The sequence below is a fragment of the Roseovarius sp. BRH_c41 genome, from assembly GCF_000961715.1.
In the GTDB taxonomy this organism is placed as follows: domain Bacteria; phylum Pseudomonadota; class Alphaproteobacteria; order Rhodobacterales; family Rhodobacteraceae; genus Roseovarius.
In genome coordinates this window covers 57,672-113,705 of sequence record NZ_LADY01000047.1, presented here as the reverse complement: position 1 = coordinate 113,705, position 56,034 = coordinate 57,672, and the positions used below count along the sequence as shown (strand labels likewise).

General features: G+C 61.1%; 57 protein-coding genes (2 of these 57 running past the window's edge). 29 read left to right on the top strand and 28 right to left on the bottom strand.

Annotated elements, in window-relative coordinates:
- Positions 1-125: the 5' end (the start) of a 3-isopropylmalate dehydratase small subunit gene (leuD, locus tag VR71_RS13865; protein WP_009817643.1), read on the bottom strand. The gene continues 481 nt to the left of window position 1, outside the view; the window shows 125 of its 606 coding nt (coding positions 1-125); its start codon is at positions 123-125; its stop codon lies off the left edge, out of view.
- Positions 126-212: 87 nt separating this feature from the next.
- Between leuD and VR71_RS13860 the strand changes: the two genes are divergently transcribed.
- Entirely contained in the window at positions 213-821 is a 609-nt protein-coding gene (locus tag VR71_RS13860) for an isopropylmalate isomerase (protein WP_296430420.1), read from the top strand.
- Positions 822-871: 50 nt separating this feature from the next.
- Here VR71_RS13860 and leuC read toward each other — a convergent pair whose 3' ends face one another.
- The 4 genes from leuC to VR71_RS13840 form a co-directional block, all read right to left on the bottom strand.
- On the bottom strand, positions 872-2,275 hold the full coding sequence (leuC, locus tag VR71_RS13855; RefSeq protein WP_009817645.1) for a 3-isopropylmalate dehydratase large subunit: 1,404 nt from the start codon (positions 2,273-2,275) through the stop codon (positions 872-874).
- Between the two features lie 277 nt (positions 2,276-2,552).
- The gene (locus VR71_RS13850; protein ID WP_296430418.1) at positions 2,553-3,059 is read right to left on the bottom strand and encodes a hypothetical protein; all 507 of its coding nucleotides are present in this window, start codon (positions 3,057-3,059) and stop codon (positions 2,553-2,555) included.
- Between the two features lie 159 nt (positions 3,060-3,218).
- Complete coding sequence (locus VR71_RS13845; RefSeq protein ID WP_009817647.1) at positions 3,219-3,920, bottom strand: response regulator; 702 nt, start codon at positions 3,918-3,920, stop codon at positions 3,219-3,221.
- Complete coding sequence (locus tag VR71_RS13840) at positions 3,917-4,414, bottom strand: MarR family transcriptional regulator (protein ID WP_009817648.1); 498 nt, start codon at positions 4,412-4,414, stop codon at positions 3,917-3,919. The genes VR71_RS13845 and VR71_RS13840 overlap by 4 nt, the downstream gene beginning before the upstream one ends.
- A gap of 166 nt (positions 4,415-4,580) precedes the next feature.
- On the opposite strand from VR71_RS13840, the gene VR71_RS13835 reads away from it, so the two are divergent.
- The 7 genes from VR71_RS13835 (at position 4,581) to VR71_RS13805 (ending at position 14,239) form a co-directional block, all read left to right on the top strand.
- A complete protein-coding gene (locus VR71_RS13835; RefSeq protein ID WP_045684863.1) occupies positions 4,581-5,447 on the top strand; it encodes a branched-chain amino acid aminotransferase in 867 nt (288 codons plus the stop codon).
- 857 nt (positions 5,448-6,304) lie between these two features.
- Positions 6,305-6,994 carry a sugar transferase gene (locus VR71_RS13830; RefSeq protein ID WP_045684860.1) on the top strand — a complete coding sequence of 230 codons (690 nt, stop codon included), beginning with the start codon at positions 6,305-6,307 and terminating at the stop codon, positions 6,992-6,994.
- 224 nt (positions 6,995-7,218) lie between these two features.
- Positions 7,219-8,613, top strand: coding sequence for a membrane protein (locus VR71_RS13825; protein WP_045684858.1), 1,395 nt, complete (start codon positions 7,219-7,221; stop codon positions 8,611-8,613).
- 10 nt (positions 8,614-8,623) lie between these two features.
- The gene (locus tag VR71_RS13820) at positions 8,624-9,913 is read left to right on the top strand and encodes a glycosyltransferase family 4 protein (protein WP_045684856.1); all 1,290 of its coding nucleotides are present in this window, start codon (positions 8,624-8,626) and stop codon (positions 9,911-9,913) included.
- Positions 9,910-11,907, top strand: coding sequence for an acyltransferase family protein (locus tag VR71_RS13815; protein ID WP_045684853.1), 1,998 nt, complete (start codon positions 9,910-9,912; stop codon positions 11,905-11,907). The genes VR71_RS13820 and VR71_RS13815 overlap by 4 nt, the downstream gene beginning before the upstream one ends.
- Positions 11,904-13,481 (top strand): GMC family oxidoreductase, encoded by a 1,578-nt coding sequence (locus VR71_RS13810; protein ID WP_045684849.1) that lies wholly within the window; start codon positions 11,904-11,906, stop codon positions 13,479-13,481. The genes VR71_RS13815 and VR71_RS13810 overlap by 4 nt, the downstream gene beginning before the upstream one ends.
- Positions 13,478-14,239: an SDR family NAD(P)-dependent oxidoreductase gene (locus VR71_RS13805; protein ID WP_045684847.1), complete on the top strand. Its 762-nt coding sequence runs from the start codon at positions 13,478-13,480 to the stop codon at positions 14,237-14,239. The genes VR71_RS13810 and VR71_RS13805 overlap by 4 nt, the downstream gene beginning before the upstream one ends.
- Before the next feature lie 3 nt (positions 14,240-14,242).
- Here the strand turns inward: VR71_RS13805 and VR71_RS13800 are convergent, their stop codons facing one another.
- The 10 genes from VR71_RS13800 to VR71_RS13755 all read right to left on the bottom strand — a co-directional run bounded on the left by VR71_RS13800 (position 14,243) and on the right by VR71_RS13755 (position 21,925).
- On the bottom strand, positions 14,243-14,854 hold the full coding sequence (locus VR71_RS13800; RefSeq protein WP_045684845.1) for an extensin family protein: 612 nt from the start codon (positions 14,852-14,854) through the stop codon (positions 14,243-14,245).
- Complete coding sequence (locus VR71_RS13795; protein WP_045684842.1) at positions 14,851-15,768, bottom strand: prephenate/arogenate dehydrogenase family protein; 918 nt, start codon at positions 15,766-15,768, stop codon at positions 14,851-14,853. Before VR71_RS13795 ends, VR71_RS13800 begins: the two co-directional genes overlap by 4 nt.
- Positions 15,768-16,850 carry a histidinol-phosphate transaminase gene (hisC, locus tag VR71_RS13790; RefSeq protein WP_045684993.1) on the bottom strand — a complete coding sequence of 361 codons (1,083 nt, stop codon included), beginning with the start codon at positions 16,848-16,850 and terminating at the stop codon, positions 15,768-15,770. The genes VR71_RS13795 and hisC overlap by 1 nt, the downstream gene beginning before the upstream one ends.
- A gap of 116 nt (positions 16,851-16,966) precedes the next feature.
- The gene (gene rpsD / locus VR71_RS13785; protein WP_009817659.1) at positions 16,967-17,587 is read right to left on the bottom strand and encodes a 30S ribosomal protein S4; all 621 of its coding nucleotides are present in this window, start codon (positions 17,585-17,587) and stop codon (positions 16,967-16,969) included.
- Between the two features lie 204 nt (positions 17,588-17,791).
- Positions 17,792-18,856, bottom strand: coding sequence for a Hint domain-containing protein (locus VR71_RS13780; protein WP_045684840.1), 1,065 nt, complete (start codon positions 18,854-18,856; stop codon positions 17,792-17,794).
- 102 nt (positions 18,857-18,958) lie between these two features.
- The gene (locus tag VR71_RS13775; protein ID WP_045684837.1) at positions 18,959-19,888 is read right to left on the bottom strand and encodes a lipid A-modifier LpxR family protein; all 930 of its coding nucleotides are present in this window, start codon (positions 19,886-19,888) and stop codon (positions 18,959-18,961) included.
- A gap of 119 nt (positions 19,889-20,007) precedes the next feature.
- A complete protein-coding gene (locus VR71_RS13770; RefSeq protein WP_045684836.1) occupies positions 20,008-20,592 on the bottom strand; it encodes a GNAT family N-acetyltransferase in 585 nt (194 codons plus the stop codon).
- Complete coding sequence (locus VR71_RS13765) at positions 20,589-20,984, bottom strand: ketosteroid isomerase-related protein (RefSeq protein WP_045684835.1); 396 nt, start codon at positions 20,982-20,984, stop codon at positions 20,589-20,591. The genes VR71_RS13770 and VR71_RS13765 overlap by 4 nt, the downstream gene beginning before the upstream one ends.
- Positions 20,981-21,442, bottom strand: a complete 462-nt coding sequence (locus tag VR71_RS13760; protein WP_009817664.1) for a low molecular weight phosphatase family protein — start codon at positions 21,440-21,442, stop codon at positions 20,981-20,983. Before VR71_RS13760 ends, VR71_RS13765 begins: the two co-directional genes overlap by 4 nt.
- Positions 21,443-21,445: 3 nt before the next feature.
- Complete coding sequence (locus VR71_RS13755; protein ID WP_009817665.1) at positions 21,446-21,925, bottom strand: UPF0262 family protein; 480 nt, start codon at positions 21,923-21,925, stop codon at positions 21,446-21,448.
- Between the two features lie 273 nt (positions 21,926-22,198).
- On the opposite strand from VR71_RS13755, the gene VR71_RS13750 reads away from it, so the two are divergent.
- From VR71_RS13750 to VR71_RS13735, 4 genes are read left to right on the top strand one after another with little or no spacing between them, the layout of a single operon-like run.
- Positions 22,199-22,858, top strand: a complete 660-nt coding sequence (locus VR71_RS13750) for an ABC transporter ATP-binding protein (protein ID WP_009817666.1) — start codon at positions 22,199-22,201, stop codon at positions 22,856-22,858.
- Positions 22,836-24,485, top strand: a complete 1,650-nt coding sequence (locus tag VR71_RS13745) for a capsule biosynthesis protein (RefSeq protein ID WP_045684834.1) — start codon at positions 22,836-22,838, stop codon at positions 24,483-24,485. Before VR71_RS13750 ends, VR71_RS13745 begins: the two co-directional genes overlap by 23 nt.
- A 1-nt stretch (position 24,486) precedes the next feature.
- Positions 24,487-25,320 (top strand): 3-deoxy-8-phosphooctulonate synthase, encoded by an 834-nt coding sequence (gene kdsA / locus VR71_RS13740; RefSeq protein ID WP_045684833.1) that lies wholly within the window; start codon positions 24,487-24,489, stop codon positions 25,318-25,320.
- A gap of 16 nt (positions 25,321-25,336) precedes the next feature.
- The gene (locus tag VR71_RS13735) at positions 25,337-26,833 is read left to right on the top strand and encodes a phosphomannomutase/phosphoglucomutase (protein ID WP_045684831.1); all 1,497 of its coding nucleotides are present in this window, start codon (positions 25,337-25,339) and stop codon (positions 26,831-26,833) included.
- 125 nt (positions 26,834-26,958) lie between these two features.
- On the opposite strand, the gene VR71_RS13730 is transcribed toward VR71_RS13735, so the two are convergent.
- The 6 genes from VR71_RS13730 to VR71_RS13705 form a co-directional block, all read right to left on the bottom strand.
- Positions 26,959-28,971: a M3 family metallopeptidase gene (locus VR71_RS13730; protein WP_045684829.1), complete on the bottom strand. Its 2,013-nt coding sequence runs from the start codon at positions 28,969-28,971 to the stop codon at positions 26,959-26,961.
- A complete protein-coding gene (locus VR71_RS13725) occupies positions 28,949-30,019 on the bottom strand; it encodes a HesA/MoeB/ThiF family protein (protein ID WP_045684826.1) in 1,071 nt (356 codons plus the stop codon). Before VR71_RS13725 ends, VR71_RS13730 begins: the two co-directional genes overlap by 23 nt.
- A complete protein-coding gene (gene dut, locus VR71_RS13720) occupies positions 30,019-30,474 on the bottom strand; it encodes a dUTP diphosphatase (RefSeq protein ID WP_009817672.1) in 456 nt (151 codons plus the stop codon). Before dut ends, VR71_RS13725 begins: the two co-directional genes overlap by 1 nt.
- Before the next feature lie 36 nt (positions 30,475-30,510).
- A complete protein-coding gene (gene coaBC, locus VR71_RS13715) occupies positions 30,511-31,704 on the bottom strand; it encodes a bifunctional phosphopantothenoylcysteine decarboxylase/phosphopantothenate--cysteine ligase CoaBC (protein WP_045684823.1) in 1,194 nt (397 codons plus the stop codon).
- Between the two features lie 67 nt (positions 31,705-31,771).
- On the bottom strand, positions 31,772-32,542 hold the full coding sequence (locus VR71_RS13710) for a ChaN family lipoprotein (RefSeq protein WP_296430415.1): 771 nt from the start codon (positions 32,540-32,542) through the stop codon (positions 31,772-31,774).
- Positions 32,539-33,417 (bottom strand): RNA polymerase factor sigma-32, encoded by an 879-nt coding sequence (locus VR71_RS13705; protein WP_296430413.1) that lies wholly within the window; start codon positions 33,415-33,417, stop codon positions 32,539-32,541. The genes VR71_RS13710 and VR71_RS13705 overlap by 4 nt, the downstream gene beginning before the upstream one ends.
- Positions 33,418-33,523: 106 nt before the next feature.
- Here VR71_RS13705 and cobU point away from each other — a divergent pair, with 106 nt between their 5' ends.
- Genes cobU through VR71_RS13690 form a run of 3 tightly spaced genes read left to right on the top strand, consistent with a single transcriptional unit; the run spans position 33,524 to position 35,560 of the window.
- Positions 33,524-34,051 (top strand): bifunctional adenosylcobinamide kinase/adenosylcobinamide-phosphate guanylyltransferase, encoded by a 528-nt coding sequence (cobU, locus tag VR71_RS13700; RefSeq protein ID WP_254656403.1) that lies wholly within the window; start codon positions 33,524-33,526, stop codon positions 34,049-34,051.
- The gene (locus VR71_RS13695) at positions 34,048-34,620 is read left to right on the top strand and encodes a histidine phosphatase family protein (RefSeq protein ID WP_040650525.1); all 573 of its coding nucleotides are present in this window, start codon (positions 34,048-34,050) and stop codon (positions 34,618-34,620) included. Before cobU ends, VR71_RS13695 begins: the two co-directional genes overlap by 4 nt.
- 58 nt (positions 34,621-34,678) lie before the next feature.
- Entirely contained in the window at positions 34,679-35,560 is an 882-nt protein-coding gene (locus tag VR71_RS13690) for a glutathione S-transferase (RefSeq protein ID WP_045684820.1), read from the top strand.
- Between the two features lies 1 nt (position 35,561).
- Here the strand turns inward: VR71_RS13690 and VR71_RS13685 are convergent, their stop codons facing one another.
- The gene (locus VR71_RS13685; protein ID WP_296430411.1) at positions 35,562-36,563 is read right to left on the bottom strand and encodes a DUF2125 domain-containing protein; all 1,002 of its coding nucleotides are present in this window, start codon (positions 36,561-36,563) and stop codon (positions 35,562-35,564) included.
- Between the two features lie 72 nt (positions 36,564-36,635).
- Here VR71_RS13685 and VR71_RS13680 point away from each other — a divergent pair, with 72 nt between their 5' ends.
- The 3 genes from VR71_RS13680 (at position 36,636) to VR71_RS13670 (ending at position 40,217) form a co-directional block, all read left to right on the top strand.
- Positions 36,636-37,160, top strand: a complete 525-nt coding sequence (locus VR71_RS13680) for a gamma-glutamylcyclotransferase (RefSeq protein ID WP_009817681.1) — start codon at positions 36,636-36,638, stop codon at positions 37,158-37,160.
- A 67-nt stretch (positions 37,161-37,227) separates the two neighbouring features.
- A complete protein-coding gene (locus tag VR71_RS13675) occupies positions 37,228-38,457 on the top strand; it encodes a biopolymer transporter ExbB (protein WP_045684814.1) in 1,230 nt (409 codons plus the stop codon).
- A 2-nt stretch (positions 38,458-38,459) separates the two neighbouring features.
- Positions 38,460-40,217, top strand: a complete 1,758-nt coding sequence (locus VR71_RS13670; RefSeq protein ID WP_045684811.1) for a peptidoglycan -binding protein — start codon at positions 38,460-38,462, stop codon at positions 40,215-40,217.
- An 18-nt stretch (positions 40,218-40,235) separates the two neighbouring features.
- Here VR71_RS13670 and VR71_RS13665 read toward each other — a convergent pair whose 3' ends face one another.
- The 3 genes from VR71_RS13665 to gloB all read right to left on the bottom strand — a co-directional run bounded on the left by VR71_RS13665 (position 40,236) and on the right by gloB (position 44,468).
- Positions 40,236-41,213 carry a M23 family metallopeptidase gene (locus VR71_RS13665; protein WP_045684808.1) on the bottom strand — a complete coding sequence of 326 codons (978 nt, stop codon included), beginning with the start codon at positions 41,211-41,213 and terminating at the stop codon, positions 40,236-40,238.
- Positions 41,210-43,546, bottom strand: a complete 2,337-nt coding sequence (gene clpA, locus VR71_RS13660; protein WP_009817685.1) for an ATP-dependent Clp protease ATP-binding subunit ClpA — start codon at positions 43,544-43,546, stop codon at positions 41,210-41,212. The genes VR71_RS13665 and clpA overlap by 4 nt, the downstream gene beginning before the upstream one ends.
- A gap of 154 nt (positions 43,547-43,700) precedes the next feature.
- Positions 43,701-44,468 (bottom strand): hydroxyacylglutathione hydrolase, encoded by a 768-nt coding sequence (gene gloB / locus VR71_RS13655; RefSeq protein ID WP_045684805.1) that lies wholly within the window; start codon positions 44,466-44,468, stop codon positions 43,701-43,703.
- A gap of 63 nt (positions 44,469-44,531) precedes the next feature.
- On the opposite strand from gloB, the gene VR71_RS13650 reads away from it, so the two are divergent.
- Entirely contained in the window at positions 44,532-45,272 is a 741-nt protein-coding gene (locus VR71_RS13650; protein ID WP_009817687.1) for a class I SAM-dependent methyltransferase, read from the top strand.
- A 68-nt stretch (positions 45,273-45,340) separates the two neighbouring features.
- On the opposite strand, the gene VR71_RS13645 is transcribed toward VR71_RS13650, so the two are convergent.
- Entirely contained in the window at positions 45,341-45,763 is a 423-nt protein-coding gene (locus tag VR71_RS13645) for an Rrf2 family transcriptional regulator (protein ID WP_045684803.1), read from the bottom strand.
- Positions 45,764-45,879: 116 nt separating this feature from the next.
- Between VR71_RS13645 and VR71_RS13640 the strand changes: the two genes are divergently transcribed.
- From VR71_RS13640 to tsaA, 10 genes are all read left to right on the top strand, one after another.
- On the top strand, positions 45,880-46,575 hold the full coding sequence (locus VR71_RS13640) for a 5-formyltetrahydrofolate cyclo-ligase (RefSeq protein WP_045684801.1): 696 nt from the start codon (positions 45,880-45,882) through the stop codon (positions 46,573-46,575).
- Entirely contained in the window at positions 46,572-47,777 is a 1,206-nt protein-coding gene (locus VR71_RS13635) for an NnrS family protein (protein ID WP_045684798.1), read from the top strand. Before VR71_RS13640 ends, VR71_RS13635 begins: the two co-directional genes overlap by 4 nt.
- A gap of 1 nt (position 47,778) precedes the next feature.
- Positions 47,779-48,444, top strand: a complete 666-nt coding sequence (locus VR71_RS13630) for an NnrU family protein (RefSeq protein WP_045684795.1) — start codon at positions 47,779-47,781, stop codon at positions 48,442-48,444.
- Positions 48,445-48,830: 386 nt separating this feature from the next.
- Positions 48,831-49,397 carry a F0F1 ATP synthase subunit delta gene (locus tag VR71_RS13625; RefSeq protein WP_296430429.1) on the top strand — a complete coding sequence of 189 codons (567 nt, stop codon included), beginning with the start codon at positions 48,831-48,833 and terminating at the stop codon, positions 49,395-49,397.
- Complete coding sequence (gene atpA, locus VR71_RS13620; protein WP_009817693.1) at positions 49,398-50,936, top strand: F0F1 ATP synthase subunit alpha; 1,539 nt, start codon at positions 49,398-49,400, stop codon at positions 50,934-50,936.
- 15 nt (positions 50,937-50,951) lie between these two features.
- Positions 50,952-51,830, top strand: a complete 879-nt coding sequence (locus tag VR71_RS13615) for a F0F1 ATP synthase subunit gamma (protein WP_009817694.1) — start codon at positions 50,952-50,954, stop codon at positions 51,828-51,830.
- A gap of 18 nt (positions 51,831-51,848) precedes the next feature.
- The gene (gene atpD / locus VR71_RS13610; protein ID WP_009817695.1) at positions 51,849-53,273 is read left to right on the top strand and encodes a F0F1 ATP synthase subunit beta; all 1,425 of its coding nucleotides are present in this window, start codon (positions 51,849-51,851) and stop codon (positions 53,271-53,273) included.
- A gap of 67 nt (positions 53,274-53,340) precedes the next feature.
- Complete coding sequence (locus VR71_RS13605) at positions 53,341-53,766, top strand: F0F1 ATP synthase subunit epsilon (protein ID WP_045684789.1); 426 nt, start codon at positions 53,341-53,343, stop codon at positions 53,764-53,766.
- A 113-nt stretch (positions 53,767-53,879) separates the two neighbouring features.
- Positions 53,880-54,233 carry an H-type lectin domain-containing protein gene (locus VR71_RS13600; protein ID WP_009817697.1) on the top strand — a complete coding sequence of 118 codons (354 nt, stop codon included), beginning with the start codon at positions 53,880-53,882 and terminating at the stop codon, positions 54,231-54,233.
- A gap of 25 nt (positions 54,234-54,258) precedes the next feature.
- Positions 54,259-54,741, top strand: coding sequence for a tRNA (N6-threonylcarbamoyladenosine(37)-N6)-methyltransferase TrmO (gene tsaA, locus VR71_RS13595; protein WP_045684786.1), 483 nt, complete (start codon positions 54,259-54,261; stop codon positions 54,739-54,741).
- Between the two features lie 281 nt (positions 54,742-55,022).
- Here tsaA and VR71_RS13590 read toward each other — a convergent pair whose 3' ends face one another.
- Both VR71_RS13590 and VR71_RS13585 read right to left on the bottom strand, forming a co-directional pair.
- Complete coding sequence (locus VR71_RS13590; protein ID WP_040650529.1) at positions 55,023-55,913, bottom strand: fatty acid desaturase; 891 nt, start codon at positions 55,911-55,913, stop codon at positions 55,023-55,025.
- A protein-coding gene (locus VR71_RS13585) for a DUF2061 domain-containing protein (protein ID WP_009817700.1) crosses the window boundary here: on the bottom strand, positions 55,906-56,034 show its 3' portion. 78 nt of this gene lie beyond the right edge of the window; the window shows 129 of its 207 coding nt (coding positions 79-207); its start codon lies off the right edge, out of view; its stop codon occupies positions 55,906-55,908. Before VR71_RS13585 ends, VR71_RS13590 begins: the two co-directional genes overlap by 8 nt.

Sequence of the window (56,034 nt, the reverse complement as noted above, 5' to 3'; positions counted from 1 at the left end):
AGGTTGACGCCCAAACCGGACCGCTTGATGGTCTTCAGAAACTGCTTGGGGATGATCATATCGGTATCGACATTGATCAGGGGCAGGGGGGCGGCAATACCGCTGAGTTTCTCAAACTTTTCCATTCTATTCTCCTATCCTCGGCCAAGCCCGTCGATCCGGCTTTCCGTTATTGGCAAACAAGCAGACATGTGTAACCTCATCCCATGGACATGATTGACATCGCGACGCTTTATGATTGCATCTCGCATCGCTGGTCGCCGCGCATTGGCGACCCATCCGTCATGGGTTGGATTACTGTTGGCGGTTACGCGGTTACGGGATTTCTTTGCTTTGCAACTGCGCGGGTCCGTGTGCAGGACCGTCGGTTCTGGACAATTCTGTCCATTGTCTTGCTCTTTCTCGCTGTGAACAAACAGCTTGATCTGCAATCCGCACTCACGGCCACGGGCCGCTGTATTTCCCAAATGCAAGGGTGGTACGAAAACCGAGGCTCGGTCCAGTTTGGCTTCATCCTCGCACTGCTGGCCGCTAGCGTCGCAATCATGGTGATCGCTCTCGTCAGATTGCGTCGCCATCTCGGTCGTATCGGCATAGCGCTGTGCGGCCTTGGAATTCTGCTGACCTTCATCGCCATCCGCGCAGTTGGATTTCACCATTTCGACAGGATCATCGGCATGACCGTGGCAAACGTCCGCATGAACTGGGCGCTCGAACTGTCTGGGATTGCTTTGATCTTTGTGAATGCCATTTGGGCCTATGGATCGCGTCAGCACTTGCGATCCCTGAAGCCGGATGGCTCGCAGGGATCGAAGCCTTGAACGTGTAACATGCGGCACGAGATCTGACCTTATCGGCCAGTTTCCTGCCATCACATCATCTCCCGGACATCTGTCAGCTTGCCGGTGATCGCCGCCGCCGCCGCCATGGCAGGGCTCATGAGGTGCGTGCGCCCGCCGCGGCCCTGACGACCCTCGAAATTGCGGTTCGACGTTGCCGCACAGCGCTCTCCCGGTGACAACTGATCCGGGTTCATCGCCAGACACATCGAACAGCCCGCAAGACGCCATTCAAATCCGGCCTCGATAAAGATATCCGCCAGCCCCTCTTCCTCGGCCTGAGCACGCACAAGACCAGAGCCCGGCACGATCATGGCGCGCAAGCCCGCCTTGACCTTCTTGCCCTTCAGGATTGCCGCCGCCGCGCGCAGATCCTCGATCCGGCCATTGGTGCAGGAGCCGATAAAGACTGTGTCGATCTCCACATCACTCAGCTTCTGACCGGGTTTGAGGCCCATATACTCCAACGCGCGCTTGACCGCATCGACCTTGCCACCCTTGAAATCCTCAGGCGCAGGCACGCTTGCGGTGATCGGCAAAACGTCCTCGGGGCTGGTGCCCCATGTGACCACAGGGGCAATATCCTCGCCCTTGAGTGTCACCACCTTGTCCCAATGCGCGTCATCATCGGAATAGAGCGTTTTCCACCAGTTGAGCGCCGCTTCCCACTGCGCGCCCTTGGGCGCATGCGGGCGACCTTTGACATACTCAAACGTCTTTTCATCTGGCGCGATCAGGCCTGCGCGCGCACCGCCCTCAATCGCCATGTTGCAGACCGTCATGCGGCCTTCCATGCTCAGATCGCGAATGGCCTCACCACAATATTCGATCACATAGCCGGTGCCGCCTGCGGTGCCGGTCTCGCCGATCACCGACAGGGTGATGTCCTTGGCGGTCACACCGGGGCGCAGCTTGCCGGTGATCTCGACCTTCATGTTCTTGCCCTTGCGCTGAATGAGCGTCTGCGTCGCCAGCACATGCTCGACCTCAGACGTGCCGATGCCATGCGCGAGCGCGCCAAAGGCACCATGCGTGGCAGTGTGGCTGTCGCCGCAAACCACGGTCATGCCGGGCAGGGTCCAGCCTTGCTCAGGCCCGACAATATGCACGATGCCCTGACGTACATCCGACACCGGGTAGTAATGAATACCAAAATCCTTGGCATTCTTGTCCAGCGCCTCGACCTGAATGCGGCTTTCTTCATTCTCGATTCCCTTGGCGCGGTCCAGCGTGGTCGGCACGTTGTGATCCGGCACGGCAATGGTCTTGTCGGGCGCATGTACCGCGCGCCCCGCCATACGCAACCCTTCAAAGGCTTGTGGGCTCGTCACCTCATGCACGAGGTGACGGTCAATATACAGAAGGCAGGTGCCATCTTCGGCCTCATGGGCCACATGGGCATCCCATATCTTGTCATAGAGTGTCTTGGGGGACATGCGTCCTCTCCCGTTTTGCTGGTTGGATTGGCTAAGAGACGTCACGAAAAGGCGGCGCGCCTCATAGGCGCGCGGTTATGCTGCACATCGCCCCGAAAAACCTCCAGGGCAGGCGCGCGCGATCATCCATGTCGAAAACCCGTGTCATGCACCGCAGATACAGTGCCGCAGCCGCTCTATCAAGAGGGTCACGTGCCGCAAGGCCACTTGGCCCCGGCGAGCTTTGACCAAAACACCTTGGGGCGGAGGGGGGCGTGCCCCCTACGCCTCTGTTCGCTCAGGGCTTCTCGCCAATCTCGCCCGTCAGGGAGAAAAGCCGCTTGGGATCGCCCGCCGGTTCGATCTTGAGCGCGCCAACCCCGCGCTTGTCCGCGAATTGTCCAGTGCCGCTGACCAACTCCCAAAATCCGTCATCATGCAAGGCGGGCTTGTCCGCACCTTTCATGAATACCGCGCGCACGGTGAACTTGATAATCGCCACATCGCCGTTCTCGGCCTCGAACCGCAGATAGCCGCGTGGATCGCCCCCCAAGGGCGGCTGAATGTCATGCCAGCCGAATTCCGTGACCTTGGCCCCGGCCAGCACACCCTCGCCCTCGGACACGCCTTCGCGACGCACGGCGAGGACGAAATGCGGCGTGCCGTCGCCCATCTCGAAACGCATTTGCTCTTGCGGATCCATCACGGCGGTGACAGCCACGGGCGCGGCCATCGCCCCGCCTGTCAGCATCAGAGCGGTGGCGGTCAGCGCGGCCAGGCCTCTTGCCTTCATGGTAAAGATCATGTGCGGTTCTCCTGCGAAAATACCTCTGTTGCCCGGTTGCCGGTGCCAACAGCCAGAGCCTTTCACGCAGGTGCCACACACTCAACGGTTGTTTGGTTTCATCCAGTCACTTATGCGTGCAAACATCGTGATTTCGGAATGTGTCGCGCGCCCCACCCCTCAGTCGCACGCGAGCATATAGCCCTCTCCGCGCACGGTTTGCAGATAGCGCGGCTGCTTGGGGTCGCTCTCGATCTTGCGGCGCAACCGGGTGATCTGCACATCGACCGCACGCTCCTGTGCCTGTCCGCCATCACGGCCCAAATCCTCAACCAGCTTGGTACGGCTCACCGGCTTGCGCAGGTTCTCGGCAAAGATCCGCATCAACTGCACTTCGGTGGCGGTCAGACGGACCGGCAGACCGCTACGGCTCAATTCGGCGCGCTCGATATCATAGCGCACGGGGCCCATATGCACGATCTTAGGTTGTGTCTGCTCCGGCTCCGGCTCGGGCATCCGCCGCAGGATTGCATTGATCCTGAGCAACAACTCCTTCGGCTCGAACGGTTTGGGCAGGTAATCATCCGCCCCCGCCTCCAGCCCCTCGATCCGGTCCGGTGTCTCGCCCTTGGCGGTGAGCAGCAGGATGGGTGTCGTATGCGTCTCGCGCAGAGCGCGGGTCAACTCGACCCCGCTCTCGCCCGGCATCATCACATCCATCACGATGAGGTCGAAATCCAACCCCGCCAGCACCCGGCGGGCATGCCCCGCATCCCGCGCGACCGACACCAGAAATCCATGCCGCATCAGAAATTTGCGCAAGAGGCCGCGAATACGCTCGTCGTCATCGACAATCAGCAGATGAGGGGCGGGCTCGGTCATGTGTCAGTCTCCCGAATGGCGTGATAGCGGCGGCGCAGGTCAGGTTCCATCATTGCCTCAAGCACTTGACGAAATCCCGCAACGGCCTGTGGCCCGGCAGCGCGATAGGCGGCGCGCATCCGTGCGCGCTGTGCATCCGACAGTTTACGTTCCAGAGCGGCCCCAGACTCAGTCAGCGTCAGGTGACGCTCGCGCTTGTCGGTGGTGCCGACGCGGCTCTCGACCAGCCCGTCCTCGATAAGCGTCCGCAACACCCGGTTGAGCGATTGCTTGGTCACACCAAGGATTGCGAGAAGGTTGTTCACCGTGGTTCCGGGGCTGCGGGCGATGAAATGAATCGCCCGATGATGCGCCCGGCCATAGGCCATCGTTGCCAGAATGCGGTCGGGATCGGCGGTGAACCCGCGATAGGCAAAAAACATTGCCTCAATGCCCTGACGCAACTGCTCATCCGTGAGAAACAACAGGTTTTCGCCGCCATGCATTTCGGCCATGCCCACGCTCCGTTCACAATCTACGCGCCTTGTATTTCACATTAAGTCAGCTTTGTTGACATTCCAAGATCAAACTGCTAGCGAATGTCAGTTTTTGCGCAATTTTATGTCCGAGGTGGACATATTTTGCGCAATAAATGCAAACCATGCTAAGAGGAAGCAGAAAATGTCTGGCTATGATGATCGTGACGGCAAAATCTGGATGGATGGCAAACTTGTGGAATGGCGCGACGCCAATGTGCATATCCTGACACATGCGCTCCATTATGCCAGTTCGGTCTTTGAAGGCGAGCGCTGCTATGACGGCAAAGTATTCAAGAGCCGCGCCCATTCCGAACGCCTGCTGAAATCGGGCGAACTCATGGATATGGCAATCCCCTACACGGTGGATGAAATCGAAGCTGCCAAGCGTGCGGTCCTCGACGCAAATGGGTTAACCAATGCCTATGTGCGCGTCGTCGCCTTTCGCGGTGCTGGCCTCGACATGGGCGTGGCCGCCGCGCGCAATCCAATTCGCATGGCTGTGACCGCGTGGGAATGGGGCAATTACTATGGGGATGCCAAGATGAAAGGCGCAAAGCTCGACATCGCCAAATGGAAGCGCCCCAGCCCCGAGACAATCCCCGTCGCTGCCAAGGCCGCCGGTCTCTACATGATCTGCACCATGTCCAAACACGCCGCCGAGGCCAAGGGCTGTTCGGATGCCATGTTCCTCGACTATCGCGGCTATGTCGCCGAGGCGACGGGGGCCAACATCTTCTTCGTCAAGGATGGCGAGGTGCACACACCGCTGCCCGACGCGATCCTAAACGGCCTCACCCGTCAGACCGTGATCGGCATGCTCAAGGACCGTCAGATCAAGGTGCATGAACGCCACATCATGCCCGAGGAACTTGAAGGGTTCGAACAGTGCTGGCTCACTGGCTCTGCCGCCGAGGTGACGCCTGTGGGTCAGATCGGGGCGTACACGTTCGACGTGGGTGCGATGACCCAAGAGGTCTCTCAGGCCTATGAGGCGCTCGTGCGCGCCTGATTTACGCATAGTCCCAATGATCCGCCGTCCGGTTCCGCCGGGCGGCATTTTTCTGTCAAATGCGCGACTCTGGCCGGCGATTCTTTGAGTGATTCGGTGGCAAATGACGCGTAGCCACCGCGATCGTCGCGTCGAGCGGGCAAGGCCGCTCTCCTTAAACGTGTCATAATTGTGGCGGAGCTCTGTTTGACCCCCGTCGTCTGGCCGCTCCCGACGCATTTCCCGCGAGTGGGGCGAGGTCGTATCCCATCTCGCGATATTCCCCTGCGACCGAGTCCGGCATTTTGCCCGAGATGGATGGCAATCGTCTTCATATCGAAGCGTTGTTTCGGGTGTCGGGACAATGCGCCTGAAAGAGCCCTGGTTCTCTTCGTGTGATGCCAAGAGTGGAGGGTTGGATTTGTGGTTAAAATGTGGCCAAAAGTGGCCACAGGTGACGAAAGATGACGTGGGTCTTTGCGGCAGAATTTGGACACTCACGGTCTGATTGCAATCAGCGACAGGCTACCCTCTAAGGGCATTACACGTCAGGGTTGTATTTTCCTGAGGTCATTGACTTGCTCAAGACAAGAGAGCATTTTCAATCAAGTTAGCTTAATACCTATAAAATCTTGGGCTGACAGGCAGTGGGGGCATTGGCCTGTTATCTTCATGGGGTGAGTAAGCCTGACCGAAGTCATATGCATAGTGTGTTGGATTACGTGTATCCGAGCATGCCGAAATGTTGCACGAGTTGTGCCACATTTCGGGCATATTTGAGACTGGTTTGTCACTCGATGCGGCGAACTGAAAAATAACGGGCTCATGTGTGACGTTTAAACGGTTAGTTGGGTTTAGAGCTTCTGGGGAGTGCTGCCATGTCGTTTCAAACAGTTCCGGTGCCATTGCGCCAGAAGGACGCGGACTTTATTCAAAGTTCTTCGATCACACCGAAACGATCTCAGATCTATTCGGTCATTTTCAAGGGTGTTTTGGACGTCGCTATTGTTCTGATCGTCGCACCACCCGTGCTGATTATCGTGGCGATTTTGGCGGTTCTCATCGCCCGTGATGGGGCGCCGCCGTTCTACGCCCAAGACCGTGTTGGCAAGAATGGACGAATCTTCCGGATGTGGAAACTCCGCAGCATGGTCGTCAACGCCGACGCGCTCCTCGAGAGCTACCTCGCAGCCAATCCTGCGCGTCGTTTGGAGTGGGACCAACATCAGAAACTACGTCACGACCCGCGGATCACCCGGATCGGTCGGCTAATCCGCAAGACATCGTTTGATGAGTTGCCGCAACTGTGGAACGTGCTGATTGGCGATATGTCCATCGTCGGCCCGCGCCCGATGATGCCCTGCCAAAAGGCGCTCTATCCCGGTCGCGGCTACTATGCCCTGCGCCCTGGCATCACGGGCTACTGGCAGATTTCCGTGCGCAACGAGAGCAGTTTTGCTGCCCGCGCGCAATTTGATACAAAGTATCTGACCGAGTTGTCGCTCTGGACTGACCTGCGCGTCATGGCTTGCACCTTCCGCGTGGTTCTCACCGGCACCGGCTGTTAAGCGACTGCACCGATTGCCCGCGCGGGAACTGCTCTCGCGCGGGACAATTGGCCCCGGACTGGCGCATTGATGCACCTCGCGGCCAAAATCCCGTCGTAAAATCGCGAAATTGTTGAAATTCATGGGCTTTGGCACTTAGGCTGGCCCTGCTAGGCGGCCCCTGAGGGTCGTGCCGCACTCTGCGGCAAGACCGGCGAAACAGTCAACGAGGTGCCCGGCGCGTCATGCCCAATGCTACGGCCTATCTGATGCTTGCGGCTTGGCCGCTGATCACGCTGGCGATGTTCCGGTGGTGGCCGATCGAGCGCGCTTTGATCTGGTCGCTCCTGGGCGCCTATATGGTCCTGCCGCCGCCGCCCGCCGCCTTTGATTTCCCCCTGATGCCGCCCTTGACCAAGGAATCGCTGCCCAGCCTTGCCACCTTTGTCATTTGCCTCATTCACGCGGGCCGCCGTGTGCCGCTCCTGCCGCAGAGCTTGCCGGGGCGTGTCCTCGTCGCACTCTTTGTCCTCAGCCCCGTGGCCACGGTCCTCACCAATGGCGACCCGGTGTTCTATGGGCGCATCGGCCTGCCTTCGCTGGGGCTCAAGGATATGGTGGCGCTCGTCCTCTTGCAATTCATCCTACTCTTGCCATTTCTCCTCGCGCGGCAGCATCTGGCCACGCCAGAGGGGCTTCGCGAACTGGTGATGGCCCTGATGCTGGGCGGGCTGATCTATTCCCTGCCCATGCTGCTTGAAGTCCGGCTCTCGCCACAGCTCAACATCTGGATCTATGGCTATTTCCAGCACAGTTTTGAGCAGATGATGCGCTCGGGCGGGTTCCGGCCCATCGTCTTTATGTATCATGGTCTTTGGGTCGCGTTTTTCACTGTCATGGCGATGACTTGCGCGCTCGCGCTCGCGCGCGAAGCGGATGTGCGGCGCCGCGTCTTCTACCTCTTGGCGGCGCTCTATCTCGGTGGCGTTCTGGTGCTCTGTAAATCGCTGGGCTCGCTGATGTATGGCGTCTATCTGGCACCACTCGCGCTGTTCCTGCCCACTCGGATGCAAATCCGCATCGCAGGGGTCATGGCCGTGATGGCCATCAGCTATCCGGTGCTCAAGGGGGCGGGATTGATCCCGGTCGACTGGATTCTCGAACAGGCAGGCAAAGTTGACCCTGAACGCGCCAATTCCCTGCGATTCCGCCTCGATAACGAGGATATTCTGATGGAACGCGCCCTTGAAAAGCCGCTGTTTGGCTGGGGCAGTTGGGGACGCAACCATATCCTCAATCCCGTCACCGGCGTGATCGAGACCGTAACGGACGGGCGCTGGATCATCCTCATCGGTATTTTCGGCTGGGTCGGCTATCTGGCCGAATTCGGTCTCATCACCCTGCCTGTCCTGATGCTGTGGCACTATAGCCGCCGTCTGGGCAATGCCGCCCATGTGCGTCTGATCGGGCCAGTGGTGCTCTTGCTCGCGATCAATCTGATCGACATGCTGCCCAATGCCACGCTCACGCCGCTGACATGGCTTTTTGCCGGGGCGGTGCTGGGGCTGGCCGAGGCGGCGCGCCACCAGCACCCCGTGACAGCTCGCCGCCGCCCGCTGGGCTGGCGCCCGATCATGTGAGACACCCCTGATGACCCGCCCCCGCGTGCTGGCCATTGCCGAGGCCGCCAATCCCGAATGGGTCAGCGTGCCGCTGGTGGGCTGGTCTCTGGCCACCGCGCTGCGCGAGGTGGCCGAGGTGCATATCGTCACGCAGGTTCGCAACCGCGACGCATTCCTGCGCGCGGGGCTGATCGAGGGGCAGGACTTCACCGCCATCGATTCCGAGGCGATTGCCCGCCCCCTCTGGGCGCTTGGCGAGCGGCTGCGCATGGGGCAGGGCAGGGGCTGGACGACGCTGCAACTGATCAACGCCATGAGCTATCCGTGGTTCGAGCACCTTGTGTGGCGACAGTTTGGCGATGCCATCCGCTCCGGGTGCTATGACATCGTCCACCGCATCACCCCGCTCAGCCCGACGATTTCCTCGTCGCTGGCGGGCAAATGCGCCCGCGCGGGCGTCCCCTTTGTGCTTGGGCCGCTGAATGGCGGCGTGCCGTGGCCCGCAGGCTTTGACGCCGAGCGGCGGCGCGAGCGCGAATATCTCAGCTACCTGCGCAGCGCCTACAAGGCACTGCCGGGCCGCACCGCAACCCTGCGCCACGCCGCTGCCATCCTCGCAGGCTCGCGCCACACCCAAGGCGAAATGCCCAGCTTTGCCCGCGCCAAAACCGTCTATCTGCCCGAAAACGCGATTGATCCCATCCGCTTTTCCCACATCGCCACGCCTGCGCCGGATGGTCCCCTGCATGCGGCCTTCGTCGGGCGGTTGGTGCCCTACAAAGGCCCGGACATGCTGATCGAGGCCGCAGCGCCCCTCCTGCGCGCCGGGCGTCTGCATCTTGATCTGGTGGGCGACGGGCCGATGATGCCCACCCTGCGCGCGCAGGCCGAAGCCTTGGGCGTGGCCGGGCACATCACCTTTCACGGCTGGTTGGACCATGCCCGTGTGCAGGATGTGCTGGCCACCTGCCACCTCTTCGCCTTCCCCTCGATCCGTGAATTCGGCGGCGGCGTGGTGCTCGAGGCGATGGCCTTGGGCGTGCCGCCGCTCATCGTCGATTACGCAGGCCCCGGCGAATTGGTCACAGCATCGCGCGGGGTCAAGGTGCCCTTGGGCAGCCGGACCGAGATCATCGCAGGCTTTGCTACGGCGCTGGATGCGCTCTCCCAAGACCGCGCCACATTGGCCGCCATGGGGCAGGCGGGCCGCGATTGGGTGCTGGAGCACGCCACTTGGGCCGCCAAGGCGCGGCAGGTCCGCACCGTCTATGACGCCCTGCTGGCCAAGACCCCGCTGCCAGAGGTCTTTGCCGCATGAGCGCCGCCGCCTATCGCCCCGAAATCGACGGTCTGCGCGCCATCGCGGTGCTGTCGGTCGTGCTCTACCACTTCGGGCTGCCCGGCATCCCCGGCGGCTTTGTCGGGGTGGATATCTTCTTTGTGATTTCCGGCTTTCTGATCGGTGGCATCCTCTGGACGGACCTGCGCGAAACCGGGCGCATCCGCCTTGCCCGGTTCTACCTGCGCCGTCTGCGCCGCTTGGCCCCCGCCTATTTCGCCATGGCGGCGGCGACGCTGATCATGGGCTGGCTCATCCTCTTGCCGTTCGAATTCCGCGAATTCGGCAAATCCCTCATCGCCGCCACGGTCTATCTCTCGAATATCCATTTCTACCGCGAAGCCGGGTATTTCGACGGCATATCCGAGGAAAAGCCGCTCTTGCACACATGGTCGCTGGCGGTCGAGGAACAGTTCTACATCGTCCTGCCCTTCCTTTTGCTCACCCTCGCCCGCTGGCGGCCCACGCTGCCGGTGATCCTTGCGACCCTCGCCGCGCTCTCGTTCGCCGCCTGCCTCTGGCTCACGCCCCGCTCGCCCTCAGGCGCCTTTTACCTCTTCCCCTTCCGCGCGTGGGAGCTTTTGGCAGGCGTTCTTCTCGCCATTGCGGGGCAGGAACGGGGCTGGCGCTTTGCCCTCCACCCGGCGCTCTCATGGGCCGGTCTGGCGCTGATCCTCACCGCCGTGTCCCTGATCGGCGCCGAGGGATTTCCCGGCTGGCAGACGATCCTGCCCGTCGCAGGCACGCTCCTGATCCTGATGAATGGACGCGATGCCAACCCCGTCAACCGCGCCTTGACCCGCCCCGCGCCGGTGTTCATCGGCCTTATCTCCTATTCGCTCTACCTCTGGCATTGGCCGGTCTTCGTGCTCTCCTCCTACTGGCGCGATGGCTACTCTGGCCCCGTCGAGGCTGGGGCTTGGCTTACCCTCGCCTTTGCCCTTTCCACCCTCTCATGGCGCTATATCGAACGCCCGGTGCGCCAGACACAGGCCGGCACCCGCGCGCTCGTCTCGGGCACAGCGCTGGCCTCACTGGCGCTGCTGGCCGTCGGCCTGTTGCTTTGGCGCGGCGATGGCTTGCCCGCCCGCTTTGCCCCCGAATTGCGCACCCATATCGCCGCCTCCGGTGATTTCAATCAGGACTGGTCGCGCTGCACCGTCCCCACCACCGGCCCCCTTGCCGGGGTGGAAACCTGTCCCATCGGCCCCGATGGTGCGCCCGAGGTGCTGATCTGGGGCGACAGCCACCTGCGCGCCATCAAGGAAGGGCTGGAGACCGCCGCCCACGCCGCGAACCGCCCCGCGCTGATCCTCTGGCACGCGGGCTGCCCGCCGCTCTTTGACGTGGCTAAGGCCGAAACCGCCGTCACCCCGGCGCAGGATGCCGCCTGCACCCGCGCCAATCAAACCATCCGCGATGGCATTGCCCAATTAGACAGCCTGCACACGCTCCTCCTCGTCGGCCGCTGGTCCTATTACACCGAAGGGCAGGGCGTGGGGCTGGACGCCCACAATCGCATCACCCTCGCGCCTCTGCCCGACAGCCTCTTGCCCCAAGGGCCGCAACACACGCTTTTCAACGCGACCCTCACCCGCACCATTGCCGAACTCGCCCCGCAATTCCCCCGCATCTACATCCTGCGCCAACCGCCTGAGGTGCCAGATTACGATTCCCGCGCCGTGGCCCGTGCGCTGGTGCATGGCCGCATGAGCCCCGAGGACACGACCCGCCTCAGCGTGCCCCGAGATCTGGCGCTTGCCCGCGCCGCCCATGCCGAGGCGCCGCTGATGGCCTTGGCCCACTCCGGCGCGATCACCCTCATAGACCCGTGGCAGCACCTCTGCGATGCCAGCACCTGTGACGTGATGCAGGACGGCCAAGCGCTTTACTTCGACAACAACCACCTCACCAACCGCGCCGCCATCGCCCTCAGCGATCTCTTCGCCCCCGTCTTCGAGGCCCCGCAATGACCGCCGAGATCCGCAATTCCCAGTGGGACGTGATCGTCATCGGCACCGGCATGGGCGGCGGCCTCATCGGACGCAGGCTGGCCGAGCGGGGCCTCAAGGTGCTCTTCATCGAGAAAGGCCCATCCGGCCACCGATCCGAGCGTCAGGGGCTCAATCCCGAAATGTTCGATCCCACCGCCCGACAGTTGCGCGGCTATTGGCCCGGCCCGATCCGCGCGCAGATCAATGGCCGCGCGTCGGAATTCTTTGGTCCCATCGGGGCCGGGGTGGGCGGATCGTCGGTGTTTTATGCCGCCACGCTGGAACGCCCCGAGCGCCACGATCTTGAGGCGACAGAGACCCGCCCGCATCCCACCGGCGGTTGGCCCGTGGGCTTTGACGCGATGCGCGACTGGTATGCAGAGGCCGAAGACCTCCTGCATATCTGTGGTGACCCCGATCCGCTCTCGCCGGAGCCCGCCCCCTTCCTACGGCCCGCGCCGCCACTCTCGGCTGTGGATGCCGCTCTCATGCGCAGTCTGCAATCGGTGGGGCTACACCCCTACCGCCTGCACGCCGCGATCCGCTATCTGCCGGGGTGCCATGAGTGCCTGGGCGTCAAATGCCCCAAACCCTGCAAGATGGATGGTCGCTCTGCCGGGGTGGACCCGGCGCTTGCCACCGGCAATGCCGCCCTTCTCGACCGTGCCGAGGTGCGCCGCCTCTGCGGTACGTCCCACAGCATCACCCATATCGAGGTTGCGCGCGACGGCGAAACCTTCACGCTCACCGCGCCCCAGATCGTGCTCGCCGCAGGTGCGCTCGGCTCGCCCCGCCTGCTCTTGGCCTCCGCGTCTGAGGTCTGGCCCGACGGCTGCGCCAATGGCTCCGGCCTCGTGGGGTGCAACCTTATGTTCCACCTCAACGAGATTTTCGCCCTCTGGCCGCCGCGCGGCACGGCTGAGGATGGCCCGGGCAAGGCCATCTCGCTTCGCGATTTCTACCACCGCGACGGGCAGCGCTTCGGCACCGTGCAGGCGATGGGCATCGCGGCAGGTTACGGCGCGATCGTGCATACGCTGAACGGCATGTTCGACCGCTCCGCCCTGCGTCACCTCCGACCCCTACGCCACCTCACCCGCCTGCCTGCGGCCCTTGCGGCGCGCATATTGGGGCGGGCGCAGGTCTTTGTCGGGCTGATGGAGGATCTGGGATACTCTGAGAACCGCGTCACCTATGACTGCACAGCCCCCGATGCCATCGACATTACCTACACGCTCCACTCCGAACTCCTGAACCGCCGCCGCGCCTTTCGCCGCGCCATCCGAGCGGGGCTGCGCGGGCATCGGCGACTGTTCCTGACCCATACGCCAGAGTTGAACTTTGGCCACCCCTGCGGCACGCTGCGGTTCGGCACCGATCCCGCGACCAGCGTGCTCGACCCCGAGTGCCGGGCGCATGGGCTGGACAATCTCTTTGTCGCGGATGCCTCCTTCATGCCCTCGTCGATGGGCGTCAACCCGAGCCTCACCATCGCTGCCAATGCGCTGCGCGTGGCCGAGGTGATCGCTCGCCGCAGAAAGGCCACGACATGAGGCTCTCGGACGGTATCGCAGTTGTCACTGGCGCAGGCGGTGGGCTGGGGCGCGCGCTCGCAGTGGAACTCGCGGCGCGGGGACAGCGCGTGGTGGCCCTTGGCCGTGCGCCCGAGGGAATCGCCGAGACCGCCGCTCTGGACCCCACGGGTCGGATCACGCCCGTCACTGCCGATGTCGCAGACCCTCAATCCCTACGCGCGGCCTTTGCTCAGATCACCCAAACCGCGCCGGTGACGCTGCTGATCAACAACGCCGCCATCTATCCACGCCGCGATTTTCTCGATGAAACACCCGAGAGCTTCGCCGAAACCATGGCGATCAATCTCGGTGGTACAGTGGCCTGCACGCGGCTTGCACTGGGCAGCATGGTCGAGACCGGTTTTGGCCGTATCCTCACTGTCTCGACCTTCGCCGATCTGGCCCCCTTGCCCGCCTCCTCGGCCTATGCGGTATCCAAAGGGGCAGGGCGCATCCTCACGCGCGCGCTTCTGGCTGATCTCGCCGACCGCTTTCCGGACATTGTGCTGACCGACTGGATGCCGGGCATGCTTGCCACCCGCATGGGCGTGCCTCATGGGCTTGACCCGGCGCAGGCGGCGCGGTGGGGGGCGGCGCTCGCGCTATGGCACGATCCAGCCCTCAATGGTGCTGTGTTCGAGCGCGACCGCGAAATCCTGCCGCCGCGTGGCCTCAAGGGCCGGATCAAGGATGCGCTCCTGTTGCGCCGCCGCACCCCGCGCGTGATCCCAGCCTGACAGCTAGCGGCAATAGGGTCCGTTGCCGTGTTTGGCGGTGTCGAAATGCAGATGGTCCTGATGGTGCCGGTCCGAATTTGGCCCCAGCACGGTGCCGAATGTCCCACAGGCCTCGCCATGAACGCGCTTGAGAATGCGCCCCTTGTGCCCGCTATTCCAATCCCGCAGCACCGAGATTTCCGAGCCATCCTTCAACTTCAACGCCGAAATGTCGATTGCCTTGCCGCGTCCATGCTCAGAGATGCGCGCACCGGGCTGGCTGTTGCGCGTGCGGCAGACGTAATGCGCGGGAACCTGTAGCCCCGTCAAACCGCCCCCCATGCGCCCCACGGCAGGCTTGGCACTGCGCTTCACCCAATTCCCGAGCGCACGCGCCGTCGGGCAATCCAGCGTCGCGGCCTGGCTCAACCGCACGCCATGCACAGATTCAAGCCGCACCGCACGGTCCACGCCACAGCCATTCACCTCGTGATGCTGAAACCCCGAAACCGATCCCACCAGCCCCGGATCACCGCAAATCCCGCCGCCCCGGCTGACCTCGTCATTGTCGCTGCGACCGCAGCCCGAGGCGATCAGGCTCAGCCCCATCGCCATGCCCATAACGGCGCGCCTCATGCCTTCGTCGCCCGTCCAAAATCCGGCGCGGCGGTGTCCTGCCCAGCCTCGATGATGCCCCGCCGTATCGCGCGCGTGCGGGTGAAATAGGCGTGCAGATGCTCCCCGTCGCCGATGCGAATGGCGCGTTGCAGCGCAAAGAGCTCCTCGGTAAAGCGGCCCAGAATTTCCAATGTCGCCTCCTTGTTGTTGAGAAACACATCGCGCCACATGGTTGGATCGCTCGCGGCAATCCGGGTGAAATCCCGAAACCCGGCGGCGGAATACTTGATCACCTCGCTGTCGGTGACCCGGCGCAGATCGTCGGCCACGCCGACCATCGTATAGGCGATCAGGTGCGGCGCATGGCTTGTCACCGCCAACACCAGATCGTGATGTTCGGCATCCATCTCATCGGTGTTCGACCCAAGCGCCTGCCAGAACCGCTCTAACCGTTCTACCGCCGCCCGGTCGCTGCCTTCCTGCGGCACAATCAGACACCAACGATTGTCAAAAAGCTCGGCAAAGCCCGAACGTGGCCCCGAATGTTCGGTTCCCGCCAGCGGATGCGCGGGGACGAAATGCACCCCCTCGGGCAGTTGCGGCCCGACCGCTTCGATCACGGCCTTCTTGACCGATCCCACATCGCTGACCGTGGCGCCGGGCTTGAGCGCGCCCGCGATCTCGGCGGCAACCGCCCCCATCGCGCCCACCGGCACGCAGAGCACCACCAGATCGGCCCCCTCTGCCGCCTCAGCCGCGCTATCGCACACCCGATCACAGAGGCCGATCTCGCGCGCCACATCCCGCGTGTCAGATGAGCGCGCATAGCCCGTCACCTCTCCGGCCACGCCCGCGCGTTTCATCGCCCAGAACATCGAACTTGCAATCAGCCCCAGCCCGATCAGCGCCACCCGGTCATAGATCTGCGCCATCACCGGACCCCCTTGAACTGTCCGATCACATGCGCGACCCGGCGACAGGCGGATTCCTCGCCCACCGTGATCCGCAACCCTTCGGGAAAGCCATAGCCGCCCACCCGGCGCACGATGATCCCATCGGCGCGCAACGCTGCATCACAGTCCGCGGCCTCGTCATCCGAGGCAAACCGCGCCAGCACGAAATTGGCATGGCTCTCGTCAACCGCGACGCCGGTCTCGCGCAGGGCCTCGGTCAACCATGCGCGGTTGCGCATCGTGTCGCTCACCACCTTGCTGAGCCAGTCCTGATCCCGCACCGCCGCCTCTGCGGTGGCGAGTTGCGTGGGCGAGAGGTTGAAAGGCTGGCGAATGCGGTTCAGCACCTCGATCATCGCGCTCTGCGCATAGCCCCAGCCGATCCGCAGCCCACCCAGACCATAAGCCTTGGAAAAGGTGCGCGTCATGATGACATTGTCGCGCGCCTCGACCAGTGCGACACCGCCGTCATAGCCTTTGGCAAACTCGGTATAGGCCCCGTCAAGCACCAGAATGGCCCCCACGGGCACGCCATCCGCCAACCGCGCCACTTCCGCCTCGGGCAGAATGGTGCCGGTCGGATTGCCGGGGTTGGCGATAAACACGATCCGAGTCCGGGGCGTGCAGGCACCCAGAATCGCATCCACATCCACCATGCGGTCACGCTCGGCCACACAGACCGGCGTGGCGCCGACCGCATGGGCCAGAATCGGATACATGGCAAAGCCGTGCTCCGTGTGGATCACCTCGTCCCCCGCCCCGGCATAGGCCTGCGCCACGAACTGCAATACCTCATCCGACCCCACGCCACAGATCACGCGCTCGGGGTCCAGCCCATGCACCTCAGCAATGGCTCCGCGCAAGTCGGCATGGTCGGTGCCGGGGTAGCGGTGCAGCGTCGCCGCAGAGCGCGCAAAGGCAGCCTTGGCCTTGTCCGAGGGGCCATAGGGGCTCTCATTGGCCGAGAGTTTCAGGATCTCGGATTTGCCCGCAATCACGGCCTCGCCACTCCTGTAGAGCGCGATTTCCATGATGCCCGGCTGTGGCGTGATCTTGGTCATGTCATTCCCCGTGTGTCGCATGAGGTTCTAGCTTTGGTGCCCCGGCTTGACCAGCACCAAAAGGAAAAGGCCGCGGCGGTTCCCCGTCGCGGCCTCTTCGCTGCATTTCAGAACGCTTAGTTCTGCGCGTAGAATTCGATCACGAGGTTCGGTTCCATAATCACCGGATAGGGCACATCCGACAGGCCGGGCTGACGGACAAAGGTGGCCTTCATCTTCGAATGATCCGCGTCAATGTAATCGGGCACGTCCCGCTCGGCCAATTGCACGGCCTCGAGAAGAACTGCGATCTGCTTGGAACGGTCCCGCACTTCGATCACATCACCCTCTTTAACACGGTAAGAGGGGATGTTCACGCGGTTGCCGTTCACGGTCACATGGCCGTGGTTCACGAACTGACGGGCGGCGAACATGGTTGCGACGAACTTGGCGCGGTAAACGACCGCGTCCAGACGGCGCTCCAACAGACCGATCAACGTCTCGCCGGTATCACCCTTGATACGCTCGGCTTCGGCAAAGATGCGGCGGAATTGCTTTTCGGTCAAATCGCCGTAATAGCCCTTCAGCTTCTGCTTGGCGCGCAGCTGCAGACCAAAGTCAGAGACTTTACCCTTGCGGCGCTGACCATGCTGGCCGGGGCCATATTCACGACGGTTGACGGGGGATTTCGGACGGCCCCAGATGTTTTCACCCATCCGGCGGTCAATTTTGTACTTGGCAGACGTGCGTTTTGTCACGGCTGATCTCCTTCATATATAGCGAAGGGCGTTGTCCTCTGCGTCCCGGCACTTTCCGGTCGGCCGACAGGCTTCCTCTTGCGAGGTCCACCAACACCAATGAAGCCGCGCTTATACAGGCTGCGGGGGCACTGTCAACCACTACCCCGCGCCGTCATCTGGCCTGCATTGTGTCGGGGACGTTCCCGATACGTCCCCCGCTTCTCAGGCGGCCTCATGCGCAAGAATCGCGGCCTCTGATCCATTCAGGCACCGTCGGGCAAAGCCGCCGTAGAGATTCGGCTCATATTCCAGATTGGGGTTGATCGCCAAGAGCCGCGCCCGGTCCGCATCGTCAAGTGTCGAAAGCGCCGCGCTTGCGGGATGAAAGCTCTCGGTCTCGACGCCATTAGCCCAGATGATCTGATGGTGCGGCAAGAGCAGGTGAATATAGGTCACCTCGCGTGATCCCAGATCGACCGTCACCGTGTCATTATTGACCAGATCGCGCGCCATCACCAAAACCTCGGGCGTATTGAAGAGCGCGCGCGCGACGTCGCCCCGCACCAGCATCCGGTGCTCGGGGCTGACCAGCAATTCCGCATCGGGACGCCCCATGCCAAGCGCGCCGGCTCGAAGCCGGATCGGTCTGAGGCGCGGCATCGCAAACAGGCGCGCACCTGTCATCCGGCGACTGCCGATCCATTGGATCTGTTCGGCCCCGTTGTCGCGGGTCTGCACATGGTCGCCCTCGCGCAATTCCTCAACCAGACGCGGGCCTTCTGGGGTCTCGATCCGCGTGCCGGGAGTGAAACAGATAACACCGCCCGAGGCCGGTCCGGTCGAGGCCCCGCGCATCCCCTCAAGCGAGTGATGCACGACCCACATATCCCGTTCGCGCGGTGGAATATCATCGTGGAACATCAACAAGGGCGGCGCCCCGATCCCCACTTCGATGACCGTCACGGTATAGCTGCGCGTGCCATCGGTGATGACAAAGCCCAGATCCATCAGCGGCTCGTCCATGTCCCCTTGGGCCAAGTCGCGTGTGTTGCTCAACGCGGCGCCCACCAGGCGCCGCACCATCCGTGCCGCACGTTTGCGGTTCACGGTTTCCCCTTCCGCCATATCAAGCCGCAACAGCTCGTTCGGCCCATCGACACGCACTGCATCGCCCCGCCAGGACCACGTGTGTCCCACCGAAAGCGACTGCACTGGCGCAGCCGATACCCCATCCAATTCCGTTTGCGACCAGGAGATGACGAACGTGCCTCTAAAGCCCGTCCCCATAACTCTGACTGCCTGCCTCTTCGTTTCTTTTTTTATCGCGTTTTTATTATCGTCAAGGTAGCAAAGGCGAATCAGTCTGAAAAGCCCTTGATTGTATTTTTGTCAGAACCGCAGCTTGAACTGCACAGCGCCCAGAAATTGCCCCTCGCGCTGCTCGTCGAATTCCTCACTCAGCCATGTCAGACCGTAAAAGAGCGCAGCCCCATTGCGGTTCTCCCAATGCAGGCCCGCCCGCACACGGGTGCGGTCCTCGGTCAATGTGACACCGCTGCGTGCGGGCAGGTAATCGCTGTCATCGACATAGGCGATATCCGCCCCCAAAAGGAATGCCGTGCCCGCCTGTTCGGCCCGCACCACCCGGTAGCGATGGCCCGTGACCACGTCGCGCACCAGCAATTCGCTCTGACCGATGCCACCGAATGTGATGTCCGCCCCGGCCCGGATCAGATCCTCGACCCCCAGCCGCGCTTCGGCAAAGGGCCGCAGGCGCGCACGCCCAAGCTCAAACTCGCGGCTGGCCTCAAAGACGCCCGAGGGCCGAATAGCGTCGTCGATCTGATTGCGCCGAACCCGTCCACTGACCTCGCGACCGCCAAGAAACCCATGCAAAAAGTCTTGAAAGTCATCGAGCTGCGTCTGCCGCCCGGTCACGATCAGATCCGCCCCAAGGGCATAATCCACCTCAGCCTTCTGGAAATGCGTATGCAGACCAAAGCCGAGCGCGCCCACATAAGGCCGATCAAGCGCCGCGGGGCGGCTCAGGTTTTCAGGCGCTATGACCTCGCCGTGAAAGCGGAATTCGAGCAATTGCCCAAAGCGGTCCGGCGCGTGTCCCTGCCAGTCAGGCCCCCAGACCCGGCTCGATGTGATCGACCCAGTGCGCCAGCGATCATCCGCGTCACCCAGAACGTCGTTGGTAAACAAGAGACCATAGCCCAGTCTCTGACGCCCTTCGGACTGCGCCAAGGTTGCCGTGGTCACGCCGATCAGGCCCAGGATCGCCCAGAGGGCGATGGCGAAAATACGTGTCATCTGTCACGTTCCCCATGCTGCGCCCCCCGGCAATTTCTGCTTAGCAAACCCTCAGACAAATTGACCAGTGAAACATTAGCATTCCGCGAAACCGTGGCGCAAATCCCATGGTAGGCCGTTCAGAGCGCGCGCATCCAGACTTGCAGGTCATGCGCACTCTCCTCCGCCGCCCCGATCTCGGTCCAGTCAAAAGAGGCCACAGCCCCGTCAAGCGGCGCATAACCGCGCTTGCGCCAGAACCCATCGAGCGGCTGATAACCCTCGGGCCGCGCCGGGTGATCCTTGGGTCGCACCACCGAACAAAAGGCAGCAAAATCGCGGTTCAGCGCCCGCGCCTGCGCTTCGCGCAGATCGAAAAAACGATGCCCAATGCCGCACCCACGATAGGCGGGCAAGAGAACGCTCTCGGCGCAATAGAAAATCCGCTCCAACGCGATCCCACTCTCGGCAAAGGCTGCGCCGAAATCGCCCGCATGATCCTCCATCGGAGTGCCGGTGGCGGCCCCAATCAGATCATCGCCGTCATAGGCACCCACCAGAATGGCATCCGCGCTCTCGCGGTAAACCTGAAGATACCGCTCCTCATAGGCGGCATCGCCCTCATAGAGATAGGGATAGGCGCGAAAGACCGCGATCCGAAGCCGCGCCACATCGGGCAGGGCGCGTGCCAGCGCCGCCCCCGTCAGCCGCTCAACACGGATCATGCAGAGACCTGTTTCACCCAATCCGCAAGGTTGTAATAGGTCACAACGCGCGTGATCAACCCATCCTTGAGCGTAAAGAACGACCCGGCAGGCAGGACATAGCTCTGCCCTTGCGCCTCTGGCAGCCCCTGATCGGTCTCCAGATAGGTGCCGTTGACCAGAAATTCCGCCGCCGCACGGGTGCCACCCTGTGCCTCAAAGATCACCATATCGGTCAGCTCTTCGCGATAGCACCGGCTCATGTGATCACAGAACGCGCGAAACAGATCCTTGCCGGTCCGAACCTGCCCTTCGTTCACATAGTGGCGCACATCGTCGCTCAGGCAGGCCAGCATGCCGGGCACATCGCCCCGGTTGAAGGCATCGAAATAGGCTTTGACGGTTTCGTTCATAAATCCTCCCTGGGGGGTCCCCAACGGTCCTGCAAATGCCCGATGATCTGATCTCGGGTCTGACGATAGGCATCCAACCGCGCTTCGCGGGTCTGCGCAAGGCCGGTGGGGTCCATGATCGGCCAGTAAGTGACATCAAGGTGAAAAAACCGGGTCAGTTCCAGCGCCCGCCTCTGGCTCGCCGGGCTCAAGGCCACAACGAGATCAAAAGACGACAGATCGTCTCCCCAATCTTCCATCTCGTCAAAGCTGCGGCTGCGGTGACGTTCCAGTTCGACCCCGATTTCGCGGCAGACGGCGACGCTAAAGCCGTCGATCTCCATGTCATTCTTGACGCCAACGGACTGGACATAGGTATCAGCGCCGTAAAACTTCTTCATGATCCCCTCGGCCATAGGCGAGCGGACAGCATTGTGATCACAACAAAACAGCACCGACTGCGGCAGGGGCTGCGGCATGCATCAGCCCCCGAAATGCAACACGCAGATCAGCGTAAAGAGACGCCGTGCCGTGTCATTGTCGATCTCGGCCTTGCCCTCCAGCCGCTCGGCCAGCACCCGCGCCCCCTCGTTGTGAATGCCGCGCCGAGCCATATCAATGGTCTCGATCTGAGAGGGCGGCATATTTTTGACCGCATCGAAATAGCTCTCGCAGATGGCCCAGTAATCCTTGACCACCTGCCGGAACGGGCTCAGTGACAGATGAAATTCTGCCGCGGGTTGATCGGCTTCGGTCCGGATGTCGAACACCAGCCGCTTCTCGCGGATCGCCAATCCGACGCGATAAGGGCCATCGGGAACCACCCTGTCGTCACGATTAGGCAGCGAAAAGCTGTTTTCCTCGATGAGATCATACATTGCCACCTTGCGCTCCTGCTCGATCTCGGGCGTGGGCGGGGGCAGGTTGGCATCATCCAACTCGATATGGCAAATCCGGCTCATTGTTTTACTCGTGCTGCATCTTTTATCCGTCCCTAGCGCAGCGCGGCCTCTTGGGCAATCACCGCGACCTTTTGCGCGACGCTTCTGCGCGTCGCGTCACCTGCCCGCCACGCTTGCCGGGAAATCGCCACGATTTCTGGTCAATTGATCACAATATCGCCTTGTTGCATTGGCATATTGTCCTCAAATCGGCAATAATATCAAAAAGCAGGCTAAGCCGACCTTAAGAGTGTCCCGTTATCATCGGGAAAGCAGGTATACCGAGGCAATTGAATGCTCGAGTTCGAGAACGTCAGCAAGTCCTTTTGGACAGGCACACAGCGCAAGGTCATTCTTGATCAGGTGTCGTTTCGAGTAGAACTTGGGCATAGCCTGGGCATCCTCGCGCCCAATGGCACCGGCAAGACGACCTTGATCAACATGATGGCCGGATTGGAAAAACCGGATGAGGGCGTGATCCGGCGCGGGTGCCGCATCTCCTTTCCTCTGGGATTCATGGGGGGGGTGATCAACCGCCTGTCGGCGCTGGACAACTCCCGTTACATCGCACGCCTTTACGGGCTTGATCCCGACTATATCGAATCCTATTGCCGCTGGCTCTGCGGATTGGGCGAATATTTCGATCAGCCGCTTGGCACCTATTCCTCGGGTATGCGTGCCCGCTTCAGCTTTGCGCTGATGCTGGCGCTTGATTTTGACATGTATCTGATTGATGAGGGGATGCCGGGCTCTACTGATGTAGAGTTCAACCGAAAGGCGGGCGATATTCTCAAAGAACGGCTACGCACCACCACCGTGATCATCGTGTCGCACGATCCAAAGGTGTTGGAAAAATTTGCCCGCTCGGCGGCTGTGCTGATGGGCGGCAAACTTTATATGTTCGACTCCTTGGAGGAGGCAAAAGAGCTTTATGATTACGAAACCCAAGGCTAGAAAATTCCGCATCCGCCGTAGCCCGGTGCCGCTATCGCCACGCGTGGCCACAAGCTCCGACGCGCCGTCGGCCTATGCGGCACCGCACGCCGTCTCGGCTGCCACGGCCGAGCCTCTTCCTCTTCAGGCCGGACAGGTTGCCTCGGCGCGCGAAACCTCGACCAGTCAGAACATCGACGATATCCGGCGCGAAGGACTGACGGGGCGCGAATTGCGCATGGCCCGGCGACTGGCACAGAAATACGGACTCGCCCCCACGTCGGATTTCGACGCCGTGCGCCTCTTGCGGGCGCGGGGCATCGACCCCTTTCAGCGCGCCAATATCCTTGAACTGGTGGCCAATGACGGCGGCAGCCCGCCTCCGCCCAACGCGCCCGGCGCGACCCCCGCCTCGCCCTCCGATGGCCGCGTGCAACTGCCGCAAACCGTGCCCGCAGGACGCCAGACGCTGCCCTCCACCGACGTCAACCCCGCCGACCGCCGCGCTCAGGAAATCATGGCCATCCAACGCGACATCGGTCGCCGCCGCCGTCGCAAACTGATCCTGCTGTTCTCGCGGCTCGCGGCCTTCGTCCTGCTGCCGACCATCTTGGTGAGCTATTATTTCTATGCCATCGCCACGCCGATGTATGCCACGAAATCCGCCTTCCTGATCCTGTCGGCAGATGGTGGTGGCGCCAGTGGGGGCGGTCTTGGCGGTCTCATTCCCAGCCAATTCGCCACGGGCCAGGACGCCATCGCGACTCAGGAATACCTTGAGTCCAAGGATGCGATGCTGCGCCTCGACGAGGAACTCGGCTTTCTCGCGCATTTCAGTCAGCCTTGGATCGACCCGCTACAACGGCTCGACCCCGACGCCAGCCACGAGGTCGCCTACAAACTCTACCGCAAATACGTCAAACTGGGCTACGACCCCACCGAAGGTGTGATCCGGATGGAGGTTTCGACCGCCGATCCCGCCGTCAGCGCCAAATTCTCGGAGCGTCTGATCAAATATGCCGAGGAACGCGTTGATGACCTCAGCCGAGAGAAACGGCAGGATGCCGTCAGCACCGCCGCCGACAGCCTCGATCAGGCCAAGATCGAACGCCGCGCCGCCCAACAGATGCTGGTGACCCTGCAAGAGGACAGTATTCTTGACCCCGAGGGTGAGATTGCCAGCATCCGCAACCTGATCGGCACCGTCGAGTTGCAGCTTCAGGAAAAGGAACTGGCTCTCAACATCCAGATGAACAACGCACGCCCCAACGGCGCCCGAGTTGAGGCGCTGCAAAGTGAAATCATGATCCTCAGCGCTGAACTCGACAAGCAAAAGCGCCGCCTGACCGACGCCACAGCCGGCGAAAGCTCGCTCGCCTCCAAGACTGCGGCCATCCAGATGGCGCAGGCCGATCTCGCCACCGCCGATCTCGTGCTGCAATCCGCGCTCGAGGCAAAACGCCAGTCCGAGATCGAGGCCAACAAGCAGGTGCGCTATCTCACCGTCAGCGTGCGCCCCCTCGCTTCGCAGGATTCCTCCTATCCGCGCGCCTTTGAGAATACGATACTGGCCTTCCTGATCTTTTCTGGTATCTACCTGCTCATCTCGCTTACGGCGTCCATTCTGCGTGAACAGGTGTCTTCCTGATATGAAACATATCGACCTCAACGGGTGGGCCATCGGCAATGACCGTCCCCTGACCTTCATCGCCGGGCCTTGCCAGCTCGAATCCGCCGATCACGCCCAGATGATCGCGGGCACCCTGCAAGAGGCCTGCGCCGCTTTTGGCGCGGGGCTGATCTTCAAGGGCAGCTTTGACAAGGCCAACCGCACCTCGCTCTCGGGCAAGCGCGGTCTCGGTATCGACGAGGGACTCAAGGTCTTGCAATCGGTCAAGGATGCACTTGGTCTGCCCGTGCTCACCGATATCCACACCGCCGACCAATGCGCGCCGGTGGCGGAGGTGGTGGATGTGCTGCAAATCCCCGCCTTTCTCAGCCGCCAAACCGATCTCCTGATCGCGGCCGGTGAAACCGGCGCGGTGATCAACGTGAAAAAGGGTCAGTTTCTCGCCCCTTGGGACATGCCCAACGTCATCTCCAAGATCGAGAGCACCGGCAACACCCGCATCATGCTGACCGAACGCGGCACCTCTTTTGGCTACAACACCCTTGTCGCCGATATGCGCAGCCTGCCGCAAATGGCCGCCACCGGCTATCCGGTGGTCATGGATGCCACCCATTCCGTGCAACAGCCCGGCGGGCGCGGCGGCAGCAGCGGTGGGCAGCGTGAATTCGCCCCCGTCATGGCGCGCGCTGCGGTCTCGCTTGGGGTTGCTTCGGTCTTCATCGAAACGCATGAGGACCCGGACAACGCCCCCTCGGACGGCCCCAATATGATCCCGCTCACGCAGATGTCGGCCCTCATCGACACGCTGATGCAGTTTGACCGTCTGGCCAAGGCCAATCCGATCCACCTCTGACCGACAAAGAGCTTCCATGACCAAACCTCTGCCGACCGTCACCCCCAACACTTGGGAATTCCTGCGCGACCCGATGATTGCACCCACGGGGTTCCGCGAATACGACGCCCGGTGGAAATATCCCGATCAGATCAATCTGCCGGGCATCACCGCCTTGGGTCTTGGTCTCGGCACGCAAATGCACGCACGCGGCATCCCGCCGGTGATCGCGGTCGGCAATGACTATCGTGACTATTCGCTGTCGATCAAGAATGCCCTCATGCTGGGCCTCATGCAGGCGGGTATCACGGTCAAGGACATTGGCCCCTGCCTCTCTCCCATGGCCTATTTTGCGCAATTCCACCTTGATGTGCCCGCCGTCGCCATGGTCACGGCCTCGCATAATCCAAACGGTTGGACCGGGGTCAAGATGGGCTTTGACCGCCCGCTGACCCACGGCCCGGATGAGATGGCGGAACTCCGCGACATCGTGCTAGAGGGACGCGGCGAGCCCCGCCCCGGCGGTGCTTACGACTTCGTTTCCGGCGTGCGCGAGGCCTATCTCGATGATCTCGTCGGTGATTTCCGCATGACCCGCAAGCTGCGCGTCGTCTGCGCCACCGGCAATGGCACCGCCTCCGCCTTTGCGCCCGAATTGTTCGAGCGTTTGGGCGTCGAGGTGATCGCGTCGCACAACACGCTCGACTACACCTTCCCACATTACAACCCCAATCCCGAAGCCATGGAAATGCTCCATGACATGGCCGCCACCGTGCGCGCCACGGGGGCTGATTTCGCGCTTGGCTTTGACGGCGACGGCGACCGCTGCGGCGTTGTGGATGACGAGGGCGAGGAAATCTTTGCCGATAAGGTGGGCGTCATCATGGCGCGCGACCTCTCCAAGATTTACCCCAATGCGACCTTCGTCGCCGATGTGAAATCCACAGGCCTCTTTGCCTCGGATCCTGAACTGATCAAAAACGGCGTGACCGCTGATTACTGGAAAACCGGCCACTCCCACATGAAACGCCGGGTCAAGGACTTGGGCGCGCTCGCGGGCTTTGAGAAATCCGGCCATTACTTTCTCGCCGAACCCATCGGGCGTGGCTACGATTGCGGCATGCGCGTCGCGGTCGAGATTTGCAAATTGATGGACCGCAACCCGCCGATGTCGATGTCCGACCTGCGCCGTGCGCTACCGGTGACCTATGCGACCCCCACCATGTCGCCCTATTGTGCCGATACCGAGAAATACGCCGTGCTCGACCGCATCGTCGCCAAACTCGTCGCGCGCCACGCCGCAGGTGAACCGCTCGCCGGGCGTACCATCAAGGAGGTCGTGACCGTCAATGGGGCCCGCGTCATTCTCGATAATGGTTCGTGGGGCCTCGTGCGCGCCTCTTCCAACACCCCGAACCTCGTGGTGGTGTGCGAGAGCAGCGCAAGCGACGCCGAAATGCGCGCCATCTTCTCGGATATCGATGCCGTCATCCGCACCGAACCCGGCGTTGGCGACTACGATCAAACGATCTGAACCGCACTACATCTAGTATGAAATTCCTCGGAAGAGTCCCGGATTAAATCCGGGACGGGGGCAGCGCCCCCATCCCTCCAAATTTGTGTATAAAAACCGTGTACATATTGTACATCCTGTACACATCAGGCCGCCAATCCGCGCCCCTTCAGAAGCGCCTCAACCCCCGGCATCCGGCCTCGGAATTGCAAATAGAGCGTTTCGGCATCCTCCGATCCGCCGCGCGAAAGAATGTGCGATTCCAAGGCCTTGGCCCGCTCCACATCAAATGCCCCGCCCGCCTCTTCAAAACTGGCAAAGGCATCCGCATCCATCACCTCGGACCACATATAGCTGTAATAGCCGCTGGAATACCCATCCCCAGAAAACACATGCGCGAAATGCGGGCTCGCATGGCGCATAGTGATGGCCCTTGGCATGCCAAGATTGTCTAATACTTCCAATTGCTTGGCTATGATGTCGCCGGGCGCATCGCCCTCATGAAACGCCAGATCGACGAGGGCCGAGGCGACATATTCCACCGTCTGAAACCCCTGATCGAAATTCGCGGCCTTCAGCAATTTATCCAGCAATTCCCGTGGTATAGCCTCTCCGGTCTCGACATGAGTGGCATAGCGCTCCAGCACTTCGGGCACTTCCAGCCAATGTTCATAGAGCTGTGAGGGCAATTCAACAAAGTCCCGCGCCACGGAAGTTCCTGAAATACTTTCATAATTCACGTCCGACAGCATCTGATGCAGGGCATGGCCAAACTCGTGAAACAGCGTGCGCGCATCGTCATAACTCAGCAACGCCGGATCTCCCTTGGCAAAGTTGCAGACGTTGATCACTACCGGCCCCTGCACCTCTGGCCGCTTGGCCTGACCTCGCATGGCAGAGCACCAAGCCCCCGATCTCTTGGACCCACGCGCGAAATAATCCCCAATAAAAACAGCAACATGCGCGCCATCGCGCGTCACTTCCCAGGCCCGGCAATCAGGGTGATAGAGCGGCATATCAAGCGCGCGAAACTCCAACCCAAACAGCCGATTGGCACAGCCAAACGCCGCCGCGATCATCGCCTCCAGCGACAAATAGGGTTTCAGGGCCGTTTCATCCAGATCATGCTCCGCTTGCCGCCGCTTTTCTGCATAGTAACGCCAATCCCACGGCTCCAATTCTCCATTGATTCCATCGGCTTGCATCATTTCCGTCAGCCGTGCCGCATCCCGCTCCGCCTGCGCCTTGGCCGGTTCCCAAACCGCCATCAACAGGCCCCGCACCGCCTCTGGCGTCTTGGCCATCTCGGTTTCCAGCTTGTAGGCGGCAAAACTCGCATAGCCCAACAGGGCGGCCCGCTCCGCGCGCAGCCGCAAAATCTCTGCGGCGACCTCGCGATTGTCAGTCTCACCTCCCATGGCACCGCGCGAAACCCATGATTCATATGCCTTTTTTCGCAAATCACGACGCGGGGAGAATTGCAGGAAGGGCACGATCAACGACCGCGACAGGGTAATCACAGGCCGCTCCAGCCGCTTTTCCTGCCCCGCCGCGTGCGCGGCATCGACCAGAAAATCCGGCAACCCTTCCAGATCGTCCTCGGCCAATTCCATTTGCCAGCCGGACTCATCCGCCAGCAGGTTCTGCGTAAATGCCGTTCCCAATTCCGCCAACCGCGCCATGATCTTGCGCATCCGGGCCTCTTCCGCCCCGGTCAATGCCGCGCCTGAACGGCGAAATCCCCGGTGCGTGAGCATCAACAAACGCGCTTCTTCAGCTGTCAAACCGAGCGTGTTGCGCTCGGCCCACAGGCTTTCGATCCGCGCAAAAAGCTCTTTGTTCCCATAGAGTTCCGAGGAGTAAGCCGCTAGTTTTGGGGCGAATTCGCGCTGCAGTTCCTGCCGCTTTGGATTACTGTCCGCGCCCGCCAATGTGTAAAACACCGACAGCACCCGGTCCAAATCCTTGCCCGTTTTTTCAAGCGCTTCGATCGTATTGGCAAAGCTCGGCGCCTCTGGATTGTCAGCTATCGCTACGACCTCTGCCCGTGCCTTGGCCATTGCGGTCTCGAACGCAGGTGCGAAATCCGCGTCGGCAATTTGATCGAAGGGGGCAAGTTTGAACGGCGTTTTCCACTCAGCCAGCAACATGTTGGTCATCATTCTCTCCTTTACCCCCACATATGGGGCAATCTGCACGACGGCTCAGCCCGATCTTGCGGCTCTCGCCGTAAAGCGCGTCGTAAATGAGCATGTCTCCGCGCAGAGTCTGCCCCGCTCCGGTGATCAGCTTGACCGCCTCTGCTGCCATCATTGCTCCAACCACGCCGGGCAGTGGCCCCAGAACGCCAGCTTCGGCGCAAGAGGGTGCAAGGCCCGCGGCAGGGGCTTGCGGAAAAATGCATTGATAGCAGGGGGTGCCATGGGCCGGATCAAACACGCTCAGCTGCCCTTCCCATTGCGATAAAGCGCCTGAAATCAATGGCTTGCCTTGGGCGACTGAGGTGGCATTTGACAGATAGCGTGTCTCGAAATTATCGGTGCCATCTAAGATCAGATCATAGTCGGCGAAGAGATCGCTTGCGATTTCCGGTGTCAACCGCCTCTGATAGGGGTGCACCACGACATGCGGATTTTGCGCCTGCATCGCCGCCATGGCCGATTGCACTTTGGGGAGACCGATATCGGCATCGCGGTGAATCACCTGTCGCTGCAAGTTGGAATTTTCAACGGTATCATCGTCGATGACCCCTATCGTCCCCACGCCCGCCGCCGCCAGATAAAGCAGCGCCGGAGAGCCAAGACCACCCGCGCCAATCACCAGAACGCGCGCCTCCTTCAGGGCTTTCTGTCCCGGTCCACCGATCTCGCGCATGATGATATGACGGGCATAGCGGTTGAGTTCTGCCTCGGAGAACAAAGGCTTACGAGATGCAACTGTAACGGCCTCACGCTCAGAGCGAGCCCGTAAGCGGGTCAGTCCTGCGCGGTAAACCAGCACGATCACGACCGTTCCGCCAACCATCAGCCAGAGCGCCGGGCTTTCGCCCGTGGCCATGCGCAACGCGTGGCCCTCGGGTAGCACCAGATGCGTCAACACCACAGCCGCCCATAGGCCTGAGATCATCCCCCACCGCAGTCGCCGGGGCGTGCCCAAGGCCGCGCCAATGCTCCAGAGCACTGCTGCCATGACCAGCACCAGCAGCATCAGCCAATCCCCGTAGAGCCAAATCCACCCGCGCCACGCGCGGTCTCGTCCAGCGTCTCGACCAGAGTGAACCGCGCCTGCGCAACCGGCGCCACCACCATCTGTGCGATCCGCATTCCATGCGTGATTTCAAAGCCTTCGGTCCCGGCATTCATCACGATTACCCCCAAGGGTCCGCGATAATCGCTGTCGATCGTGCCGGGGCTGTTGGGCAGGGTAATGCCGTGTTTCAGAGCAAGGCCAGAGCGCGGGCGCACCTGCACCTCGTATCCCATCGGCACCGCCAGCCGCAGCCCCGTGGGCACAAGAACCCGCGCGCCCGGTGCCAGCATGACCCGGCCGCGATCTGGAAAGTTCGCGCGCAGATCGGCCCCGGCCGCGCCTGCGGTTTCATAGCCGGGCAAGCCAAGGGTGCGGTCCGCCCCTTCCTCCCATTGAATCGCGACGGTCAGCATGCGGCCCTCTTCATCATGTTGAAAATACGCATGATTTCAACTCAGCGCCGTGGCGACCCGTGCGGCCAGTTGCGCGGCCACCTGATCCTTGCCCATGCGCGGCCACTCCTCGGCACCGTCTGCGGTGATCAGCGTCACGGCATTCTCGGTGCCGCCCATGATACCGGTCGCAGGGCGCACGTCATTGGCGATGATCCAGTCACAGCCCTTGCGCGCGCGCTTGGCGGTCGCGTTCGCGATCACGTCATCGGTTTCGGCGGCAAAGCCTACGACAAGTTTGGGCCGACCGGACGTCATGCTCGCGACAGTCGCCAATATGTCGGGGTTCTCGGCAAAGGTTAATTGAGGCAGACGACCCTTCGTTTTCTTGAGCTTTTGGCTACTTGCACTTGTGACATGCCAATCCGCCACCGCGGCGGCGCAGATTGCGACCTCAACCGGCAGGGCACTCTTGACCGCCTCCAGCATCTCGTGCGCAGTCTCGACGCGGATCACCTGCACCCCGTCGGGCGGCGGCACCGTGGCGGGGCCGGTGACAAAGACCACCTCAGCCCCAAGCGTGGCGAATGCGCGGGCAATCGCCGCACCCTGCGCGCCCGACGAGCGGTTGGCAATGTAGCGTACCGGATCAATGGGTTCGTGAGTTGGACCAGAGGTCACCAGAATTCGGCGGCCTGTCAATGGTCCTTCGGACAGCATTGTCCTGACTGCTGCCATGATTTCGGGCACTTCTGCCATGCGTCCGGGGCCATGCTCACCGCAGGCCATATCGCCGTCATTTGGGCCAACAAAGGCTATACCGTCACCGTGAAGCAGAGCGAGATTGCGCTGCGTGGCCGCGTGGTGCCACATCCGCACATTCATCGCAGGCGCGATTAAAACAGGCGTGTCGGTGGCCAAAAGCAGGGTGGAGGCCAGATCACTGGCGTGGCCCTGTGCCATCTTGGCAATCAGATCGGCGGTTGCCGGAGCAACAACGATCAGATCGGCCGAACGGCTGAGTTCGATATGCCCCATCTCTGCTTCGTCCGTCAGGTTGAAGAGGTCTGAGAACACTTTACGCCCCGCGAGTGCCGACACGGACAGCGGAGTGACAAATTCAGCGCCCGCGCGGGTCAGCACCGGCGTTACCATGGCCCCACGCTCTCGCAGGCGGCGTATAAGATCGAGCGCCTTATAGGCTGCGATTCCGCCTCCGATGATCAGAAGAATGCGTTTTGAACTTAGCATTGGCGCTTCCTATGAGATGCGCCCTGACACTAGGCTGCGGGCTGGTGCCGCGCAAGGGTGCGACACGCTACTGAAATCCCGCACACGGATCGGGTCGCTCGACGGCCGCTGACGATATGATCTCGTCAAAGCCGCCCTCAATGTCTGCGTTGTCTTCGGTCTGGCCCACGACCCAAATTTCTAGATCGGGGGCGGCCTGTGCTAAATAAGCGGGTACTCCCCAATCGCGGCGGGCATGACCGTTGCCGGTGATCACGGCCACCGGCCCTCCAGTTTCCTCAATCGCCTGGACCACCGCCCGCGCCAGAACTGCGTCGCGCAGGCGTTGGATGACCACCATTCCCGGTAAGAGGTTCGCTGGCAGGGCATTGCAATGGGCTTCTTTTTGCATCGCTTCGCGGATCGCTTGCTGATCTTCTGGTAAATCGCGATCAAGGCCGTAGCGTGTGGCATCATCGCCGAAAACTTCTGAAAGCCCGTCTGTGAGAACAGCGCGAGACGCGTCACGCGTCACTTGCGCACCGTAAACCCTTGCATCAGGGGCGGCGCTAAAAATCGGGTAATACATTGAGAAATCGGGCCATCCACTGGCCTCCCACTGTAACAAATTTTCCAATCGGGCTCTGTCACCCACAAGGTCCGGCGTAACCAATGCAGCTTGGTCCTTGGTCAGCATTTCATAGACAATTGCCCTTGGTTTCAGATCCTTTACACGCTGAGTCTGCACGGCATGGTGCGCCGCGTTGTCATGCACCTCGCCAAGGATCAATACATCTTGGGCCGCTGCGGAGAACGCGACGGTCAGGACCGATAGCAAAACGAGCAAACGCAGGATCATGCGAGCAGGTTTTGCACTTCGCCCCCATGCTTTTCAAGATGCTTGCGCATTTTCTGAAAGGCAGCTGCTTCAAGCTGCCGCACGCGCTCCTTGCTGAGATTGAGTTCTTCGCCGAGGCTTTCGAGAGTGCGCGGATCGTCTCGAAGTTTGCGTTCACGCACGATGAAACGTTCGCGTTCGTTGAGGCGGGCTAAGGCATCAGCCAGCCAGTCGCGCAAAGCATGCATGTCGCGATGGCGCTCGACGATCTCGTCGCCGCGCGCGCCCTCGTCCTCAAGCGTGTCAATCCATTCGCGACCCTCGTCCTCTGCCGATTGTGTGGCATTAAGCGAAAAGTCCGAGCCCGAAAGGCGCCCTTCCATCATTTCGACATCGCGTAATGGAACACCAACCTCATGCGCAATCATCTCGCGCAGTTGGTATCCGTCAAGCTGCTGCCCATTGGCCATTGCCTCACGTTCGAGCCGCGCTTGCACGCGCCTCATGTTGAAAAACAACGACTTTTGGCTAGATGTCGAGCCTGTTCGCACCATCGACCAGTTGCGCATAACATAGTCCTGAATGCTGGCCTTAATCCACCAAACAGCATAGGTGGAAAACCGCACGCCGCGATCAGGATCAAACTTGTCCGCGGCCTTCATAAGACCCAACCCAGCCTCTTGAATGAGGTCATTCATCGGCGCTCCGTAGCGCCGGAATTTCGAAGCCATCGAAATTGCCAGCCGCATGTAAGCGTTTATCAAACGATGCAGGGCTTCTTCATCGCGTTGGTCGCGCCAAGCATAGGCGAGCGCGAGTTCTGTTTCCGCATCCAACATCTCTGCCTTCATGGCAGTGCGGGACATGGACCTTTGCTGCGGTGCGTCGAGTGGCATCGGATTTCCCCCTTATCGGCGGCGTGACTTCGTTGCGCCCTTTTTCCTCTTATCGCAAAGTGCTACGCACCATGGACGTCACCGGATCAAAAAAGGAGAGGCCCATTTGTCTGACCTGCCAAGACTGAGCCTCGTTCTGGGCGGGGCTGCCTCAGGCAAATCCAGCTTTGCAGAGCGCCTCGTAACCAACTCAGGCCGACCGCGCATTTACCTCGCCACGGCGCAAGCCTTCGATGATGAGATGCGGGCAAAGCTTGTGCGGCACCGTGAAATCCGTGGATCGGACTGGCGCACCTGTGAGGCTCCGTTTGATCTGGCCCCCGTGCTCGCGCACGCAAGCGCTCAAGAGGTGGTGTTGCTCGATTGTATCACGATGTGGCTCAGCAATCACCTGCTTGCGGATCACGATCTCGATGATGCCCAATCTGCGCTGTTTTCCGCTCTCAATGCCTGTGCTGCGCCAGTGGTTATGGTTTCAAACGAAGTTGGGCTGTCAGTCGTGCCCGAGAACGCACTTGCCCGGCGGTTTCGAGACGCGCAGGGGCGGCTCAATCAGGAATTGGCTGCGCGGTCGGATTTTGTGGTCAATGTCATCGCTGGTCTGCCTGTGCTCCTTAAGGGCAATTTGCCGTGAGCCGGTTTTACTGGGTGCGCCACGGTCCGACGCACGCGAAGTCTATGGTCGGTTGGTCGGATATCCCCGCAGATTTAAGCGATGAGGCGCGACTGGCGCGACTTGCGGACCACCTGCCGGGCAATGCGTTGCTGATCTCTTCGGACCTGAGCAGAGCTCGCGCCACCGCAGACGCCATCATAGGCGCGCGAGAGCGCCTACCCGATGACCGGGACCTGCGCGAAATTCATTTTGGTGCGTGGGAGATGCAAGCTTTTGAGGCTGTCTCGGACCAGAAACTCTTGCGCGCATTCTGGGAAATGCCCGGTGATATTCGCCCGCCCGGCGGCGAAAGCTGGCACGAGATAGCCCTTCGCGTCGCCCTAGCGACCAATCGCCTGCGCAGTACGTATCCGGGACGAGACATCGTTTTAGTGGCCCATATGGGCGTAATCCTAACCCAAGTGCAGGCGGCGCTAGGCATATCAGCCTACGAGGCATTTGCGCACCGGATCGACAACCTGTCCGTCACCGAACTTCATTGGGCAGGACAGGGTTGGAAAATGCAGGCGATAAATCACCTTCCGTGATACAAACTCCAACAAAAACTTGCTAGTCGGGTGCCCGTTCTGGCGCTAACATTCTGCAATGACATATGACCTCATCCTCGGCGATTACGCCTATTCTTCTTGGTCGCTGCGTGGCTGGCTCTTGCTCCACCGCTTTGGCTTGCCATACCGGGTTCGCATCCTCGATTTTAGTGCCGATTACAGCGTGGCCGAGCAAATGGCCGATCTTGCCCCGGCCCGAACAGTGCCCACGTTGATCACGCCCGAGGCGGCGGTTGTCTCTGACAGTCTCGCGATGGCCGAAGAACTGGCCACCCGTCACCCCGAGGCGGGAATATGGCCCAACGAGCCACGCGCACGCGCCACAGCGCGTACTCTCGCCGCTGAGATGCATTCGGGGTTTGGTGCATTGCGGGGCGATTGCCCGATGAACCTGCGCACGGCCTATACTGGTGTGGTGCCGTCTGAGGCTGTTTTGAGTGATCTTGCCCGGATCGAGACCCTGTGGCTGCATGCACGTGCCACTTGCGCACCCGATGGCCCGTGGCTGTGTGGTGCGTATAGTGCGGCCGATGCTTTTTTTGCACCGGTCGCGGCGCGGATCGCGGGCTATGATCTGCCGGTATCAGAGGTCGCGCGCGCTTATGTTGCAGCCCACCTGAATGATTTGGCTTTTCGTCGCTGGCGAGCCATGGGTCTTGTGCGCGGTGCGACCCTTTCGCGCTATGCCAAACCCTATGCCACTGTTTCCTGGCCTGGTCCGATCCCGCGGCCGGCCCGCGCCGTTGAGAGTGGTGCCCCCGAGAATACCCTCTGTCCCTATTCGGGCGAAGCGGTCACGGATTTGATGGAAAGCGAGGGTCGGATTTTCGGATTCTGCAACCCTTTCTGCCGAGACAAAACGGTCTCCGACCCGGATGCATGGTCCGCTTTTACCGCTCTGCGCGACAATGCCCCGTAAGCTATCTTAGACGGAGCACCGGTGCCGGACCGATGGGAATTGGCCCCAGCAAGATGCGCCCGTTGTGAAAGGTCAGTGGCACATCGAGCGTATTGGGGTTTCCTGACATTTGCGCCATCAGTGACAGCCCACTGTCCAACGTCCCCAGCATCGATTCGGGTATCACCCCGGTTTGTGCTGCGATTTGCAGCATTTCCCGCCAGTTGCGCGCCTTGAGCGTGATCTCTCCTTCTGGCAAGCCTTCGGGCGTAACGGTTACGTCACCGGCTGCTTGGAGATGCAATTGTCCCCATTTGGCATCTGCCAATCGCAGATTGATCGCGGTCGGCTGCGGGCGGGCTTGCTCTATCGCGCTGCGGTCCCAGAGTTTGTCAAAACTTACAGTCAAATCGGCGTGCAGTCCGGATATCTGCGTGGGCAGACGGCCCTGAGGATCAAGTTGGGCACGCCATGGTGGCGACAGGGTCAATCCCTCGGCCGTCAGGCCAAGGCGGTACTCTGTCTCCATCTGGCGCGCGGCGGCGAGTGTGAGCGAGGTCAGTGCGGTGTTCTCATCCTGCCGCTCCAACGGTGTAATCTGTAGATACTCTGCGGTAAGTGTGGCGCGCTCTGGGGCGAGTCGCGTATCGGGCGCGATACGGAGGCTGGCACGCATATCGCGGCTTTCGATGCGGAATTTTTCTTGCGGAGTGGAAATCAATTGGCTGTTTGGCCATACGGCAATCACATGGTTAGGCTGGTAGCTGAGTGCGAGAATTTGAAAGAAGTCTGCCTCCCACGCTAATCCAGTTTCTGGATCGGCCAGCACCAGATCACTAAAGCCGGTGTCAAAGCGATTGGGAAATCCCTGAACCGTGATGTCCGAGGTTTCGGCCACCCATCCTTCTGCGCGCCGCAAATCGAACCATGTCTCAAACCCACGACTCAATCCGCTTTGCCCGAGGAACCAATATCCGGACCAACCCAATGCGGCGATCACGATCATGGCAAGCAGAAATCTCATGGTGCGCGCCCCTTTCATGCCCTTTGAGAGGTGTTTATAGGGGGTTGTGGGCGAGGAACAGGGGCAAAGGCTATGTGGGTATTCGGCTATGGGTCACTCGTGTGGAATCCCGGTTTCGAGGCCAAGGAACGGGTGATCGCCCGCCTTCCGGATTATCATCGAAGTTTTTGTATGCGTAGTATCCACCATAGGGGCACAGAAGATGTTCCCGGTCTGGTTCTCGCGTTGGACGCGTACCCCGGGGCACTTTGCCAAGGGGTCGCGCTACGTGCCGACGCGGCGCAAGCTGATGACGTTCTGAGCTATCTGCGCGAACGCGAATTGATATCTTCTGCCTATCTCGAGCGTATGCTGAAAATAGACCTTGCCGATGGTCGCCGGGTGGAGGCGGTGACTTACGTGATTGATCCCGATCATGTGCAATATTGTGGCGGTCTTGATCTCGAAGAACAGGCTGCGATCATAGCGCGCGCCGTAGGTGGACGCGGCCCGAACACTGAATATCTCTACAATACGGCTGACCATCTCGGACAACTTGGTATTCACGACAAGGAACTGGACTGGCTGGTGCGGCGGGTGCGCCATATCTGTGGATAAATCCTTGGCTTAGCTAACCAAGCCGCGTAGGGTTGGCCCAAGAAATCCAAGTGTCGGGAGCGTCCAGATGGACCAGCCGGACCGTGAGGTCGAGCCGCAGTTTTCATATCCCTATCGCCAGATCATTCTGATGTTGGTGGTTCTTGGGCTGACCGCGTTTGGGGCGTTTCTCGCCTTGCCAAGCGTACTGCCGGTCTTTCAGGCCAATCTTTGGCTGAACGGATTTATTTTCTTTGTTTTCATCACCGGAGTGATCGCCACCTTCTGGCAGGTACTTCAATTGATCGGATCTGCCCGCTGGATTGAGGGCTTTGCTGGACAAGTTCCGGGCCACGAGATGACCCAACCACCTTCGATGTTGGCGCCCTTGGCAACACTGCTGCGATCACGTGGAAAGCGGATGCAGATTGCGTCGACCTCAGCGCGCTCAATTCTTGACTCAGTGGCTCAGCGGATCGACGAAGCGCGCGAAATCACACGCTATATTGTCAGCCTATTGATTTTCTTGGGGCTTTTGGGAACCTTTTACGGACTGGCCACGACGGTGCCGGCGGTCGTTGACACGATCCGGAGCCTTGCCCCGCAAGAAGGTGAAGAGGGGATCGAAGTCTTCAGCCGGCTGATGTCCGGGCTAGAAGCGCAGTTGGGCGGCATGGGCGTAGCTTTTTCGTCCTCATTGCTTGGGCTTGCGGGCTCCTTGGTGGTGGGTCTTCTGGAGCTCTTTGCCGGTCACGGCCAGAACCGATTTTATCGTGAGCTAGAAGAGTGGATGTCGACGATCACGCGTGTGGGCTTTGCCACAGGTGATGGAGAGGGCAGTGGTGAGCAGGGGGCTGTCGCGCATGTGCTCGATCATATGGCCGAGCAGATGGACGCGCTCCAGGTCATGCTCGGCCAGTCGGACATGAGCCGCGCCATGGTCGATCAGAAACTAGGCGTGCTGGCGGATTCAATTGAGCGGTTGACCCATCGGATGAGCGATCAGAACCCCGTGCAAGTTGCATTGATGCGGCTCGCCGAAGGGCAGGAACGGCTGATCATGGCACTCGAGAGCCGCGAAGCTCCCCAAACTGACGGGCTCGATGCGGAAAGCCGCATGCGGCTGCGTTCGATTGATGTGCAGATGCTGCGCATTCTCGAGGAAATCAGCGCCGGTCGTCAGGAAACGATGACGGAATTGCGCACCGATTTGGCAGCGCTGACGCGGGTGATGGGACAGACGCGCCCGCCAGTGGCTCCTCGCACCGTGCGACAGGTCATGCCGCGCTCTGATCCGGACAGCAGCGAGGAGGGCTGATCATGGCGCTCTCTCGGCGGACCGGTTCACGGTTTCAGGCCTCAATCTGGCCGGGGTTTGTTGACGCGATGACCGGGCTCTTGCTGGTCTTAATGTTTGTGCTGACCATTTTCATGATGGTGCAGTTTGTGTTGCGCGAAGAAATTAGTGGGCAGGCGACCCGGCTTGACTCGCTTTCCGCAGAAGTGGCCGCGCTTTCGCGTGCGCTCGGACTCGAACAAGATCGCAGCGCAAGCCTGCAGGATCGCGTTGGCGCATTGACTGCAACTTTGAGTGACGCACGCACCCGTGAGGCCGAACAAACCGCCTTGATCGATAGCCTGCGCGCCCAAAGTGACGCTCAGGCCGAGGCGCTAAGTGCCGCGCAGGGCAGGATTACCAGCTTTGAGGAACAGGTCGCCGGGCTTTTGTCAGAACGTGACACGGCGCAAGGGCGTATCGCGGATCTGGAAGACGAGCGCGCTGCGCTGCTCAGTGAGCAGGAGCAGTTGCAACTGGCCTTGGCAGGGCTGCGAAGCGAGGTGGATGCACAGGCTGAAGCCGCCCGCCTTGCTGCGGCGCGGCGCGAAGCGCTTGAGGCACTCGCGGCGGACCTGCGTCAGCGCAACGCCGAGGCGAGCGAGGCACAGGCAGCCTTGTCCGAGCAAGTGACAAACCTCGAGCGGCAATTGAGCCAAGAGGAGCAGGACCGGTTGGCAGAGGCGGCTGCGGCTGAGGCGCTGCGCGCCCGGTTGGCGGATGCGGACGCCGAGCTGACCTCTATGACACTCGCCCTGGAAGAGCAGCGCAAGCGGGCTGAGGAAACGCTGACACTTCTCGCCGCGACCAAGGATGCGCGTGACGATCTTGATCGTCGATTGGCGCAGGCCCTGACGGAGAACACTCAGTTGGGTGCTGCCGTCCTGGACGCAGAAGCGACCCGCGAGCAATTGGTGGCGGCTCTTGCTGCGCAGCGCGCTGCGGAGGCGCGCACCGAGGCCCAGATGACAGAGGCGGAGCAACGGGCTGCACTTTTGGCTGAGGCGCGCACACGCCTTGCAGACGAACAAGCGGCGGCCAGCGAAGCTCAAAAGCAGCAAGCGCTACTCAATCAGCAGGTGGCTGCTTTGCGCCAACAGCTCTCTGGCCTTCAGGCTTTGCTGGATGCTTCAGAGGCGCGCGAGGCTGAAGCTGAGGTGCAGTTGCAGTCACTTGGCAATGAGTTGAATACGGCCTTGGCCCGCGTTGCGGCCGAAGAACGGCGTCGGCGCATTGCAGAAGAGGAACGCGCTCGTCTGTTGGAGGCGGAGAAAGAGGATCTGGAGAAGTATCGCTCAGAATTCTTTGGCCGTTTGCGTGATGTGCTAGGTCAACAACAGGGTGTTCAAATCGTCGGTGATCGGTTCGTGTTTTCGTCTGAAGTGCTCTTTGCGCCCGGCGAGGCGGAGTTGTCGCTCGCGGGAGAGGGCGAAATTGCCAAAGTGGCGGGCATCCTGCGCAATGTGATCGGGGATATTCCTGAGGGGATCGACTGGGTGCTCCAAGTTGATGGCCATACGGATGACGTGCCGATTGTCGAAGGCGCGCGATTTGCTGACAACTGGGCGCTCAGTCAGGCACGGGCCCTTTCCGTCGTGCGCTATCTCACGGGCGTCTTGGGATTTCCTGCTGAGCGCCTCTCGGCAAATGGCTACGGCGAATTCCAACCCGTCAATCCCGATGACACAGCTGCGGCGCGTGCGCAGAACAGGCGTATTGAGCTCAAGCTGACCACGCGTTGATCGCCAATCTGTTCAGGGTCAACGGGTGACAGAGATATCCGCGTGACGCACGGCCAACACGGTATCCCCTCGGGTCAGACGTACGTAACCTCTGTACTCTCCTTCCGGCCATCCTCCGTCAGGAGACTTGCGGCCAAAGGCCCGAAAGAGTTGTGCTTGGGGATTCTCAAGGGCGACATCATGGCTGAAAATCTCACCTTCCGGCCCTTGGGCGGTGAGTGTTAATTGGTCGCCGGGTTGGGCGTAAAAAACGTGACCATAGAGCACGAGCGGCTGATCTGATCGAGCGGTTCTGGCACGGGCTGATCCTGTTTGAACTGCATCAAACTCTGGCACTGAAGTGGAAAACCCGGCTGTGAAGAGACCGGAGGGATCGTAGCGTAGAGCGGTGTGCCACATGGTCTCATCCGGCGTGGCCCCGCAGGTGTTCCGATTGTCCGGATTGAACGGATCGACGATTTGACCATCCTTGAGAACGCCCAGGTGCACATGCGGGGCATTGGTAAGCCCACTCAGCCCTACCTGACCAAGAATATCGCCTGCCGCGACCCTGTCCCCCTTTTGAACGGTCAGAGATGCTTGCTTCATGTGGCAGTAAAGCGTCTGCCACCCGTCCGCGTGATCAATCCGCACGGCGTTGCCGCATTCCTGTCCCTCGATAGTCTCTCGGGTTTGCGCGGTCACGGGCGTGTCGGCCATGCCATCGCGGGTGGCGGCCACGATGCCGGGGGCAGCGGCCAAGACATTAACGCCGTTGGCCATGGCCTCGAACGACAGAAGCATGAAATCAATGCCACGGTGGTCATCGCGGCTTTTGATGCCGCAGGTATAATCGCGTTGACCGGGGCCCGGATCAGTGTCGACATAATCCTCGATATAGCAGGTCTGCCCCAACACACAGTCAAGCGGCAATCTCAGGTCAGGTTGGTCAGCGGCGGCCCCGGTGGCCGCCGCGATCAGAAGTGGTGCAAGTGTCTTTACGACCCGTGCAATCATTCGGCTGTCAAGAGAGGCGGCTTCTTCTTGCCGGTCAGGCGTCGTGTGACTGGGCCCTCGACCATGAGGTCGATCTTGTCATCCTTGACACCCACTTTGACAACGCCGCCTTTCAAGAGTTTGCCAAATAGCAATTCCTCGGCCAACGGTTTCTTGATGTGCTCCTGAATCACGCGGCCCAACGGGCGCGCGCCCATCTTTTCGTCATAGCCTCTTTCGGCGAGCCATTCAGCAGCCGGTTCAGTCAGTTCAATAGTCACGTCACGATCCATAAGTTGCGCCTCAAGTTGCAACACGAATTTTTCGACGACCTTAAGAATGACTGACTTCGGCAGCGGTCCAAACGAGATCACGGCGTCCAGACGGTTGCGGAATTCAGGCGTGAACGTCCGCTCGATGGCGGCGGTATCCTCGCCCTCCCTCCGGTCGCGACCAAAGCCTATGGCGGATTTTGCCTGCTCCGCTGCCCCGGCGTTCGACGTCATGATCAGGACGACATTCCGAAAATCCACTTTGCGACCATTGTGATCGGTCAGTGTCCCGTGGTCCATCACCTGCAACAGGATGTTGAACACGTCGGGATGCGCCTTTTCGATCTCGTCGAGCAACAGTACGCAATGCGGATGCTGATCGACACCATCCGTCAAAAGACCGCCCTGATCGAACCCGACATAGCCCGGCGGCGCGCCGATCAGGCGCGACACTGCGTGCTTCTCCATGTATTCCGACATGTCGAACCGCAACAGTTCAACCCCGAGGGTATCGGCCAATTGTTTTGCGACCTCGGTCTTGCCCACGCCTGTCGGGCCGGCAAAGAGATAGTTGCCAATCGGCTTTTCCGGCTCGCGCAATCCAGCGCGGGCCAGTTTGATCGCCGAACTGAGCGTCTCGATTGCGGCATCTTGACCAAAGACCACCCGCTTGAGAGACGCTTCAAGATCCTTGAGCACCTCGGCGTCGTTCTTGGAGACGTTCTTGGGCGGGATGCGGGCGATTTTCGCAACGACCTCTTCGATTTCCTTGACGCCAATGCTCTTGCGTCGCTTGGAGGCTGCCAACAAATGCTGGGCTGCGCCCGCTTCGTCGATCACGTCAATCGCCTTGTCGGGCAGCTTGCGGTCGTTGATGTAACGCGCCGAAAGGTCAACAGCAGAGCGGATAGCGTCATTGGTGTATTTGACGCTGTGGTGATCCTCGAAATAAGGCTTGAGACCCTTGAGGATCTTGACCGCATCCTCGACTGTGGGTTCGGCCACGTCGATTTTCTGGAACCGACGCGCGAGCGCACGGTCCTTTTCAAAATGCTGGCGGAATTCCTTGTAGGTGGTCGATCCCATGCAGCGCAGTTTGCCGCCTTGCAGCGCGGGTTTCAGAAGGTTCGATGCATCCATCGCCCCGCCTGACGTGGCACCTGCACCGATTACCGTGTGGATCTCGTCGATAAAGAGCACCGCGTCGGGGTGTTTCTCCAGTTCGGTGACCACCGCCTTGAGGCGTTCTTCAAAATCGCCCCTGTAGCGCGTGCCCGCCAAAAGCGCGCCCATATCGAGAGAATAGATCGTCGTGCGTGACAGCACGCGAGGCGTCTCCCCCATGACGATCTTGTGGGCCAGACCTTCGGCGATGGCGGTTTTTCCCACACCGGGGTCGCCCACCAAAAGCGGGTTGTTCTTACGGCGGCGGCAAAGCACCTGAATACAGCGCTCAACCTCTGCATCGCGTCCGATCAGGGGGTCGATATCGCCCTTCCGCGCCTTCTCGTTCAGATCGACGCAGTATTTTGCGAGCGCAGAGTCGCCTGCCTCGACGGCGTCGGTCTCGGTCGATTTGGTCCCGCTGTCTTCGTCGTGGCTGGTGGCTCCGGTGACTGGCCGTGCTTCCCCATAGGCGGGATCCTTGGCCACGCCATGTGCGATGAAATTTACCGCATCATAGCGCGTCATGTCCTGTTCCTGAAGGAAGTACGCCGCGTTCGACTCGCGCTCGGCGAAAATAGCGACAAGAACATTTGCGCCGGTCACCTCAGTGCGGCCCGACGATTGCACATGGATTGCAGCGCGCTGGATGACGCGCTGGAAGGCGGCGGTGGGCACCGCCTCTGATCCGTCGATATCGGTTACGAGATTGGCCAGATCGTCGTCGATGAATTCCACCAGTGTGGTGCGTAAGTCCTCGGTGTTGACGCTGCAGGCCTTCATTACGCGTGCGGCGTCAGGTTCGTCTACGAGGGCGAGCAAGAGGTGTTCCAGTGTGGCAAATTCGTGCTGGCGTGCGTTGGCGAGGGCCAATGCCGCATGGATTGCCTGTTCGAGCGTGTTCGAGAATGAAGGCACGGTGGTGCTCCTTCTGATCTTGGCCGGGGCGGGCTGCCCACAAACCTTGGCCTCATAGTCTTAAAGTTTGGTCGATAACGGCCAGTCTTCAAGGATTTTTTCGTCAAACTGGGTCACATTTCGTTATACCAGCGTTGTTTTCATCACGCGTGCGTCAAAAGCGGTCCTTGCGCGCACGAATTTCGGCAAATACATCGACCGGAGCGGACCCGGTCATGCCGAGTTGGGCCTGTATTCCTGCGTCACCGGCACGCAGAAACGGGTTGGTGGCCAGTTCGTCAGCCAGTATTGAGGGGACAGTGGGCCGACCGGCGGCGCGGGCAGCGCTGATCTCTATGGACCTTGATATAAGAGCCGCGTTGTCCGGGTCAACGGTCCGTGCGAATTTCGCGTTGCTTTCTGTGTATTCATGTCCAGAGCAGATCGTGGTCTGAGGCGGTAGGGATGAAATTTTCCCAAGACTTTCAAACATTTGCGCCATTGTGCCTTCAAAGACACGGCCACAGCCCATTGCCATGAGGCTATCGGCGGTAAAGACCACGGCGCTTTGTGGAAAATGAAACGCCAGATGGCCGACTGTGTGGCCGGACACATCCATGACGACGCCTGTCTCGGAACCGATCCCAATCTGGTCGCCGTCGCTCACGGCGCGGTCGAGCGGTGGCAGGCGGTGAGCGTCGGCGGCGGCGCCAATCACCTGGGCGGGGTGGCGCGCAAGCAATTCGCCAAGGCCTTGCACATGGTCGGCGTGATGATGCGTCAGCAGCACCAGCGATAGTTTCCAACCTTTCTTATCAAGGGCTTGTAGGATTGGCGCGGCCTCTGGCACGTCAATCGCGGCTGTCACACCCGTGGCCGGATCATGTGCCAGATAGGCATAGTTGTCAGCCAGGCAGGGGACAGTAAGGATTTGCAAAACCATGGTATTTTCCCGATTGCCAGTTAGTGTTAGGGTCGAGAGTGACTGATCTTTGGCCGGGCTGCAATGCATCTGGATGTACAGGACCTGCGAAATTTTTACTACCGAAGCACCTTGGGGCGGGCGGTCCAGAAAACCGTGCGCGCACAGGTTGCGGAGTTTTGGCCTGAGGCGCAGGGGCAGACGGTTGTCGGCTATGGATTCGCCGTTCCGTTCCTGCGTCCATACCTTGCCGATGCGCGTCGTGTGATCGGATTAATGCCTGCACCTCAAGGGGTTATCGGGTGGCCTCAGGGGTTGCCGAATATTTCTGTGCTCTGCGAAGAGACATTCTGGCCTCTGGAAACCGGGCATGTCGACAAGCTCTTGGTGGTGCATGGGCTGGAGACGTCGGAGCAGCCGAGCGCAGTTCTGGAAGAGTGTTGGCGCGTGCTGGGGCCGGGAGGATCGGCTCTTTTCATCGTGCCGAACCGGGCCGGGCTATGGTCGCGCTCTGACCGCACGCCCTTTGGATTCGGACGGCCCTACAGCCAGACCCAGTTGGAAAGCCAATTGAAATCACACAACTTTTTGCCGGAACGCCATGCTACGACGCTCTATCAGCCGCCCTCGGACCGCCCTTTTTGGCGCAAGACGGCGGGCATGTGGGAGCGGATGGGTGCCAAGCTGTCCGTCGTTGCGGCGGGTGGTGTGTTGATGGTCGAGGCCACAAAACGGGTGCAGGCGCCGAGCGGGCCGGTACTGCGCGATACAGTGCGCAAACCGCTTAGCGTGCTGCGCCCGCAACCCGAGGCCAAGCCGGTCTGACTGTGTACAGGGCGTACAATTTGTACGCGCGTTTTGTACTCAAGCGTGGTGCCGGTTCCGACATCGCGTCAGCCCGCGCGTTCCAATGTCGGATCGAGCGCGATATCGGCCAAGGTGCTGCGGTCGAGATCGTCGAGAAAGGCGCGCTCTGCTGACCTCAATCGCGCCTTGAGCCGACAGCGCCCGTCGAGGGAGCAGTCCCCCGCCTCTGGTCCGAAACAGGCGACGAGGGCCTGACCGGATTCGAGATGGCGGATCACATCCCCCAACCGGATTTGTGCAGGGGAGCGGGCGAGAAGTGCACCACCGCCGCCGCCGCGCCGGGTGTCGATCAGCCCGGCCTGTGACAGGCGTTGCATGATCTTTGCGAGGTGGTGGCGCGAGAGGTCGAACTCGGTCGCCAACTCGGCGCTGGAAAAGGCGCGATCGGGGGCGCTGGCCATGCGCATCAACATCCGCAGGCCGAAATCGGTGAAGGAGGTGAGGCGCATGGTCGCTGGGTCTCCGGGTAAATCGGTATTTACAATACCTATTAACAGGGTTAGACCGAATTGCAAAGCGGGATTGGCGCTTGCTGCCTCTACCGCGTGACAGAAAGGACGGTCCGATGTCCGATACGCGCAAACCGCTCGGTTATGCCTCGCCGCCCTGTATGGCGCAGGAGGTCGACCCGGCCTATTTCGACCCCCTCGCGACCGACCCCGAGCAGGCGCGTGATGTGGCGCGGTGGCGCAAGGCTGAGCGCGAGCGCCTGAGAGGGCTGCGCGCTGCGCTGAGTGTGGCGGATCGCCACGAAATCGGGCGGGTGCTGTCAGAGCATCTGCGTGCGGTGCTGCAAGAGAAATTCAACGGAGCGCGGGGCAAGGTGGTGTCATGCTACTGGCCGATCAAAGGCGAGCCGGATTTGCGCGACCTGATGGCGGAGTGGCATGCGGGCGGTGTCCTGATTGCGCTGCCGATTGTCGAGGTGAAGGCCGCGCCGCTGGTGTTTCGCCGTTGGACGCCCGAGACACAGATGGTGCGCGGGGATTGGAACATTCCGGTGCCGCCCCCCGAGGCGGAGCGGGTGATCCCAGACATCACCCTCGCGCCGATGATCGGCTGGACCGAGGACTGTTACAGGCTGGGCTATGGCGGCGGCTATTTCGACCGGACCTTGGCGGCGCTCGACCCGCGCCCGGTGAGCATCGGAATAGCGCTGGGTTCGGCGCGGATCGAGACAATCTATCCGCAGCCGCATGATATTCCGCTCGACATGGTCGTGACGGAAACGGGCGCAGGGGCCGAGAGGAACGCGCGATGACGAGCACGGCAGAGCAGATGCGGGGCTGGCGTGGGCCGGCACTTCTGAGTTTCGGGTTCCGGCCGTTTTTTCTGGGCGCAGGGATATGGGCCGCGTTGATCATGGTGCTGTGGGTGCCGATGCTGGTGGGGGTGATCCGTTTGCCGACGGCGTTCGATCCGGTGAGCTGGCACGCGCATGAGTTTCTGTTTGGCTATCTGGTCGCGGTGATCGCGGGGTTCATGCTGACGGCTGTGCCGAACTGGACCGGGCGTTTACCCATCGTGGGCTGGCCGCTGGGTGGATTGGCGGCGCTGTGGCTGTTGGGGCGTTTGGCCGTGATGGTCTCTGCTGGGTTGCCGCCTCTTGCGGTGGCGCTGATGGATCTGGCGATGCCGGTGGTTCTGGCGGCGGTCATGCTGCGCGAGATCGTGGCGGGCAAGAACTGGCGCAATCTGATGGTTGTTGCAATGCTGGCGGTGCTGACGCTCGGCAATGCGCTGTTTCATTGGGAGGCGGCGCAGGGTGCCTATGCGGCGCAGGGCTATGGGCTGCGTCTGGGGCTGGCGGTGATTGTGATGATGATTGCGGTGATCGGGGGGCGCATCGTTCCCTCCTTCACGCGCAACTGGCTGGCGCGGCGGGGGCCGGGGCGTTTACCGGTGCCACCAATGCAACGGTTCGAAAAGCTGGCGCTCTTGGCGCTGCTGGGCGCGCTGCTGTCATGGGTCTTGCTGCCGATGGACGATGGTACGGGGGCCGCGCTGATCGTGGTGGGGATCTTGCACGCGGCTAGGTTGGCGCGCTGGGCGGGGGATCGCACCGGGGCGGAGCCGCTCGTCTGGGTGCTGCATCTGGGCTATGCGTTTGTGCCGCTGGGTGCAGTGGTGATCGGGCTGGAGATTTTGTGGCCCGGTCTGATCGGGGGAGCCGCGGCGCAACATCTGTGGATGGCGGGGGCGGCGGGGTTGATGACGCTGGCGGTCATGACACGGGCGACGCTGGGTCATACAGGGCGCGCGCTGACGGCGGGCTTGGGCACGGTGGCGATTTACCTCGCGCTGGTGCTGGCGGTGCTGGCGCGGGTGGCGGCGGGGCTTTGGCCTGCGGAGGCGGGGGCGCTGCAGGCCCTGTCCGGGCTGGCGTGGGTCGGCGCGTTTGGTGGGTTTGCGCTGCTCTATGGGCCGTTGATGCTGCGGCAGAAGCCTGCGAAGGCGCTATGACATGGCGGGCTGGGGCGAATTCATCGCGGCATTCGGGGTCTTTTTCCTGAGCCATTCGATCCCGGTGCGCCCCAAGGTCAAGGCCTGGCTGGTGGCGAGGGTCGGGCAGCGGGGATTTACCCTTGGCTATTCGCTGTTGTCGCTGGCGGTTCTGGCCTGGGTCATCGGGGCAGCGGGGCGTGCGCCCTTTGTGCCGCTCTGGGGCTGGGCGGCGTGGCAGGGGCCTGTGACCGTATCCCTGATGCTGGTGGTCTGCGTGATCCTTGGGTTGGCGATAGCGCGGCCCAATCCGTTTTCCTTTGGTGGCGCGAATAATGCGCGGTTTGATCCGGCGCGGCCCGGTATCGTGCGCGTGACGCGGCATCCGATGCTCCTCGCGCTGGCGCTCTGGGCTCTGGGGCATATGGTGCCGAATGGTGATCTGGCGCATGTGATCCTGTTCGGATGTTTTGCGGGATTTGCCGGGATGGGTGGGGTGCTGATCGACCGGCGCAAGCGGCGGGCAATGGGGGCGGAGTGGGTGCGGTTGGACCACGCACGGCGGCAGGCGGGGCTGGTGCCGCAAAGTTGGCCGGCGGCGGTTCTGCGGAGCGCGCTGGGATGCGTGCTCTATGCGCTGGTCCTTGGCGCGCATCCTTATTTGTTCGGTGTCTCGCCGCTGGGGTGAGGGGCGGCGATTGAGAGGGTCCGCTCCTGCGCCGGGGGGCGGGCAACCGGCCTTTATAATAAGGTGCGGCGGATCTGCGAATCCATGATAGCGTTAACGCTTGGCGATGCTTTGGGCAGGGGCTGCGTGAGGGGAATCGGCAATTGGTAGTAAAAAGTGAAGTTTTTTGAAGATTAAAAAGCGCGCAATAGGTCGCACTTGGGTTAAGTCTTTGAAATCGAATTGTATTCTTTAGTATACAATAGTTTTCAAGCGGCTTGCCCGCTTGGTAAGGCTCTGCTACACCGCAGCCGAATTTGGGTGTTTCGCAAGTCTCACCCTATGCCAACGCCCCCGGATGTGACCCTGCGTCACGGCTGACCAACCGGGGCCAGATTATCGGAAGGGTGGACGTGTCCGAACCAGCTTCGATCTCTACTGGCATTGCCGCGCGCTATGCCACTGCGATATTCGAGCTTGTGAGAGAGGCCAAATCAGTGGCCAAACTCGAAAGCAATCTCAATGATCTGGCACAGGCGCTGACCGACAGCGACGATCTGCGTGCAATGATCTCTTCTCCGGTGCTGAGCCGTGATGTGCAGGGGGCGGCGATGTCCGCCGTGGCAGCCAAGATGAAGCTGCTGCCCGAGTTGCAGAATGGTCTGGCGCTGATGGCGCAAAAACGGCGTTTGTTCGTGCTGCCGCAGTTGATTGCGCAGCTCAACGCGATGATCGCCGAGGACAAGGGCGAAGTGAGCGCCGATGTCATCAGCGCCAAGGTGCTGACCAAGGCGCAAGCGGACAAGCTGGCCAAGACGCTGAAAGACCGCGTCGGCAAGGATGTCAAAATCAATGCGACCGTTGATGAAAGCCTCATCGGCGGTCTAGTCGTCAAGATGGGCTCGAAGATGATCGACACGTCGATCCGCTCCAAGCTCGATTCCCTGCAGAATTCAATGAAAGAGGTCGGATAAATGGGTATCCAAGCAGCAGAGATTTCTGCGATCCTGAAGGACCAGATCAAGAACTTTGGCAAAGACGCCGAAGTTGCCGAGATCGGCCGGGTTCTCTCGGTGGGTGACGGGATCGCACGGGTTCACGGGCTGGACAATGTTCAGGCCGGTGAGCTTGTCGAGTTTCCGGGCTCGATCATGGGCATGGCGCTGAACCTCGAGAGCGACAACGTCGGTGTCGTGATCTTTGGTTCCGACCGTGACATCAAGGAAGGCGACACCGTCAAGCGCACCAAGTCCATCGTGGACGTGCCGATTGGCGACGAGCTTTTGGGCCGCGTTGTGGACGGTCTGGGCAACCCGCTGGATGGCAAAGGTCCGATCAAGACCAAGACCCGCGGTCTGGCTGACGTAAAGGCCCCCGGCATCATCCCGCGTAAATCGGTGCATGAGCCGATGGCGACCGGCCTCAAATCCGTGGACGCGATGATCCCGATTGGCCGTGGTCAGCGCGAGCTGATCATTGGTGACCGTCAGACCGGCAAGACCGCCGTGGCGCTGGACGCGATCCTGAACCAGAAGATCTATAACGAGGCCGCAGGCGACGACGAGAGCAAGAAGCTCTATTGCGTTTATGTCGCCATCGGTCAGAAGCGCTCGACCGTGGCGCAGCTGGTGAAGAAGCTCGAAGAGAGCGGCGCGATCAAGTATTCGATCGTTGTGGCCGCCACCGCGTCGGACCCCGCGCCGATGCAGTTCCTCGCACCCTATTCCGCGACCGCGATGGCCGAGCATTTCCGTGACAATGGCCGTCATGCGCTGATCGTGTATGATGACCTCTCGAAGCAGGCCGTGGCCTATCGCCAGATGTCGCTGCTTCTGCGTCGTCCGCCCGGCCGTGAAGCCTATCCGGGGGACGTGTTCTATCTCCACTCCCGTCTGCTGGAGCGGTCGGCAAAGCTGAATGAGGACAATGGCTCTGGCTCGCTCACTGCGCTGCCGATCATTGAAACCCAAGGCGGCGATGTGTCGGCGTTTATTCCGACCAACGTGATCTCGATCACCGACGGTCAGATCTTCCTTGAGACCGAACTGTTTTATCAGGGTGTCCGTCCGGCCGTGAACACCGGTCTGTCGGTGTCTCGTGTGGGCTCGAGCGCGCAGACCAATGCGATGAAATCTGTCGCAGGTCCGGTCAAGCTGGAGCTGGCGCAGTATCGCGAGATGGCGGCCTTTGCCCAGTTCGGCTCTGACCTTGACGCGGCGACGCAGCAGTTGCTGAACCGCGGTGCGCGTCTGACCGAGTTGATGAAGCAGGCGCAGTATTCGCCACTGACCAATGCCGAGATCGTCTGTGTGATCTATGCTGGCACCAAGGGCTATCTGGACAAGATTCCGGTAAAGCAAGTGGGCCCGTATGAGCAAGGTCTGCTCAAGCACCTGCGCGGCAAGCATGCCGAGTTGCTGGCGTACATCACCAAGGAAGACCCCAAGATCAAGGGTGAAGCCGAGGACCGTATCAAAGCTGCGCTGGACGAATTCGCCGCTGACTTCGCATAAGGGGGAGATAAGGCAATGCCGAATCTCAAGGACCTGAAAAACAGGATCGCGTCGGTCAAATCGACCCGCAAGATCACCAAAGCCATGCAGATGGTTGCCGCGGCGAAACTTCGCCGCGCGCAGGATGCTGCCGAGCAGGCCCGTCCCTACACCGAACGCTTCAACGCGGTCATGGGCAAGCTGGCGGCCTCTGTCGGCGATGCGGCCAATGCGCCGCGTCTGCTGGCAGGCACGGGTGAGGACAAAGTGCATCTCTTGGTGGTGATGACCGCCGAGCGGGGCCTTTGCGGTGGCTTCAACGCCAATATCGCCAAGCTCGCAAAACTGCATGCCGCTGATTTGCTCGCCAAGGGCAAGACCGTCAAGATCGTGACCGTGGGCAAAAAGGGCCGCGACGCGATGCGGCGGGATTATGGCCAGTATTCGGTGGGTCACATTGATCTGAGCGAGGTCAAGCGCGTGGGTTATGCCGATGCGCAAGCTATCGCAGCCGATGTTCTGGGGCGCTTTGATGCTGGCGATTTTGATGTCGCCAAGATCTTCTTCTCGCGCTTTGAGAATGTTGTCAGCCAGATCCCGACCATGCAGCAGGTGATTCCGTTCGACGTCACCGAGTTGGAGCAAGAGGTCGATACCGACAGCTATTACGACTATGAACCCGACGAGCAGGCGATCCTGGCGGATCTCTTGCCGCGTGGGGTGGCGACCGCGATCTTTGCGGCGCTGTTGGAGAACGGGGCCTCTGAGCAGGGCGCGCGGATGTCCGCGATGGACAATGCAACGCGCAACGCGGGGGATATGATCGACAGATTGACGATCGAATACAACCGCTCGCGCCAGGCCGTGATCACCAACGAGCTTATTGAAATCATTTCCGGCGCGGAAGCGCTGTAAGAGAACCGGAGACGAAACATGGCAAATGCAAAAGGCAAGGTGACACAGGTCATTGGCGCCGTTGTGGACGTTCACTTTGACGGCGATCTGCCAGCCATTCTGAACGCGCTGCAGACCGACAATAACGGCAAGAAGCTGATCCTCGAAGTGGCGCAGCACTTGGGTGAAAACACCGTGCGCACCATCGCGATGGACGCGACCGAAGGTCTGGTGCGGGGACAGCCCGTCAGCGACACCGGCGCGCCGATTTCGGTGCCGGTGGGCAATGCGACGCTGGGCCGTATCCTCAACGTCATCGGCGAGCCGGTGGACGAGGGCGCGCCGATCAAGGCCACGGAATACCGTTCTATCCACCAGCCTGCGCCGGAGTTTTCCGAGCAGTCGACCGCGTCCGAGATCCTCGTGACCGGGATCAAGGTGGTGGACCTGCTGGCGCCCTATGCCAAGGGCGGCAAGATCGGTCTCTTTGGTGGTGCCGGTGTGGGCAAGACGGTTCTCATCATGGAACTGATCAACAACATCGCCAAGGTGCACTCGGGCTATTCGGTGTTTGCCGGTGTCGGTGAGCGGACCCGTGAGGGCAACGACCTTTATCACGAGATGATCGAATCCAACGTGATCAAGCCCGACAATCTGGAAGAGAGTCAGGTTGCGCTTGTTTACGGTCAGATGAACGAGCCGCCGGGAGCGCGTGCGCGTGTGGCCCTGACCGGCCTCACGCTGGCTGAGCAGTTCCGCGATCAGTCGGGCTCGGACGTTCTGTTCTTTGTCGACAACATCTTCCGCTTTACGCAGGCGGGGTCCGAGGTGTCGGCGCTCTTGGGCCGTATTCCTTCCGCTGTGGGGTATCAGCCGACGCTGGCCACCGACATGGGTGCCATGCAGGAGCGCATCACCTCGACCAAGCAGGGCTCGATCACGTCGATTCAGGCCGTTTACGTGCCTGCGGATGACTTGACCGACCCGGCACCTGCCACGACCTTTGCCCACCTCGACGCCACGACCGTTCTTAGCCGTGCGATTTCCGAGCTTGGCATTTATCCCGCCGTGGACCCGCTCGATTCGAACTCGCGTCTGATGGACCCGCAGATCGTGGGCGAAGAGCATTATCAGGTTGCGCGTGACGTGCAGGGGATCCTGCAGCGCTACAAATCGCTTCAGGATATCATCGCCATTCTCGGGATGGACGAACTCAGCGAAGAGGACAAGCTGACCGTGGCACGTGCCCGGAAAATCCAGCGTTTCCTCAGCCAGCCGTTCGACGTGGCCAAGGTCTTTACCGGCTCTGACGGGGTGCAGGTGCCGCTGGAAGAGACGATCAAATCGTTCAAAGCCGTGGTTGCGGGTGAGTATGATCACCTGCCCGAAGGCGCGTTCTACATGGTGGGTGGCATCGACGACGTGCTCGCCAAAGCCGAACGCATGGCTGCTGACGCGGCCTGATCAACGTCTGTCATGGCCTGTGCGGGGGTAATCCCCGTGCAGGCGTGACACCATGAGGGAGGCCGAAATGGCTGACACAGTGCAATTCGATCTGGTGAGTCCCGAGCGGCTCTTGGCCTCGGTCGCTGCCCATGAGGTGAGCATTCCGGGTGCTGAGGGTGATCTGACCGCCATGGCCGATCATGCCCCGCTCATCACCACCCTGCGTCCCGGCATTGTGCGGGTTTCAGGGCCGTCGGGCGAAAAGGAATATGTCGTCACTGGTGGCTTTGCCGAGATCAACGGCACGAGCGTTTCGGTGCTGGCAGAACAGGCCGTGGCGCGGGAAGATATGACCAAAGAAGCCTATCAGGCCATGGTCAATGCAGCCACCGACAAGCTGGCGAATGCGCAGGACAAATATGTCAATGAGCCGGGTCCGGTCGATGAGGCCGCGAAGCTCTTGGCAGATATGGTGGCGATTGGCGACCATATCGGTCTGTCGTCCAACTGAGACATGACGGCGTTCAGGAATTAAAGGGGCCGTGTCGCGGCCCTTTTTTTGTTTTATTTCTTACTTACGCCTAAAATGCTTAATAATCAGGTCCGAGGTTCGGAAGGCGCGCCATGAAGTTTCTGATCAATCAAGCTATTGGGATCGAGCAAGGGGATGATGTCCTGTTCTCGGACTTTGCCGATGGTGGTGAAATGTGGACCGGATCAGGTGAGCGTGAGCGGCGCAAGAAGATCGGGTTCGAGACGCCGTTCAAGTCCGAGCCTGCGGTGCATGTCGCGCTCTCGCTTTGGGATATGGACAGCGCCACCAATGCCCGTGCCGATGTGATGGCGGAAAAGATCACGACCAAGGGGTTTGACGTGGTGTTTCGGACCTGGTCAGACACCCGTGTCGCGCGGGTGCGGGTGCGGTGGATGGCGATTGGCGAAGTGTTCCACGAGGACGATTGGCAAGACGTCTACTGACGGTGGCAGAATCAGGAGGGTCGGGATGGACACACGATTGCGCGCGGGAGAGCGGGTGACGGGGACACCCGAGAGCACCGATGCCACACTCTATTTCATCGGCCGCATCCATACGCCGTGGACAGAGCGTCAAGACTGCCCGCGACAGGGGCGGTTGGATGGGCCGGAGTGCCGGATCGAGGTTTTTGCGCCGTGGGTCGCGGCGCTGGAGGGTATTGAGGCCTATCAACATCTCGAAATCCTCTATTGGCTGGACCGGTCGCGGCGTGATCTGGTGCGGCAGAATCCCAAGGGGGATGGCGCGCGATATTTTGGCACCTTTGCGCTGCGGTCGCCGCAGCGGCCCAATCCCATTGGCACGTCGCAGGTGCGGCTGATCGGGGTGGAGGGGCCGGTGTTGGTCGTGCGGGGGTTGGATTGTCTGGATGGCACGCCATTGCTGGATATCAAACCGGACCGATGCGAGTTTACCCCCAAGGCCCCGGCCAAGGCCGCTGACGGGGGTTAGCTGTCAGGTTGCGTGAGGCACTCTGAGGGGTCAGGTGTGGTCAGAAGGGGACGTTGGACCTGTGCGATGAGCCGCGCGGTGCCCGTCTGCCGGGTGGGCGCTGCGACTTGGTCGGCTGGCACTTTATATCTGCCAAACACTCCCGCGATTTCAAGAGACTGCAACGTTGCAAAAGCGCCCGCCCGGTGGGGCGGACGGGCGCTGCGCGGCGGCGCTTCGCGCCTTGATTCCGCGCTTTGGGCATTGAGGCTAATGTCCCCTTCAGGCCAAACCCGCCGCCTCTACTGCCCGGGCCGGAGCGGGTGCGGCACCGGGTCTTTGGCGCGCCAGAAATGTGCGCGAAAGATTTGCGCGTAGGAGCGATAGACATAGCCATCGTTGCGCCGCAGGTAGTGGTCGCGCCGTGCGGCATAGAGGGCGGGGAGGCGATACCATGGCACCTCCGGGTGCATGTGATGCACCACATGCAGGTTGTTGTTGAGAAAAATCCACGCGAGCGGGCCGCGATCCTCGATGACCACGGTGCGGCCACTGGCCCTCTCATGGGCGCGGTGTTCCAGAAATGTGCGGATTTTCAGCACCGCCAGCCCGAGCCAGACGGCGAGCAGATAGGCCCAGACCGGCATCGACGCAAAGCTGAGCCAGATAAGCACCAGCGCCACCGCCGGGATGTGCCAGAGCCATGCGTGGAGCACGGCACGGTTGCCTTGCTTGATGGCCTGCCAGTCAGCACGCAGGAAAATGGCCTGCGCCACCATCGGTCCGATCAGCATGCGCCCGGCCAGCGTGTTGTTGATCCGCAGGACCGCCCGCACCCAGAGCGGCAGGCGCGCCCAGACGGTGGGATCAAGGTAATTCGCCTCGGGGTCGTCATAGGGATCGGTGAGATATTCCTCGCGGTGATGCGCCAGATGGGTGTCGCGGAACCGCCCATAGGGAATCATCAGGCAGAGGCAGGGAAAAACCAGCGCCTCATTCAGGCGCTGCGACCGAAACGGATGGCCATGCAAGGCCTCGTGGCAGAGCGAGGAATGCAGGGCGATGGCGAGACCTGTTATGATGAGTCCCAAGGGCAGCCAGAGCGCTGCCGCCCATGTGGTGCCGATGATCCACGCGCCGTAGCAGGCCATGAGCAGTCCTAAAGTTGGCCATTCTACAGGCGTCTTATCCATGGCAACGCCCCCAATGGATACGCGACCACAGACGCTCGTAGACCAGATAGGTCGTGAAGCCGACCGCGGTATTGATCCCCGCCATCAGACCACCCGCTGCCAGCGATCCGGTCACAATCAG

Excerpts from the sequence above, each read along its gene's own strand:
- VR71_RS13665 (WP_045684808.1), bottom strand. The coding sequence starts at position 41,213 with ATGATTGCACGGGTCGTAAAGACACTTGCACCACTTCTGATCGCGGCG.
- VR71_RS13705 (WP_296430413.1), bottom strand. The coding sequence starts at position 33,417 with ATGCCACTCGACGCACCGCAGCAAAGGTCCATGTCCCGCACTGCCATG.
- VR71_RS13845 (WP_009817647.1), bottom strand. The coding sequence starts at position 3,920 with ATGACCGAGCCCGCCCCTCATCTGCTGATTGTCGATGACGACGAGCGT.
- atpD (WP_009817695.1), top strand. The coding sequence starts at position 51,849 with ATGGCAAATGCAAAAGGCAAGGTGACACAGGTCATTGGCGCCGTTGTG.
- VR71_RS13680 (WP_009817681.1), top strand. The coding sequence starts at position 36,636 with ATGTGGGTATTCGGCTATGGGTCACTCGTGTGGAATCCCGGTTTCGAG.
- VR71_RS13860 (WP_296430420.1), top strand. The coding sequence starts at position 213 with ATGATTGACATCGCGACGCTTTATGATTGCATCTCGCATCGCTGGTCG.
- VR71_RS13600 (WP_009817697.1), top strand. The coding sequence starts at position 53,880 with ATGAAGTTTCTGATCAATCAAGCTATTGGGATCGAGCAAGGGGATGAT.
- VR71_RS13810 (WP_045684849.1), top strand. The coding sequence starts at position 11,904 with ATGACCGCCGAGATCCGCAATTCCCAGTGGGACGTGATCGTCATCGGC.
- VR71_RS13825 (WP_045684858.1), top strand. The coding sequence starts at position 7,219 with ATGCCCAATGCTACGGCCTATCTGATGCTTGCGGCTTGGCCGCTGATC.
- VR71_RS13615 (WP_009817694.1), top strand. The coding sequence starts at position 50,952 with ATGCCGAATCTCAAGGACCTGAAAAACAGGATCGCGTCGGTCAAATCG.
- VR71_RS13780 (WP_045684840.1), bottom strand. The coding sequence starts at position 18,856 with ATGGGGACGGGCTTTAGAGGCACGTTCGTCATCTCCTGGTCGCAAACG.
- VR71_RS13755 (WP_009817665.1), bottom strand. The coding sequence starts at position 21,925 with ATGAGCCGGATTTGCCATATCGAGTTGGATGATGCCAACCTGCCCCCG.
- VR71_RS13800 (WP_045684845.1), bottom strand. The coding sequence starts at position 14,854 with ATGAGGCGCGCCGTTATGGGCATGGCGATGGGGCTGAGCCTGATCGCC.
- VR71_RS13735 (WP_045684831.1), top strand. The coding sequence starts at position 25,337 with ATGACCAAACCTCTGCCGACCGTCACCCCCAACACTTGGGAATTCCTG.
- VR71_RS13730 (WP_045684829.1), bottom strand. The coding sequence starts at position 28,971 with ATGACCAACATGTTGCTGGCTGAGTGGAAAACGCCGTTCAAACTTGCC.
- VR71_RS13750 (WP_009817666.1), top strand. The coding sequence starts at position 22,199 with ATGCTCGAGTTCGAGAACGTCAGCAAGTCCTTTTGGACAGGCACACAG.
- coaBC (WP_045684823.1), bottom strand. The coding sequence starts at position 31,704 with ATGCTAAGTTCAAAACGCATTCTTCTGATCATCGGAGGCGGAATCGCA.
- VR71_RS13745 (WP_045684834.1), top strand. The coding sequence starts at position 22,836 with ATGATTACGAAACCCAAGGCTAGAAAATTCCGCATCCGCCGTAGCCCG.
- VR71_RS13645 (WP_045684803.1), bottom strand. The coding sequence starts at position 45,763 with ATGCGCCTCACCTCCTTCACCGATTTCGGCCTGCGGATGTTGATGCGC.
- VR71_RS13630 (WP_045684795.1), top strand. The coding sequence starts at position 47,779 with ATGGCGGGCTGGGGCGAATTCATCGCGGCATTCGGGGTCTTTTTCCTG.
- VR71_RS13590 (WP_040650529.1), bottom strand. The coding sequence starts at position 55,913 with ATGGATAAGACGCCTGTAGAATGGCCAACTTTAGGACTGCTCATGGCC.
- hisC (WP_045684993.1), bottom strand. The coding sequence starts at position 16,850 with ATGACCAAGATCACGCCACAGCCGGGCATCATGGAAATCGCGCTCTAC.
- VR71_RS13690 (WP_045684820.1), top strand. The coding sequence starts at position 34,679 with ATGACATATGACCTCATCCTCGGCGATTACGCCTATTCTTCTTGGTCG.
- kdsA (WP_045684833.1), top strand. The coding sequence starts at position 24,487 with ATGAAACATATCGACCTCAACGGGTGGGCCATCGGCAATGACCGTCCC.
- VR71_RS13795 (WP_045684842.1), bottom strand. The coding sequence starts at position 15,768 with ATGGCGCAGATCTATGACCGGGTGGCGCTGATCGGGCTGGGGCTGATT.
- dut (WP_009817672.1), bottom strand. The coding sequence starts at position 30,474 with ATGCTGACCGTCGCGATTCAATGGGAGGAAGGGGCGGACCGCACCCTT.
- VR71_RS13820 (WP_045684856.1), top strand. The coding sequence starts at position 8,624 with ATGACCCGCCCCCGCGTGCTGGCCATTGCCGAGGCCGCCAATCCCGAA.
- VR71_RS13830 (WP_045684860.1), top strand. The coding sequence starts at position 6,305 with ATGTCGTTTCAAACAGTTCCGGTGCCATTGCGCCAGAAGGACGCGGAC.
- VR71_RS13640 (WP_045684801.1), top strand. The coding sequence starts at position 45,880 with ATGTCCGATACGCGCAAACCGCTCGGTTATGCCTCGCCGCCCTGTATG.
- VR71_RS13650 (WP_009817687.1), top strand. The coding sequence starts at position 44,532 with ATGCATCTGGATGTACAGGACCTGCGAAATTTTTACTACCGAAGCACC.
- VR71_RS13835 (WP_045684863.1), top strand. The coding sequence starts at position 4,581 with ATGTCTGGCTATGATGATCGTGACGGCAAAATCTGGATGGATGGCAAA.
- VR71_RS13760 (WP_009817664.1), bottom strand. The coding sequence starts at position 21,442 with ATGCCGCAGCCCCTGCCGCAGTCGGTGCTGTTTTGTTGTGATCACAAT.
- VR71_RS13770 (WP_045684836.1), bottom strand. The coding sequence starts at position 20,592 with ATGATCCGTGTTGAGCGGCTGACGGGGGCGGCGCTGGCACGCGCCCTG.
- VR71_RS13775 (WP_045684837.1), bottom strand. The coding sequence starts at position 19,888 with ATGACACGTATTTTCGCCATCGCCCTCTGGGCGATCCTGGGCCTGATC.
- VR71_RS13685 (WP_296430411.1), bottom strand. The coding sequence starts at position 36,563 with ATGAGATTTCTGCTTGCCATGATCGTGATCGCCGCATTGGGTTGGTCC.
- VR71_RS13725 (WP_045684826.1), bottom strand. The coding sequence starts at position 30,019 with ATGCTGCTGGTGCTGGTCATGGCAGCAGTGCTCTGGAGCATTGGCGCG.
- VR71_RS13710 (WP_296430415.1), bottom strand. The coding sequence starts at position 32,542 with ATGATCCTGCGTTTGCTCGTTTTGCTATCGGTCCTGACCGTCGCGTTC.
- VR71_RS13765 (WP_045684835.1), bottom strand. The coding sequence starts at position 20,984 with ATGAACGAAACCGTCAAAGCCTATTTCGATGCCTTCAACCGGGGCGAT.
- tsaA (WP_045684786.1), top strand. The coding sequence starts at position 54,259 with ATGGACACACGATTGCGCGCGGGAGAGCGGGTGACGGGGACACCCGAG.
- atpA (WP_009817693.1), top strand. The coding sequence starts at position 49,398 with ATGGGTATCCAAGCAGCAGAGATTTCTGCGATCCTGAAGGACCAGATC.
- VR71_RS13815 (WP_045684853.1), top strand. The coding sequence starts at position 9,910 with ATGAGCGCCGCCGCCTATCGCCCCGAAATCGACGGTCTGCGCGCCATC.
- gloB (WP_045684805.1), bottom strand. The coding sequence starts at position 44,468 with ATGGTTTTGCAAATCCTTACTGTCCCCTGCCTGGCTGACAACTATGCC.
- VR71_RS13805 (WP_045684847.1), top strand. The coding sequence starts at position 13,478 with ATGAGGCTCTCGGACGGTATCGCAGTTGTCACTGGCGCAGGCGGTGGG.
- VR71_RS13840 (WP_009817648.1), bottom strand. The coding sequence starts at position 4,414 with ATGGCCGAAATGCATGGCGGCGAAAACCTGTTGTTTCTCACGGATGAG.
- VR71_RS13850 (WP_296430418.1), bottom strand. The coding sequence starts at position 3,059 with ATGATCTTTACCATGAAGGCAAGAGGCCTGGCCGCGCTGACCGCCACC.
- VR71_RS13635 (WP_045684798.1), top strand. The coding sequence starts at position 46,572 with ATGACGAGCACGGCAGAGCAGATGCGGGGCTGGCGTGGGCCGGCACTT.
- leuC (WP_009817645.1), bottom strand. The coding sequence starts at position 2,275 with ATGTCCCCCAAGACACTCTATGACAAGATATGGGATGCCCATGTGGCC.
- VR71_RS13675 (WP_045684814.1), top strand. The coding sequence starts at position 37,228 with ATGGACCAGCCGGACCGTGAGGTCGAGCCGCAGTTTTCATATCCCTAT.
- VR71_RS13605 (WP_045684789.1), top strand. The coding sequence starts at position 53,341 with ATGGCTGACACAGTGCAATTCGATCTGGTGAGTCCCGAGCGGCTCTTG.
- VR71_RS13670 (WP_045684811.1), top strand. The coding sequence starts at position 38,460 with ATGGCGCTCTCTCGGCGGACCGGTTCACGGTTTCAGGCCTCAATCTGG.